This window comes from Flavobacterium chryseum, assembly GCF_004362015.1.
In the GTDB taxonomy this organism is placed as follows: Bacteria; Bacteroidota; Bacteroidia; order Flavobacteriales; family Flavobacteriaceae; genus Flavobacterium.
Window position 1 is genome coordinate 288,356 of record NZ_SNWW01000007.1, and the last position, 46,962, is coordinate 335,317.

Genomic DNA, 46,962 nt, shown 5'->3' on the forward strand with positions numbered 1-46,962 from the left:
TTGAATTAAAAACAGAGGAATTGTAATTTTTAAAAGCTGAGTTCTCTTCTTTTTCCTGCGCATAAAACAGTGGAGAAAAAAGTAAAAACAACATCATATTTAGTATGAAAGTTTTCATTTTTATCAATTTAAAATTAAAAATGAGATAGTCACGTTCTATGACTATCTCATTTAAATAAAACCGGATTACATACCTGATTGAGTAACAGAAATCGTATTCATATTTCCTTTAGAAAATGCGATACTGCTATGTGATGCTCCGGTTTGAGTTACAGTTGCAGTGTTTTTGTTACCAATTTGCAATGTATTCTCTGTTAATTTAATTCCGTTTTGAGTAGCTGTTGCGCTGTTTTCATCTCCATATTGATAATGGTTTGAAACATTTTTATCAGCTGCGGAAGTACCACCTGGAGAAGTTTGAGTTTGCCAAGATTTGTTTTTTACACCACCTTGAGTAGCATAAGCAACATTGTTGTCTCCATTTTGTGTTTGTGTGGCTTCGTTGTTGTTGTGCGGAGCAAATGGCACAATAACAGCGTTAACATAACCTAACTGTGTAGCGTTAAAAGGAAGTCCTGTTGGTTTTTCATTTCCGGTTGTTCCCTGGTCAATGGTAGCCATGTTGCTTTTCCCGGTTTGAGTTTGAGTAGCTTTATCAAATCCGCCAAGTGCTGATGCAGGAGGAGCAATTTGATCTTGCCAGATAGTCGCTTTGTTTGAATCTCCGGTTTGAGTTTGGTACGCTTTGTTGTCGTGGTTACTTTGAGAAGCAAAAGCCGTGTTGCTGTTCCCTTTTTGTTTTACGTCGGCTGCATTGTTTTTAGCATTGTAAACTCCCGGCTGAATTCCCTGATACACTTCTGACTTGTTCGAATCTCCTAACTGATCAATTTTAGAATCGTTGGTTTGTCCATTTTGATTTACAATACCAGTGTCTGAACTACCAACCTGATTTACTGATGAAGTGTTACCCTGAGCGAAAGCCGCTGCTCCTACAAATAGCATCGCTGAGATGCTTAAAATTACTTTTTTCATAATAGATATATTTAATTGGTTATTAATACAACTTATTATGCAGGCTAAAATGTTTTTGGGGAAAAACCATAAAAGAATCTCTCATCATTTTGAAAATAATTTTCTGTTTATTTTCTCATTTCTGTTTCAAAATTAGAAAAGTTCCTGAAATACAAATCAACTGCAAACATCTATTTTCCAACATTTTAACTTCTTTTCGATGAAATGTGAAACTATCTCGATGAACTACTGTTTTTGATTTTTTTAAGCGTAAGAAATTAGCTACTTATTGTAATTTCTCTACAATTACTGCTAAACATTTGTTAAAACAATAGTCGAACACCCATTATTTTAACATAATCACAAAAAAAGCCCGTCTTTTTGAGACGGGCTTTACGTGAATATTACGAGAATGTTATTTTGTAAACAACAATTCTCTGTATTTGGTTAATGTCCAGCTTTCATCATCTACCAATAATTCTAATTTATCGCAGTGGTTACGAATATCTTCAAAATAAGGTTTTACTTTATTGCAATAAGCTTCTGCCATTTTTTGGGCATCTGTTAATTGGTTTGCCGTTCTTCTTTCATTGGTCATAGCCAATACTTTAGAATTTATTCCTTCAATATGGCCTGAAATTTCTTTGATTAAAACAATTTGTTCTTTAGCAATGGTTTCAAATTCTTTTCCGAAGATTTCTTTCAATCCTTTTACATTTTCGATTAAAGTATTTTGATAACGAATCGCTGTCGGGATTACATGGTTTCTTGCAATATCACCTAAAACTCTTCCTTCAATCTGAATTTTCTTGGTGTATTCTTCCAATTCAATTTCGTAGCGCGCTTCAGCTTCAACGTGATTTAAAATTCCAAGTTCATCGAATAAATCTAAAGCTTGTTTAGAAACTTTTGCTTTTATTGCTTCCGGCGTAGTTTTAAAATTGCTTAAACCTCTTTTAGCTGCTTCTTTTTCCCAGGCATCGCTATAACCGTCACCTTCAAAAAGTATTTTTTTAGATTGTTTAATGTATTCTCTTAAAACATTAAAGATGGCGTCATCTTTTTTCATGTCTTTAGAGTCGATTAAAGTATCAACTTCTATTTTAAAATCTTTCAATTGTTTTGCAACAATTGCGTTCAGCGTTGTCATGGCATTCGAACAGTTTGCATTTGAACCAACGGCTCTAAACTCAAATTTATTTCCTGTAAAGGCAAAAGGCGAAGTTCTGTTTCTGTCTGTATTATCTAAAAGAACATCCGGAATTTTCCCAACTACATTCAGTTTTAAATCTGTTTTTTCTTCTGGAGATAATTTTCCTGTTGTTACACTTTCTAATTCTGATAAAACCTTAGTTAACTGCGCTCCAATAAATACCGAAATAATTGCCGGAGGCGCCTCGTTTGCTCCTAATCTATGGTCGTTACTTGCTGTTGCGATAGAGGCTCTTAATAAAGTTTCGTAATCGTTTACGGCTTTTATCGTATTAATAAAGAACGTTAAAAACTGTAAATTACTCATTGGCGTTTTACTCGGACTCAATAAATTAACTCCTGTATCTGTTGCCAACGACCAGTTATTGTGTTTTCCGGATCCGTTTACGCCTTTAAATGGTTTTTCGTGAAATAATACTTTAAAATCATGACGCTCTGCCACTCTTTGCATTACATCCATTAATAATGAATTATGATCTACAGCAAGATTGGTTTCTTCAAAAATAGGTGCCAATTCAAACTGATTTGGTGCTACTTCGTTATGACGTGTTTTTACCGGAATTCCAAGCAACATACATTCTTGTTCCAAATCTCTCATGTAGGTTAATGCACGAGTTGGAATTGATCCGAAATAATGATCATCCAATTGTTGTCCTTTTGCAGACGTGTGTCCTAATAAAGTTCTTCCCGTCATCATTAAGTCGGGACGAGAATTTGCCAGCGCTTTGTCAATCAAAAAATATTCCTGTTCCCAGCCTAAAGTTGCGGTTACTTTTTTTACGTTTTTATCAAAATATTTACAAACTTCCGTCGCTGCCTCATCCATTGCTGATAAAGCTCTCAATAAAGGAATTTTATTATCTAAAGCTTCTCCTGTATACGCGATAAATACAGTCGGGATACATAAAGTTGTTCCGTAAATAAATGCCGGAGAAGTTGGGTCCCAGGCCGTGTAACCTCTTGCTTCGAACGTATTTCTGATTCCACCATTTGGGAAACTTGATGCATCCGGTTCTTGCTGAACTAATTGTGCTCCGCCAAATTTTTCTACAGGATCGCTTCCGTCATACGATGTTTCAAAAAAGGCATCATGTTTTTCTGCCGTTGTTCCTGTAAGTGGCTGAAACCAGTGTGTATAATGTGTCACACCTTTGGCCAAAGCCCATTCTTTCATGCCCATGGCAATATAATCTGCCAGTTTTCTTTCAATTTTAGTTCCGTGCTGAATAGCGTCTCTCACTCCTTTTAAAGCATCTGAAGTTAAATATTGCTTCATGGCTTTCTCATTAAACACATTTGAACCAAAAATGTTAGATTTTCTATCAATTTCTTCAAAATGTACCGGCTTTCTGGTAGAAGCTTCTTTTAAAGCTTGGAAACGTAATGTTGACATGTATATAAATTTAAATATTCGTACTAATTTTCTATAAAAAAAGAGCAACAAATATAATCAATAAAACTGCCTGTTTGAAAGATAAACAAGAGAATTTAATACGATAATTTTGCAACAGAAGATGCTTTTTATAAAGAATAATGAATTTGATTTGAAGAAATATAACAAATTATAATACTATTCCTGATTAAATAAACAATTTTTCGCAATTGAATGGCAATGAAATTGAAAAAACAAAGCTAATTTTTACGAATTTGACTCTTTACCCTATCAAAAATTGCTTATTTGAAAATATACCCCTTTTAAAATTGCGCTTATCTAAAAAATAATGATCGGTAAAACAAAATAGCCCCCTAATTTTTAGGACTAAAAAAATAAATCTATATTTGACCCAGCGAAAAAAAACAAAAAAAATAAATTTATATTATTATGGCTAAAATTAAGTTAGAGTACATTTGGTTAGATGGATATGAACCAACTCAAAATCTTAGAAGTAAAACTAAAGTTGAAGAACACGACAATTTCAAAGGAACATTAGAAGAACTTGGAAACTGGTCATTTGATGGTTCATCAACAAAACAAGCCGAAGGTGGTTCATCTGACTGTTTGTTAGTTCCTGTTGCAATTTATCCAGATCCAACTCGCATCAACGGATATTTGGTTATGACAGAAGTTATGTATGCTGATGGTACGCCTCACGCTTCTAACGGTAGAGCTACTATTGATGATGATGGTGATTTCTGGTTTGGTTTCGAACAGGAATATTTTATCATGGATACTAAAACTTTATTGCCATTAGGTTTCCCTGTTGGAGGTTATCCTGCTCCACAAGGTATGTACTACTGTTCTGTAGGTGGAAAAAACACACACGGAAGAAAATTAGTAGAAGAACATGCTGATTTATGTATCGCTGCCGGAATTAACTTTGAAGGTATTAACCAAGAGGTTGCTTGCGGACAATGGGAATTTCAATTATTCGCTAAAGGTGCTAAAAAAGCCGGAGACGAAATTTGGGTTGCCCGTTACTTATTAGATCGTTTGACTGAAAAATATGGTTACTATATCGAATATCACCCAAAACCATTAGGAGATACAGACTGGAATGGTTCTGGAATGCATGCTAACTTCTCTAACGAAGTTTTAAGAACATGTGGAGATCAGGCAACTTACGAAAGAATTTGTGAGGCTTTCCGTCCTGTTACTGCTGAGCATATCGCAGTTTACGGAGCTTACAACGACCAACGTTTAACTGGTAAACACGAAACTGCTTCTATTCACGATTTCTCTTATGGAGTTTCAGACAGAGGATGTTCTATCAGAATTCCTTTAATGACGGTTCAAAAAGGTTGGAAAGGTTGGTTAGAAGACAGAAGACCAGCATCTAACGGTGATCCATACAAAATTGCTGCGAGAATTATCAAAACTGTAAAATCAGCGCTATAATTCATAGTTCAAATTATACTCGAAAGTGCCATCTTAATTGATGGCACTTTTTTTTTATTATTAGTTCAAACAATTTTGACACAATCTTGTCATTTCGACGAAGGAGAAATCTTCGCAAGTAACTCTGCAACGAGAATCCAATCTTTGTCGAGCTTCTCATGAAGATTTCTCCTTCGTCGAAATGACATCAATTTAGAATAGATTCGCAAACCTTAATAATAATAAACGAAATGAACTCCATGCAAAATAACAGACTGAAATCTTAACTAAATTTGAAAGTAATTTTCTAATAATTAATTTTTAAGTTAAACTTCAAAACCTATCTTTGTAAATCATTAAAAAATTATATTATGTTCGTCTGGATTTTATTTTTATTAGCCGTAGTACTTATTCTTGCTTTAGATTTAGGAGTTTTTAATAAAAACCCGCATATTATTAGTACCAAAGAAGCAAGCAAATGGACTCTAATTTGGGTATCATTATCTTTCTTGTTTTCAGGGGTAATTTACTGGCTTTACACTACAGACTATATTGCAAATCCGGATAAACTAAAACCTGCTGTAGCTTCTATGAAGTTTATCACGGGTTATTTAATCGAGTTGTCTTTAAGTGTTGACAATATTTTTGTGATCGCTATTATTTTTGCTTCTTTTAAAATACCTCAAAAATACCAACACCGTGTTTTGTTCTGGGGAATTTTAGGCGCTGTAATATTCCGTGGATTAATGATTTTCTTTGGAGTTATGCTGATCAATAAATTCTCGTGGACGACTTATGTATTTGGCGCTTTCTTGTTATTTACCGCTATAAAAATGTTATTTTCAGGTGAAGATGAAGATTTTCAGCCTAAAGATTCTTTCGTATACAAAACCTTAGGAAAAATTATTCCGATTACTTCTGAAATGGATGGAGAGAAATTTTTCATTTTAACCGAAAAAGGAAAAAAAGCCGCTACTCCATTATTCGTTGCTTTAATCGTAATTGAAGTTATGGATGTTCTTTTTGCTGTAGACAGCGTTCCTGCGATTCTTGCAATTACCTCTGATCCGTTTTTAGTATTCAGTTCTAATATTTTTGCCATTCTAGGATTGCGTTCTATGTATTTCTTCCTGGCAAATATGCTGGCTAAATTCAGTTATTTAGAATATAGTTTAATTGCCATTTTAAGTTTCGTGGGATTAAAAATGTTACTTCACGAATGGATTGTGGTTCCTGAATGGGCTTCTTTAGGATTTATTGCGCTTTCGCTTTTAGTGGGTATTCTGGTTTCTTTAAAATTTGGAGAAGAAAAAGAACTTACTGATTCAGATATGGAATAGTTTTTTGAAACATATAGGTATAAAAAAAGGAAATCTTGCGATTTCCTTTTTTTATGCTTTAAACTAACTACTAATTAATCTATTTTCTTAACGTTACTGTCATCAATGTTGTATCTTTCAATAACAGCATTGTAATCTGAATAATCTGGTTTTGCTTTCTTAGCATTTACTCCATCATCACCTAAAATAATTACAACTCTAAATGTTTTTCCCAATCTAAAACTACTAGGGAGCTGAGAATAATCAGCTAAACTACCTTTAATAAAAATTCTAAATTGATTATACGAAAAAGTATAATTATACTGAGCAGTTTCTAGACCATTATTAAAATAATAAACTTGAGGTAATAATGCCCATGTATCAACTCCACCTGTACTAACTAATTCGTACACTAAAATGTTATCCCCGGAAAGCATAACTGGATTTAAGGGATAGGTCATAGAATAACCATTTGCTGCTGTAAAGTCAGGGCCAACTTCAAAAACTTCTGAATCTTGTGCATTATAACCATCCTGCCCTGGAGGTCCTTCTGGTCCTTCACAACCAGTAAATGCTAATAATCCAACAATTGCGAAAAGTGCGAATATCTTTTTCATTTTTTTTATTTTTTAAGGTTTATACATAAAGGTATCCCAAAAATTAAACCAAAAAAAATATTTCGGCACTTCTTTTCTTAAAAATTTCTTTATTTTTTCGCAACCTGCTGATTTTTAAGCAGTATTTTGTTAAAAAATAATACATGATATGGCAATGAATTTTCCCAGTATTCCCAAGTATGAGATCCCGGGCGTTCGGTGTAATCATGTTCTACCTTATTATAAACTAATCTTCGGTGAAGTTCTTTATTCGATTCTATTAAAAAATCATCAACACCGCAATCTATAATTAAAGGAAGCTTGTTAGCCTTTATTTTATCCAGCATTCCCATAACGGCATATTGCGCGTACATTTCTGAGTTGTCGCTTTTGTCGCCAAAAACGGGCTGCATTAATTTGATAACTTGTGCCGAAGCTTCACGATTCAGCATCGAGCTCATATCTACTGCTCCACTCATACTTCCGGCGGCACAAAATAAGTCAGGATGTTTGGCAGATAAATACAACGCACCGTGTCCTCCCATAGAAAGTCCGGTAATTACACGACCGTTTCTGTTGCTAATCGTTCTGTATGTTTTATCTACTTTCTGAATTACTTCCTGCGTTATAAAGGTCTCAAACTGACTTTCTTTATTTACCGGACTATCCAGATAAAAACTAAAGGTTTCGCCTTCAGGCATTACAATGATAATATTATATTGATCTGATAAGGTTTGAACTAATTTTTTATTGGGTGTATTTTTTAACCAATCGCTAAAATGTCCGTAAGCGCCATGCAATAAATACATTACCGGAAATGCTGATTTGCCTTTGGCATATGAATTTGGCAATACAACGGCGGCTTTGTAGGTTTTGCCCATGGCTGTACTGGCAACTTGCAAAGTATCTACTTTTGCGGCGTAACTTATTGATGAAGCACACAATAAGACAGCAAATACTAGGGTTTTTAAATTTTTCATATTGATATTTCTTTTCTGATTAGGGATTGTAAATATACCTTTTTCCGAATAATATATATGAAAAATCCGACTCGTTTTTCAAGGACTCGGATTGTTGTTCTTTTTTGCCAAAGATTGAAATGATTAAAAAAATGTTTGCCACGAATTGCACTAATTTCGCGACTCTATGCAAACTCTTTAATTAGTGTAAATTCGTCAAATTTGTGGCAAAAACCTAAAAAATCATTATTTAATAATAATCTTATGTTCGTTTCGGTATTGCGAAGCACTTTTACCTGTATATTGTTTAAAGGATTTACTAAAGTGACTGAAATTATTAAAACCACTTTCGTAACAAACTTCATTTATAGAAATTGGTTTTTCGGCCAATAATTTTGAAGCGTGAACCAAACGATATTCGTTTACGAATTCTGTAAAAGTTTTATTGGATATTTTTTTGAAGTATCGGCAGAACGAAGGCGTTGTCATACTTACCAGACTCGAAACTTCATCTATTGCAATCGATTCCTGAAAATTATCTTTAACGTAATTAAAAACTACATTTATTCTATCGTTATCCTGTGTATTTAATTCTAATGAAAATCCATCGGCATTTAGAACTGTGTATTCTTCTGAAGATTCTAATTCATCTAAAACACTCAGCAGTGTCATCAAACGTTCAAACGGAAGTTGGTTTTCCATCATTTCAATTTTCTTCCCTACCCGGCTTTTCGTTTCTCCTCCAAAAGCAATTCCGCCTTTAGACTGACTCAAAATATTCTGAACCTTTCTCATTTCCGGAGCTGCAAAAAATTCATTCCCTAAAAACTCAGGTTTAATGTGAATTACAGTTTCGTTTGTATTTCCCGTTTGTTCATTCGTAAAACCACAATGAGGCAAATTAGAACCTATCAAAATCAAACTACCATTCGTATAATAAGAAACATGGCTTCCTATTTGTCTTTTTCCTGCGCCACCATTTATAAACACCAATTCAATTTCCGGATGATAATGCCACAAATGTGCTTTACTATTGGTCTTTTCGGCATGCTTACTATAGGTAAAAGAACTTCCGTATGAGTTAGTTATCACTTCAAGAGCGGGGGCGATGTTCTTCATGATGATAATCTTTAAATAATAATAGCAAATTTAACAAAAATACCTAAAATAATTCATAATTTAACCTATAACGGTTTCGTTACTACGAATATTGCATCAAAGTCAATAACTGATAAAGTTCGAAATTATCACTATTTAGCCATTTTTTAAACGACCCGTATTTTTATGTTTGTTTTTTTTTATATATCACATTTAATATCGCTTTTTTATAAATATATAACACTTCTGTAAGAATATTAGATGTTCCAAAAAAAGGTTAACATTTACAAATAATTAAAAAATAATAGCTGAATTAACAGAAACACCTTAAAAAATTCAAATTTTAACCTATAACGGTTTCGTAAATGAGAATATAGCACATAAATTGGAAAATAGAGTTGTGATAAAAAACCTATTGCTGAAGTAATTTAGCATTATAGAAAACGACTAATAATTTAAAGAACGATAATAATGAAAAAGATTATAAAATTAAGTTTAGTATGTGCAGTACTTTTTTCAGGAATGAGTACTTATGCAATTGATGGAAATGAGGAATTTAACCTTCATGTATTAAAAAACGGAAAAGTAATAACATTTGGTCTTAACCAAGTGCAAAAAGCAAACTTAGCAATATACGATCAGGATGGTACTTTATTCTATTCTGAAAGTGCTTCAGGTAAAGATGGAATTTTAAGAACTTTCAGTTTACAGGATTTTCCTGATGGAACTTACTTCTTAGAAGTTGAAGACAATGCAAAAAAAGTGAGATATCAAATTAATGTTGATAATGATGTTACAACTTTATCTCCAAAAGCAATTTCTTCAGTTTATAAAGTTGCTGATAAAAATACAAGCGTAGCAGTACGCTAAAAGAGTTTATACTAGAATACAGTATAAAAATGAGGTTAGATAGTTAGTAAAGTATAAAACAACTTATTGTTTTGAAACAGCTCTTTGTGGTTATTGAGCTGTTTTTTTTGTGCCTTATTTTTCTGAAAAGCACTTAACAAACAAAATCGACAATATAGAACGCGGATTACGCGGATTCGCTTTGCGAAATCACGGATTAAAACGGTTTTTTGCCCAATGTTGTCATTTCGAGAACGAGATTCGAGCGATAGCAAACAGACGTAGTAAATCAAATCCAGAGAACAACTAACCGTTAATCCGGCACAACAATTCACATTTAGTTTTTGTAAGAAAACAAGAATAAACCAATATTTTTAAGTTATCAAAAACGTTGAAAAATAACAGCTGAATTAACTAAAACGATAAAAATAATTCAAATTTTAACCTATAACGGTTTCGTAAATGAGAATACAGCATCGAAATTGGCAAATAGAGTTGTGAAGAAACATAGAGTACTAAGGTAATTTAGCACTATAGAATTAGAGCTATTAATCTAAAAAATAATACGATGAAAAATTTAAAGTTAAGTTTAGTATGTGCAGTGCTTCTTTCAGGATTAAGTAGTTATGCAATTGACGGAAATGGAGATTTAAATCTTCATGTATTAAAGACAAATGGTAAACTAATCACGTTCGCTATAAATAAGGTGCAAAAAGCCAACCTGGCAATTTATGCAAAAGATGGTTCTCTTATATATACAGAGAATGCTTATGGTGAAAATGGAATTTTAAGAACTTTTAGTTTAGAAGAATTTCCGGAAGGAACTTACTTCTTAGAAGTTGAAGACAATACAAAAAAAGTAATACACGAAATTACTATAAATGATTTTTCTACGGTTTTATCATCAAAAGCAGTTTCATCTGTAAATAAAGCAGTTCCTGCTAAAAGTACAAGCGTGGCAGCACGCTAGAAAAGTTTATACTCGCATACAGTATAAAAATGAGGTTAGATAGTTAGTAAAGTAAAAAACGTTATTGTTTTGAAACAGCTCTTTGTGGTTATTGGGCTGTTTTTTTATGCCTTTATTTTTCTGATTTACGATTCAATTCTCATTTTGTCATTTTATGGTTTTAGAAAGTAAATTCCAAACAACAATACATTCTGTATTTGTAAGAAATAGAAATGAATTTACATTGCCTTAATTCAAAAGAAACATTAGAAAATAATAACCTAATTAACAAAAACGATAAATATAATTCAAATTTTAACCTATAACGGTTTCGTTAATGAGAATACAGCATCGAAATCAGCAAATAGAGTTGTGAGAATACATCAACCTTATAAGTAATTTAGCATCAGAGAATTAGAACTATTAATTAAAAAAAACTAATGCTATGAAAAATTTAAAATTGAGTTTAGTATGTGCAGTACTTTTATCAGGAATGAGTACTTATGCAATTGATGGAAATGAAGATTTTAATCTTCATGTATTAAAGTCTAACGGATCGCTAATTACGTTTGCACTTAACAAAGTAACAAAAGCTAATCTGGCAATTTATGATCAGGATGGGACTCTAATTTATTCTGAAAATGCTTCGGGTAAAGATGGAATTTTGAGAACTTTTAGCTTAGAAGAATTTCCAGAAGGAACTTACTTCTTAGAAGTTGAAGATAATGTAAAAAAAGTGAGACATGAAATTACTATAAATAACGGAACTTCTGTTCTTTCAACTAAAGCTGTTTCATCAACTTATAAAGCAGATTTTTCTGCCAAAGATTCAAGCGTAGCAGTACGTTAAATATTATTTGCCCCAAGCAAGAAAAGATAAGTTAGAAAGTTAGTAAAATGATTGTTATGAAGACAGCTCACTGTGGTTATTGAGCTGTTTTTTTATGCCTAATTTTTACCAAAACCTAAATCGTTTTTGTAATTTGAAAAATTATTCTTAATAAATGAATCAGCCTGATTTTGAAGTTATTAAAAAAATAGAAAATAAAAACATCCACAAGCCCAACAATTACGTACATAGTTCAAACAAAGCACAGAAAGAGTTTCAATTCAGCAAGTTAAGTCATTAAAAAATCGATTTTTTTGCACAAAATTCAATTTGTATTTGTTAGTTTTACGCATCCACGATTAATAATAAAAATTTAAAAAACATGACAAAATTTACCAAAATGGGCTTAGTTGTTGCCGTATTTTTAACAACTATCTTTACTTATGCAATTGACGGAAAAGGGGATTATATCTTGTATATAAAAACCGGAAATGGAAAAGTAGTTAGCTTTACTTTAAACACCGTTGAAAAAGCAAATTTCTCAATTTTAGATGAAAACAATACTTTGTTGTATGCAGGAGTTCCATCTTCTGATGAAGACAATTTAGAGGTTTCTAAAACTTTAAGTTTAGAGGCTTATCCAGCCGGAACTTATTTCTTAGCATTGACTGAGAATGGTAAAGTAGTTAAACACAAATTTACAGTTTCAACTAAAAAAGTAAAAACAGTTGTGTTAGATGAATCAGTAAACGAAAGTCCTGCATTTCGTCGTTAATCGTTTTTTGCCTCCAAATTAAAAGCATCAGCCCCCCGCTGATGCTTTTTTTTGAATAATACTTTTGAACATTTGTAGCGAACAAACCTTTGTAGCTTCCATCAAATGGTCGAATAAGTTTTCGTTTTTAATGGCGGCTTCTTGTAGTTTGCTTAAATGCTCGTTTACTTTTGCTTCGTGAAATTGATGCAAGTTTTCCAGCATCGTAATTTGATATTGTTTTTCTTCCCCCGCTTGTACATATTATTTTGGGTTCACGAGCGGGACGCTCGCGCTAGCAGGGGGAATAATCTTTTGCTGATTTTGCTTTGTGATGGACGGATTAAAATCCATCCCTACAATATACTTCGTTCCTCCGGAACTCTTTATAAAATGCCATCAAAATAACCACAATATTGTCATTTCGACCGAAGAGAGAAATCACACTCGTAACTCCGCAAAGATTGGTGACAATTGCTATGCGAAATCTCCTGACTTCGCACACGTTGCTATATTCCGTGACAATTACATTTTTATTTTTGTACATTATTGGAGGGGGGGTACGAAGTCGGGAGACTTCGCACAGCAATCAGCTAATTTTATGAATGAAGACTTTGGAGAGCTGGGTGCGAGCGGGATACTCACACTAACGGGTATATTCGAAATTATTTTTCGACCTTTATTTTCAAATAATTGATAAATGCAGAACAAGAAACTAACATAAATTTTGCATCCTCCATAGTAACATTAATATCATCTTCCAATAATGAATGTCTTATTCCTCCCGAATCACTTGTATAGCCATAAAGAGATGAAAAAGCACTTTTTAAAGCATTATGAATTTTAAATTTCTTTTCAATTATTACCAATGCTTTTCCTAGAGTTGTGTTTGGATCGCCAGTAATTATTATACATAAAGATTCTACAGCAGAAATTGCTTCTTTAATTGAATTTCTAAAATCTGGATTTTCTCGATTTGCAAAATAGGCAATTGCAGTTTTTAAATGAGTATTTACGGAATCCCATTTTGAAGAATTTGAAACAGCTTCCTCAATTTCAATAATTTCTTCTTCAGAAGTAATTTGAGCAATATTTGAGTCAACAAGTCTGTATCCAGACATTTCTTTTTTCAATGCAAAATTACACCCTTCAGTAAATCCAAAATTTAATGCAATATCTAATTTCGATAGTGCTTCTAGCAAATCATATTTTTCATACCATTCACTTTCAAAATACCACTCTTTTATAAAATCTACCACCCCTTCAAAATAAATGTGACCATTGTCATATGATGGAATTTCATCTAATCTTTTTCCGAAAAATTCTATCCACATTACTGTACAGAACTGGCGTTGTATTTCGCTTCTATCGAATTGATCTAACTGCCTAAGTTTTTTAATAAAATTACCCAAGATTGTATTCCAAATTCTATTTTCAAGTGCTATATCCATTGATTCAATTTGAATTGCACTTCTAATTAATGTTTTACCTATTCTTTGAGAAAATTTCATCATATAAACAAATTAAAATATTTTACTTTATTAATATCAATTATAACATCTAAAAGTAATAAAAAATTAAAAAAAGAAGTATCTCTTTTGACGGACAGATATCCTCGCGAACTAAAATCTTATCCTATTATAGATCCATGAAATTCAAAAGCATTTAGGTTAATCTAAAATTATTTGACACCTATTAATTCTCGAAATTCAGTTGCTAATTCTAATCTTAAATTTTTAATTTCATTTTTTGTTCTTTTTTCAGCAATTTTCCATAAATCTAAAGAACTTTGGTTTCCAGGAAAAATCATGTTATTACCTTCAGATTCATACCTTGCTTGATTTTTGGCTTGTAGCATTTGTTCGATTACTTCATTATAATTCTCTAAAGCTAAAGAAAGTTTATCACAGAGGCTCTCTGGGAAATATATTCGACTTCTTTCTAATATTTCACAAGTATCTGTATATTTTTTAATTGCATCTTCATCTCTTTTTTTGTCAGTTGTCCATCCAGATCCCTGAAATATTGTAGTTAAATGTTCTAGTTTTGTTTCTAATTCATAAAAATCATGATAAATTATCTGTATAATTTTTGCTCTTTCTTCATGTAGTTTTGAAAACTTAATTTGATGCTCATTTTTTGATATTTCAAGTTGATTTTTATAGTTTTCCATTATAAGTTCAGAGCCCTTGGCAAGAATAAATTTGCCTAAATAAGTAATTACAAATCCAATTGTGGTTCCTCCAATTGCAAGAGCTAATATTTCTTTTAACAATTCCATATTTATTAATTAATTTAGTATAACACGAAGATACTTTTTTCTAACAGCTAATATATAGAAACATTTTTCTATAATTTTGAGGAAATCCGTAAAGCAATAAACTTTTAATAAACAAACAAAAACCTCCCATTTCTGAGAGGTTTTATATAAATATAAAATAGTAAAAATTACATATTCCTTCTATACTGTCCGCCAACTTCAAACAATGCCGAAGTAATCTGACCCAGCGAACAAACCTTTGTTGCTTCCATTAAATGATCGAATAAGTTTTCGTTTTTAATCGCTGCTTCTTGTAGTTTATTTAAATGCTCATTTACTTTTGCTTCGTGAAACTGGTGTAAATTATCCAGCATAGTAATCTGATATTGTTTTTCTTCTTCGGTGGCGCGAATTACTTCGGCCGGAATTACCGTTGGAGAGCCTTTTGAGCTCAGGAACGTATTTACACCCACAATTGGGAAATCTCCGTTGTGTTTTAACGTTTCGTAATACAAACTTTCTTCCTGAATTTTAGAACGCTGGTACATCGTTTCCATTGCACCCAGAACTCCGCCACGTTCTGTAATTCGGTCGAATTCCTGTAAAACGGCTGATTCTACCAAATCAGTCAATTCTTCGATGATAAACGAGCCCTGAATCGGGTTTTCGTTTTTCGCCAAACCTAATTCTTTATTGATAATCAACTGAATCGCCATTGCTCTACGAACTGATTCTTCAGTTGGTGTTGTAATCGCTTCATCGTAGGCGTTGGTGTGCAATGAATTACAGTTGTCGTAAATCGCATATAAAGCCTGCAAAGTCGTTCTAATATCATTAAAATCAATTTCCTGAGCGTGTAATGAACGTCCGGAAGTCTGAATATGATATTTCAGCATTTGTGCTCTTTCGTTGGCTCCGTATTTGTTTTTCATGGCTTTTGCCCAAATTTTACGCGCCACACGACCAATAACCGAATATTCAGGATCAACTCCGTTGGAGAAGAAGAACGATAAGTTTGGTCCAAAATCGTTGATGCTCATTCCGCGACTTAAGTAATATTCCACGTAAGTGAAACCATTTGAAAGCGTAAAAGCCAACTGCGTAATTGGGTTTGCTCCCGCCTCTGCAATATGATATCCTGAAATGGAAACCGAATAAAAATTACGAACATTTTTGGTAATAAAATATTCCTGAACATCGCCCATTAATCGCAAAGCAAATTCGGTAGAGAAAATACAGGTATTTTGTGCCTGATCTTCTTTTAAAATATCAGCCTGGACCGTTCCACGAACTTGTGATAATGTTTTGACTTTTATTTCATTATAAACATCAAAAGGCAAAACCTGATCTCCGGTAACGCCCAAAAGCATTAATCCTAAACCGTTATTTCCTTCCGGTAAATCGCCTTGGTATTTCGGACGCTCTGTTCCTTTTTCCTTATATATTTTGTTGATTTTGTCTTCAACTTCTTTTTCTAAATCATTGGCTTTGATGTAATATTCACATTGTTGATCGATTGCTGCATTCATAAAGAAACCCAACAACATTGGCGCTGGTCCGTTTATGGTCATACTTACCGAAGTTAAAGCGTGAACCAAATCGAAACCGGAATATAGTTTTTTAGCATCATCCAAACAACAAATCGAAACTCCCGCATTACCGATTTTTCCGTAAATATCAGGACGAATATCAGGATCGTTTCCGTATAAAGTCACACTATCAAAAGCGGTCGAAAGTCGTTTTGCTGGCAATCCCGCACTCACATAATGAAAACGTTTATTGGTTCTTTCCGGTCCGCCCTCGCCCGCAAACATTCTCGACGGGTCTTCGCCTTCACGTTTAAACGGATACAATCCTGAAGCAAACGGAAATTCGCCAGGAACATTTTCCTGTAAGTTCCAACGTAAAATATCGCCCCAGGCTTCATATTTAGGTAAAGCAATTTTCGGAATTTGTAAGTGCGATAAACTTTCAGAATGTGTTGCAATCTTAATTTCTTTATCACGAACCTTAAAGCTGTAAACAGGATTTTTGTATTTGTTTACTTTCTCGTCCCAATTCAGGATAATTTCCCAATTGTACGGATCTAAATCCATTTTTACTTTATCAAATTGATTTAGTAAAAGATTAAGAAATATTCTATTTTCGTCTAATCCTTCGGCTCCGCTCAGGATGACACTGTCTTCGTCAATTCCGGCTTTATTAATTTGTGGAATTTTCCCTGATACTGATTCAATAGTTTTAAAGATTCCGTATAATTTTTGCGCTACTTTTTGTTGCGAAAGTGCGATTTCATCATAACTTCGGTTGTTCTCTGCAATTTCAGATAAATAACGCGTTCTGTGTGGCGGAATCACGAAGATTTTTTCGCTCATTTCTCGCGTTATTTGAAAAGTCGAATGCAATTCTGATTCGGTTTTCTCAACAATTGTATCCATAATCGCTTTATAAAGCGTGTTCATTCCCGGATCATTAAACTGAGAAGCAATGGTTCCGAAAACCGGCATTTCATCCGGATTTTTATCCCATAAATTATGATTGCGCTGGTATTGTTTTTTTACGTCACGGATTGCGTCTAAAGCGCCTCTTTTGTCAAACTTATTTAAAGCTACCAAATCAGCAAAATCAAGCATGTCGATTTTTTCTAATTGTGTCGCAGCTCCAAACTCAGGCGTCATTACATATAAGGATACATCAGAATGGTCCATAATCTCGGTATCAGATTGTCCGATTCCGGAAGTTTCTAAAATAATCAAATCATATTTGGCTGCTTTTAGAACCTGAATCGCTTCGGCTACATATTTAGACAATGCCAAATTTGACTGACGTGTCGCCAACGAACGCATATAAACACGCGGATTATTAATCGCATTCATTCGGATTCTGTCTCCTAAAAGTGCGCCTCCCGTTTTTCTTTTCGAAGGGTCGACAGAAATTAATCCGATTGTTTTCTCCGGAAAATCAATTAAAAATCGACGAACCAATTCATCAACCAAAGATGATTTTCCAGCTCCACCCGTTCCTGTAATTCCCAGAACCGGAATTTTAGAATTGGCATTATTAGTATGTATCTGATCGAAAACCGGTTTTGCAATTTCAGGGAAATTCTCTGCCGCCGAAATTAAACGTGCAATCGCGGTTGGAATTTTATTTTCGATATGATCAATTTCTCCATTTAGTTTATCACCAATCGGATAATCTGCTTGTTCTACCAAATCATTAATCATTCCTTGTAAGCCTAAAGAACGGCCATCATCAGGAGAATAAATTCTGGTAATTCCATATTCATGCAATTCTGAAATTTCGCTTGGCAGAATTACTCCGCCTCCGCCTCCAAAAATTTTGATATGTCCTGCTCCTTTTTCATGAAGCAAATCATGCATATATTTAAAGTATTCGTTGTGTCCGCCTTGATATGATGTCATAGCAATTGCATTGGCATCTTCCTGAATAGCAGTATTAACCACTTCTTCAACACTACGGTCGTGACCCAAGTGAATTACTTCTACTCCGGTTGACTGAATTATACGTCGCATGATATTAATTGCGGCGTCATGCCCGTCAAACAGTGATGCTGCGGTAACAATTCTTACTTTATTTTTAGGAATATATGGTTTTTGTTGTTCCATTTTATGAATATGATAATTTTAAGGGAGCAATTTACAAAATATTATAATATTTGTTTATCCTTCTCGCTTTTTGTTCATAAAAAAAATAAACTTTTTTTATCTATAGGGGTAACAATTTGAATGTTAATCTGATTTATCTTATATAAGTCTTATAGAAATGTTAACAACATGGCAATTTTGAAAAATTTAAATAAAATATAACAACTTGTTTTCCAGTGCACTAAAGTAATTTAGCAATGTAGAAATGCCCCAAATTTTTACCTAAAACTTTCATACTTAAAAAGTATAAACGTAAAAATTTAAAAAATGAAAACACTGTATCCATTCGCCATAATTATAGCTTCAAGCTTCTTTTTATCATCTTTTGATTCTGTAGCCAAAAACGAATCATATACTAAAAAATTAAGCACATCAATTCATTCTGATAATGATTCAGATGTTGTTGATACTGAAGTTTTGAACGATTTTTTCAAAAGATATTCTGATTTAAAAAAATATCAAACTGAAGTTATTTCTATTTACAAAAACAGATCTTATGAAACGATTTGGTATGAGGATAATAAAATCAATGAGTTTGGTAAATTATTATATCAAAAAATAAAAAATGCAGATCAGGAAGGAATTCAAATTGAAATTCCTTATCAGGATGAAATTGAACAGATTTTTAATAAATCTAAAAAAATATCAAGATCTGATGCAGATATGCTGTTAAGCGCCGCTTACGTTATTTATATGCGAAATGCATATGATGGACTTGATGCTGAAACAGTTAAAAAAACAGGTTGGCTTTTACCTAAAAAAACATTGTCATACGATACATTATTAGATTCTTTAATGGTGAATCCTGATTTATTAGAGAAAAAAAACGGGTTGCTTTTTGATCAATATTTCAGATTGCAAGAAGTTTTAAAAAAATACAAAAAAATAGAAGAAGATAATACCTGGAAACCTATTACTACCGAAACTCCTTATAAAGATATTAGACCAGACGCAAAATCTATAACTGTTGCTCAGGTTAGAAACAGATTGTTTGTTATGGGAGATTTAAAAAGCGATTCTAAAAGTGATTTTTATGATCGTGAGTTGATGGATGGTGTCATGGCCTATAAATTAAGAAACGGTTTAAAACCTAATTATATCATTACAGAAGATCATATTAAAGATATGAATGAACCTATCGCTTACAAGATTAAAAAATTACAAATTAACATGGAGCGTTGTCGTTGGATATCTCCAAAAATGGTAACCGATAATGAATATGTGATGGTAAACATTCCGTCGTTTGAATTGGTTTATGTAAAAAATGGAAAAGTAGAATTGGTATCAAGTGTATTTGTAGGTTCTCAATTAACAAAAACTTCCATCTTTAGCGGAAATATAGACCGAGTTGTTTTTAGCCCTTATTGGACTGTTCCTCAAAGTATAGTTGACAATGAGTTGAAATTGAAAATAGCTGCTGATAAAAATTATTTAGCTGAAAATAATATGGAAATGGTCAATGGTCAGGTAAGACAAAAACCAGGTCCGAAAAATTCTTTGGGATTAGTAAAATTTATTTTTCCAAATTCAGAAGACATTTATATGCACGATACGCCTTCTAAAACTTTGTTCGATTTTGAAAAAAGAACGTTTAGCCATGGTTGTATTAATGTAAAACAAGCTAAAGATTTAGCTGTTGCAATGTTGAAAGATTACCCTGAATGGACACAAGCTAAAATAGATAAAGCGATGAACGGCGAAGAAGAAACTACTTTTAAATTGCCTAACAAAATACCAATCTATATTACTTATTTTACAACATGGGCAAATGAAGATGGTCAAATTAGCTTTTATCAGGATGTATATGACAGAGATGCTGAGTTAAGCAACATTCTTTTTCCTGAGTCAACAGTGGCTTCAAATTAATATTTCAAAAATTTATTATACAGGCTTCTTATCTGGTCAAATCATAAAACGGTTTGCATGGATAAGAAGCTTTTTTATGATTAAAATAGCTTTGTATTGATTTTAAAAAAAAACTTAATCTATTAATAGTAAAACATTTACAGGTAAAAAAATCAACAAAACAGGCTGACCTTTGTACTATAATTATACCACTATTATTTACAAAACAATTTTATCATGAAAACAGAAAATATTGAAGGATTAACATTATTGAAATTAATGTATTGATTCAACAAGGCGGAAGATTTGTAATGTTTCCAAATCTTATGACCAAATTAAAAAGTTCAACTATCTATTTTGTTCGCCCAGAAGAAAAAATACGTAAATATGCTATAAAACATTTTTTAAAGAATGTAGCAAATGCTTGGCGCACATTTCCCTTAAGACCATTTTATGTTTCAAAATCTTTATTCTATTTAGCCATTGGCGGTAGGGATTATACCCATAATATTCTGGCTGACTTAAAGCAAATTAATCCGGTTTATAATCCTAATTTATATTGCTTACAGTACCTATAATTTCACTCTTATAAAAAACTAAAGCGAAAATATGCCATTATATTTTCGCTTTTTTTATTGACAAAATCCAACCGACTTTTTTTTGCATTGACTGAAGAAAAAATGTCCTTAAACAACAAAATTTAAATGTCTTGGAAACTTCTATTTAAATCTATTAAATGAAATTTGCAAATATTTTCATACAAAATATTGGCAATTATTTAATAAGTACAAAAATGAAAAAATGCATTTTAATTTTTCTTGTAACAACAATTTTGTTTTCTTCCTGTAATAACTATTCCAGGAAAAAGTGTACAACAAATGAAAAAACAATTACACACCCCAAACCTCCAAAAACCAGTGGACCTCCTCGCATATTATTTATAGGAAACAGCCAGATAGAATACTTTGTTAGTGCTCCAACATTGTTTGAAGAATTTTGCAATGCAAACAATCAACCCATTAATATTGATCAATTAATTACTGTAGGGGTTTCATTAGATAAAGTTTACAGCACAAACAAAACAGAAGCTAACCAAAATTTTTCTAATAAAGATAAGGATGGCAATTACTACGATTATGTAGTTATACAGGAAGCAACTCCTGTTGCTATAAGTGAAATCGAGAAATATAAGGCAAATGTAAAAATGATTGTTGAAAAAATTCATATAAATAGCCCGGATGTAGCCGTTTATATTTATCAGGGAATACCGCCTGTCTCTTATACAGATTCTGATTTTACAAAGTATTATGATGAAATGCGTCAAATTCCATTTCAGTTATGGGATTTATAAAAAATGCCGGTTTACTAAGAGTTGGTGATGCTTTTAAAGATGCTTACGAAGGTAAAAATGGTTATAAATATTTAGTTGCTGACAAAGACAATCTACGCTATGGAAAACAGACACTTCATCTTTTAAATGATGGCGGGTTTATACAAACGAGCTTACTATATTCAACCATTTTTGACAAAAAGCCAAGCATCCCAAAAAAACTTTTATTAATTACAGGAACCGGATATTTTGATGCTATGAGAAAGCAAGAAGTTGCTAACGCAATTAGCAATCCAAAAGCCTTACAAGAAATAGCTTTCAACAACCGCTAGTTTAATTTAAAAACATTTATACTAAATCGTCTTATTTCGTAAGAGATTTTTTTATTTTTAATAAAAAAAATCCCTATTCAATATTAGTATTATCTTTCCGTATTTAAATTAAATTACATTTTTTATGAACGACGATTATAATCAACCACAAAAAAGCTGGTGGGAAAGAAACTGGAAATGGTTTGTGCCAACAGGTTGTTTGAGTTTATTGGTGCTTTTTGGCTTATTTATTGCCGGCATTTTCTTTGGAGTTACTTCAATGATAAAAGAATCAGATGCTTATAAAGGCGCTCTTACAGAAGTTCAAAATAATAAAGAAGTAAAAGAAAAACTGGGAAGTCCGATTCAAGGAGACGGAATGGTTTCCGGAAGTATTAATACAAGCAATAACACCGGCGATTGTGATTTACAAATTCCGATAAAAGGCCCAAAAGGAAAAGGAACCTTATTTGTTGTTGCTGTAAAAAGAGGGAAATGGAAATACAGCGAATTATCGGTTTATGTTGATGGAACTGAAGATGAAATTGATTTGTTGGAAAAATAAATTTTGGTTTTAAATTTAAAAGCAACAAAACAATTTAAATGAAATCATTCGTAATCCTATATTTTACTCTTTTTCAGGGTATTATTTCACTAGCACAATCTGATGCAAAATATCACGGTTATACAGACAGAATTGCATCATTTTCAAAACCAAATAAAGTCCTGTTCCATACTATTGATGCGCAGGGAAATGGTCCTATAGAATATATAAATGCTAAAAAACAAGTGCTCCGTTTTCGTGTTTCGAATCATAAACTTCAAGTATTACATGGCGGAATTGCTTTTCAATTGTTTGATTACGAAAATAATTATCTCCAAAAAATAGCAACATTTGATGCAACAGGCAATTTAGCCGGTGAAAGAGAATCTCAAAACGAAGCTGTAATTCAATTTATAATTGAGAAAAAAGCTGAATACCTCAAAAAAAAGAAATTGATAGACGACGCCGAAGGAAACATCAACATGAAAGACGACAGCAAAGAAAAAATCATCCGAATAAAATTATTTGATAAATACAACCATCCCATAATAGAAACACAACCCACCTATATTTCAAGCAAAACTTATTGGGATTATTGCGTACGAATGTATTGGCCTTGATTTGAGGTGCTGAGGCACTAAGGTTCTGAGTTGCTAAGCTGCTGAGGTTCTACATTTTTTAGTTTCTAAAGTTCTATAAATTACACACAACATTGTCATTTCGACGAATGAGAATTTTCACAAATAACTCCGCAACGAGAATCTAATCTTGTCAAACTTCTAAAGAATATTTCTCAAAACTCATAATTAATAATTCATAATTCATAATTAACAACTAAAAAAGCCCATTGTTAGTTATGAAACAAAATATTTCTACTCCTCAAATAAAATTGTGGCTTTGTTTTTGAATAAGTAGTATTTTTGAAACTTATATAAACCCCCATCTAATGAAAAAGATAATAATTTTAGTACTTGCATTCTCTCTAACATCTTGCGCTCAGGTACAACAGACTTTAAATCAATTGCCTCAATTGTCTTCGCAAATTCCATCCCTTGGCGGTGTTGATATTGCTTCCGGACTAAAAGAAGCTTTAAACAAAGGAATTACACAGCAAGTGAGTAAGCTAACTGCAGTAGATGGTTTTTATAAAAATGAAGCGGTAAAAATTTTAATGCCTGCCGAATTACAAAAAGTAGATGCTACTTTGAGAAAAATTGGACTTAGTTCGCTTGCCGATGAAGGAATTAAAGTTTTAAATCGTGCTGCTGAAGATGCTGTAAAAGAAGCAACTCCGATATTTGTTTCGGCTGTAAAAAACATGTCTTTTACTGATGCTAAAAATATCCTGTTAGGAAATGACAGCGCTGCTACGAGCTATTTACAAGGTAGTACAACTACGGCTTTGTACGGAAAATTTAATCCGGTGATAAAAAGCTCTTTCGAAAAAGTTGGTGCTGATGTTGTCTGGAAAAACATCATTAATAAATACAACACAATTCCGTTAGTAAAAAAGGTAAATCCTGATTTAACAGATTATACAACGACACAAGCTTTGGCAGGTGTTTTTAAAATGATTGCTGTTGAAGAAAAAGAAATCCGTAATAATATCAGCGCAAGAACAACACCTTTATTAAAAAGTGTTTTTGCGATGCAGGACGGAAAATAATTTTTTCCAAAGGTTCAAAGGCTCAGAGCTGCAAAGATACAAAGAAGTCTTTGTCGCTCTGAACCTTGCAACTTTGTCACTAACCAAACCAAACCTTGAAATGCAAAAAATAACTATTCTGATTCATTGCAAAGACCAAAAAGGAATTATTGCCGCAGTGACTACTTTTATTGCTAAAGTGGAAGGAAATATCATCTACATCGACCAGCATGTTGATGTTGAACAAAATGTATTTTTTATGCGATTAGAATGTGAATTAACCAATCACAATATCACTATTGAAAGCTTAAAAAATGATTTTGATCAAACTATTGCTTCTGATTTTAATATGTCTTGGGATTTGTACAATCAGGAACAAAAACCAAAAATGGCATTGTTTGTCTCGAAATACGATCACTGCTTATTTGACATCTTAGGACGCTACAGCGCTGGCGAATTAAATGTTGAGATTCCGGTGATTATTAGTAATCATAACGATTTACGATCTATTGCTGAACGTTTTGATATTCCGTTTCATTGTGTTCCTTTTACAAAAGACAATAAAGAAGAAGGCGAAGCCAAACAAATTGAATTATTGAAAAGATATCAGATCAATTTTATTGTTTTGGCGCGTTATATGCAAATTATTACGCCTAATTTAATTTCGCTTTACGAAAATAAAATCATCAATATTCACCATTCGTTTTTACCGGCATTTCCGGGTGCAAAACCGTATCATTCGGCTTTTAAACGTGGTGTAAAAATTATTGGAGCCACAAGTCATTATGTTACCGCAGAATTAGATGAAGGACCAATTATCGAGCAGGATATTGCAAGAGTTTCTCACATTCATTCTGTTGATGATTTTATTATGAAAGGCAGGGATTTAGAAAGAATTGTTTTAGCAAGAGCTATAAAATTGCATGCCGAACGTAAAACTATGGTTTATAGTAATAAGACGGTAGTTTTTTCTTAAAGGTTCAAAGGTGCAGAGTTGCAAAGGCTCAAAGGTTCAGAGGTTCAGAGGTTTTTCTTTAAATAAACAAACCCGACAGATTTCAAAAATCTGTCGGGTTTTCTATTTCCTTAAAAGACCATAAAAATATCAAAGGTTTTTCAAGGATTTATTACTTTGAACCTTTGTTCCTTTGAGCCTTTGTCCCTCCTTAACGAACCTCGATTAATAATCTTGGGTCAGAAAAATTATTTACCTGTTCCATACTTAAGCCTAAAGCGTTAGCCACTCCTTCTCCGTATGCCGGATCTGCTTTGTAACAGTTTCTAATATGACGAATCTGAATAAAAGGCTGTGCTCCTCCTACTTGTGCTGCAGTATTTTTAAACAACAATTGTTTTTTCTCTTCAGTTAATAAACGGAAAAGTAAACCCGGTTGTGTAAAATAATCATTATCATCATCTCTGAAATTATGCGCATAAGCATCACCGTGAAGTTTCAATGGTGGTTCTTTGAATTCTGGTTGCTCCTGCAATTCTCCAAAGCTATTTGGTTCATAATGTTTTTTTGATCCATTATTTCCATCTACACGCATGGCTCCGTCTCTATGAAAAGTATTGTACGGACATCTTGAAGAATTTACCGGAATTTGGAAATTGTTTACTCCTAAACGGTAACGGTGTGCATCTCCGTAAGAAAACAAACGGGCTTGCAACATTTTATCTGGCGAGAAACTAATTCCCGGTGGTACATGCGCCGGATTAAAAGCTGCCTGCTCTACTTCTGCAAAATAGTTCTCAGGATTTTTGTTCAATTCAAATTCACCAACCGGAATTAAAGGAAAATCGCTTTTTAACCAAACTTTAGTCAAGTCAAACGGATGAAAACGATAATTCTCCGCTTGCTCTTCGGTCATAATTTGAACAAACATTTTCCATTTCGGGAAATTCCCTTCTTCAATAGCATCAAACAAATCTCTTTGATGGCTTTCTCTGTCGCCTCCCACTAATTTAGCTGCTTCTTCATCCGAAAGGTTTTCGATTCCTTGTTGGGTTACGAAATGAAATTTCACATAATGTCTTTCGTTTTGATGATTTATGAAACTAAAAGTGTGACTTCCAAATCCGTGCATTTGTCTGTACGATCTCGGAATTCCACGATCACTCATTACAATTGTAATTTGGTGTAAAGCTTCGGGTAATAAAGTCCAAAAATCCCAATTGTTATCAGCACTTCTTAAATTGGTTTTTGGATCACGTTTTACAGCGTGATTTAAATCCGGAAACTTCATCGGATCACGGAAAAAGAAAACCGGAGTATTATTTCCTACCAAATCCCAATTTCCTTCATTGGTATAAAATTTCAATGCAAAACCACGAATATCTCTTTCGGCGTCCGCAGCACCTCTTTCTCCTGCAACTGTTGAAAAACGCGCAAACATTTCTGTTTTTTTACCAATTTCTGAAAATATATCAGCTCTTGTATATTTTGTAATATCGTGAGTTACAGTAAATGTCCCGTAAGCACCAGAACCTTTAGCATGCATTCTTCGCTCTGGAATTACCTCACGATCAAAATGTGCCATTTTCTCTAAAAACCAAAAATCCTGTAATAAAACAGGCCCACGTGGTCCTGCAGTTTGAATGTTTTGATTGTCCGGAACGGGAGTTCCCGTTGCAGTTGTTAATTTGTTGTTTGAATCCATATTGCTGATATTTAATGTTCTATCAAATATACAAACTAATCATTACTATATTAATAAACAAAATTGATTGTTATTATATTTTAATAACCAAAAGCTATATTATAGTGCAGAATGCTCAAAATGGCGTTAAAAAAAATCTTAACTTATGTCCAACAAAGTAATAACAAAACCTTAACAGCAAAGCCTTGATATATGTTAGATCTTTGTAGTGTAATAAACTGGTTATTTATTATTTTGGTTTTGGTTAGTTAAATGATGCCGGCGTCTTCGAGATGCCGGCATTCTTTATTTATATACTTTTTGTTTTTTTTTTACAGAGTTTCACAGAGATTTTACACAGAGATTCGGAAAGGTTTATTAAATATACTTAGTGTAGCTCTGTGTAAAATCTTTGTGAATCTCTGTAATAAAAAACTAAACCTGAAACTAAAATTCTCATTTTGGATACAACTACACGAGATTTAGATACTTAATAAAAGTATTACAAGCGGATCTTTGCTATATCAATTTTTAATTTAAATTAAAACAGCAATTATGAGTACAATACAAAATATTAAATTAGGAAATCAGGGACTTATTGTTCCGAATATTGGTTTGGGATGTATGGGAATGACGCAGATTGCCGGAATGGACATTTATGGCAAAGCCGATGAAAAAGAAGCAATCGCTACTATTCATCGTTCACTTGAATTAGGAGGCAATTTTTTAGACACTGCAGATTTATACGGTCCGTTACATAATGAAAGATTAATTGCCAAGGCTATAAAAGGCAATCGTAATGCTTATTCTATCGCTACGAAATTTGGATATGAAATCGACGACAGCGAACAGCTAACCTGGCAATTTAACGGTAAGAAAGACTATGTAAAAAAGGCCGTAGAACGTTCTCTGAAAAATTTAGGAACTGATTATATCGATTTGTATTATTTACACCGTTTAGATCCTAACACACCAATTGAAGAAACCGTACAGGCTATGGCAGATTTAGTTAAAGAAGGAAAAGTTGGCTATATCGGATTGTCTGAAGTTTCATCAGAAACGATTCGTAAGGCACACAAAATTCACCCTTTAACTGCGGTACAAACAGAATATTCTTTATTTGAAAGAACTGTCGAAGAATCCGGTATTTTAGATACTTTAAACGAATTAGGAATTGGTTTTGTAGCTTATTCTCCATTGGGCAGAGGTTTTATTTCCGGAGATATAAAAACGCCGGACGACTTTCCGGAAAATGATTTCAGAAAAGCAATTCCACGTTTTCAGGGAGAACAATTTCAAAAAAATATCGAACTGGTAAACGAAATAAAAAAATTGGCAGACGAAAAACAGATTACGGCTTCTCAATTAGCACTTGCGTGGATTGCTTCAAAAAATATTTTAGCTATTCCGGGAACGAAACGTGTTAAATATGTAGAACAAAACATTGCTGCCGCTCAAATGGTTTTAAGTACAGAAGAAATGAATCGATTAGAAAAAATTATTCCGCTTGGTACGCAAACCGGTGCAAGATATGACGAAGCTAATATGGCGGGTATCGATCAATAAGTCTTCGACTTCGCTCAGCCGGACAAGATCGAGTCAATGAGGAAATTAACTTATATTATCCATAGGAAAAGTTATCTTTACGGTAGCTTTTCCTCTTTTTATCTATTTCTTTAAATTTTTGTTATGAAAAAAGAAGTTCACATTCCGTATCAAATTCAATCTATTTCAGAATTACATTCTATGCTTAAAATCCCAAAACCGGAACATCCGTTAGTTAGTTTCGTGGATTTAAGCAAAATAACATGCCATTTTGATGATAATCTTAAAAGTGTTGTTTACTCTTTTTATACGGTTTGTATCAAAAAAGGGTTTACCGGAAAAATGAAATACGGTCAAAATTTTTATGATTTTGATGAAGGTGTAATGACTTTTATGTCGCCGGGACAGGTAATTTCAACAGAAGTAAGTGTTGATAGCGCTGTTTATGGAGCGATGCTGGTGATTCATCCTGACTTTATTCAGAATTATGCCTTGGCTAAGAAAATTAAAGAATACAGTTATTTCTCTTATTCTGTAAACGAGGCTTTGCATCTTTCTGAAAAGGAACAAACGATGATTACAGGAATAATGAAAAATATCGAGCAGGAATATTGTTCTTCGATTGATGCTTTTAGTCAGGATGTAATGATTTCTCATATCGAGTTGCTTCTTAATTATTGCAACCGTTTTTACAACCGTCAATTTATTACCCGAAAAAGTGCCAACAACACGCTTTTAACCAAACTTGAAAATCTTTTATCTGATTATTTTGAGGGTGATAAAGTGCAAAAATTTGGTTTACCAACTGTTGCTTATCTTTCAGATGAATTGAATGTTTCTCCTAATTATTTAAGTGATATGCTGCGCACTCTAACTGGGCAAAGCACACAACATCATATTCATAATAAAATTATTGAAAAAGCAAAAGAGCTGCTAACGACAACTTCATTAAGCGTGAGCGAAACCGCTTTCCAGTTAGGATTTGAATATCCGCAGTCATTCAATAAATTATTCAAAAATAAAACCAATCTCTCGCCTTTAGAGTTTAGAAGTTCGTTTAATTAATATTTTTTACCGCAAAGTTCGCAGAGATTTACGTAAAGGTTCGCAAAGTTTTATACACACAGCTTTGCTAACTTTTCGGTTAAGTCTATAATTCAAGAAACCTGGAAACTTGGAATTTGGAATTTACAATCCAGCAAACTTAGAATTTAACTTTTTAATCTTTCGTGCAGTACTTTAAAGTACGGAAATGCCTTTAACAATCGGCTGCCGTGCCAGGAAAACATCTCTCCATCAACAAAAACAGTTTTGGCGTGGTGCGTAAAACGTCCGATTTCAAAAGCGTCTTCTTCTTTAAAAGGATAAGGTTCTGAAGAAAGAAAAACCAAATCTGGATCGCCTTCTAAACGCATTTTTTTGAGCTCGATTTCCGGATACCGACCTTTGTCTGCGTAGATATTTTTAAAATGATTCAATTTTAATAATTCATTTATATAAGTGTCATTTCCGGCAACCATATATGGGTCTTTCCAAATAAAATAAGCTGCTTTTTTAATTGAAATATCCTGAATGTATTTTTTGAAATCGCTCAAGGCAAAAGCCAGTTTGTCGTTCCATTTTTGGGCTTCGGTTCTGCAATTGAAGATTTGACCAAAATCTGAAATCATCTGAAAATTATCTTCTATAGAAACAATATTCGTAACCCAAACCGGGCAGATTTCACGTAATTGGTTTACGATTTCTTCGGTGTTTTCTTCTTTATTACAAATGATAATATCGGGCTGTAATAATTTTATTTTTTCAAAATGAATTTTCTTAGTTCCGCCAACTATTTTCTTGGTAGATTTTAAATGATATGGATGCACACAAAACTTAGTAATTCCGATGATTTTTTCATCTAAACCTAAATCATGTAACAATTCCGTTTGAGAAGGAACAAGGGAAATAATGCGTTTTGGAGATGTTTCAAAAGAATGTGTTGTACCAATCTGATCGGTTATTTGTTTCATGTTGGAATTGTGTATCTCTGTGGTAGACTTTTAAAACCTGAGGTTAAGAATTTCTTCCATTTCCTGTTGCACTTTCAAAGCTTCTTCCCTTGCTTTTTCAGCAAAATCAGTTCCTTTTGAGGCATAGATAATTGCTCTTGCAGAATTTACTAAAAGACCAACTTTATCATTTAATCCGTATTGGCATACTTCAGATAAACTTCCGCCCTGAGCGCCAATTCCGGGAACTAAAAGAAAACTATCCGGAACAATTTTTCTGATATCGGCAAAGCATTCTGCTTTTGTTGCTCCCACGACATACATAAGGTTCTCACTGTTTTTCCATGTTTTAGAAGTTTCTAAAACCTGTTTGTATAATTCTGTTCCGTTTGTCGTCAATGTCTGAAAATCAAAAGCTCCTTCGTTCGACGTTAACGCTAACATTATGGTATGTTTATTTTCGAAGGCAAGAAATGGCTCAACAGAATCTTTCCCCATATAAGGTGCAACGGTTACACTATCAAATTTCAAATCTTCAAAAAAAGCTTTCGCATACATGCTTGAAGTGTTGCCGATATCGCCGCGTTTTGCATCTGCAATGGTAAAAATATCAGGATAATTTTCGTTGATGTAATTGATTGTTTTTTGCAGAGACATCCATCCTTTTATTCCATACGCTTCAAAAAAAGCAGTATTCGGTTTATATCCTACTGCTAGATCGTGAGTAGCATCAATTATGGCTTTATTGAATTCGAAAATAGGATCTTCGGTTTCTAATAAATGGGTTGGAATTTTGTCCAGATCAGGATCTAAGCCGACACATAAAAATGATTTTTTCTGAAGAATTTGTTCGTGTAGTTGTTGTGTTGTCATTCTTGTTTTTTTAGTCTTCTAATCGATTAGAAGTTTTTCTTTTGTAGAAGTATGCAAAAATAAAAAAAGCCACTCAATTAAGAATGGCTTTTTGGCATTATATTCAATTCTGCTTACAAATTACCTAAGTAAACAATTTCTGTTCTTCTGTTTTCTGCTCTTCCCGAAGCAGTTTTATTTGATTTTACGGGTTTTGTAGCACCAAATCCCTGAGAAGTTAAATTGGCAGGATTTACACCTTTTTCAATCAAAAGATCCATGATTACTTTTGCTCTGGCTTCAGATAATTTCTGATTTGCTTTTGCATTTCCTACGTTATCTGTATGCCCGTTAATGGCAAATTTTGCGTTTGGATAATTTTTCAGAATCTCTTTAATTGCATCTAATCTTCCTGATGTTTCTCCTTTTTTAGCATCACTCAAAGTTGCTTTTCCTGTTGTAAAAAAGATTGATTTTGCTTCTACTTTTAATTGCTCTAATGTTGCTTTAGAAACTTTTGGACAACCTTGATTGTCTGCAGGACCTGCGATTAAAGGACATGCATCGTCTTTATCCAAAACGCCGTCTTTATCGGCATCCAGATTCGGACAACCTTTGTTTTCAGGTAATCCGGCTTCGTTAGGACAAGCGTCATCTTTGTCTAAAACGCCATCCATATCGGTATCCGGCCAAGGACAGCCTTTATTTTCTACCGGGCCCGCTACTGCCGGACAAGCATCAACATTATCCAATAAAGTATCTCCATCTTTATCTTTCCACGGACATCCTTTGTTTTCTACAGGACCTTTAACATCGGGACAAGCATCATCTTTATCAAAAACGTTGTCTGCGTCTGTATCCGGCCACGGGCATCCATTATTTTCTGCTGGGCCTGCTACTTTTCTGCACGCATCTTCTTTATCAATAACTCCGTCTTCGTCAGTATCTTTAAATTTCTTTTCGTAGACCGGAATTTTCATTCCTAAATGAAAATCGGCTCCTTTTGATTCTTTAGAAATCAAATTACTAACAATAGAACCTGAACCAATAAAGAAAACGCCTACTCTAATTCCTGAACCTACCTGCATTCCTGTGTATTCCATCCAGGTTAGCGGCATGTAGTAACTAAACCATCTGCTTTCGTAACGCGGCGTCAAAGACACTCTGTCTGCAATTCCGTAGCTGTTAATTTTATTTGCAGAAACCATATTAATGTCTCCATTAAGATTCAGATAGAATTTTCTGTACATGTTCCAGTCAACGTCAGCATGAAGTGCAGTTGGCAAATTTGTTTTTGCTCCTTTTGATGTTGAGGTTTTTGTATAATGCTCGTTTAAGAAATCATACAGATTATCGGCATCATCAATCATTTGCTGCGTTACAATACCATTTACATTGTAGGTGTCCTGTTTTGCATTTTTATAGTCAATAGAACCTATATCTGTAACAGATAATCCGAAACGTAGTTTGTATTTGTTTAAATCCCTAAAATTATTATCTGCAGGTTTTGCTTTGTCTAAATCATAACCTGCATAATCCGGTCTCCATTCGTAAACAAGTCCAAAATCAAAACCAAATCCTCTTGATTTACGGTCAAAATCATAATCTTCATTTGCCTCAAAATCCTGACTTGCGCCCACTGTGATTTCTCCGCTTGACGCCAAAACTCCCAAACTTGGGTCTACTGTGTTTTCAACATATGTTACATTTACATCTTTTCCTCTTACATATCCGTTTACACCACCTTGTAAATATTTGGCTGTCAAACCTCCTTTTAAGAAATGTTGGTCTTTTTGATATAAAACCGCAGCATAAGAAACACCCAATTCTCCCCATGTATTTGAAGATCCGTTGGCATTTCCTGCATTAAGATTAAAGTCGCTGGACTGATCTAATCCGTCTTTTACCTGATCGATAAGATAGCCGTTAATATTTCGCACATTACTAACCGATCTGGCTCTTGTAAATACAGCTATGGTATGCTTAGGAGCAATATTAAACATAAATGATGGTCCCATAATGTCAAAATTAGCAAGACCGTTATTGGCATTTGACGGAGTCATTTTGGCTTCACGGTCAAAATCATATCCATCTTTGTAAACATCAAATAGGCGTACTCCGTACAAATCGTTTTGCACAGATCCACTGATTGAAAATAAATTGATATCGGTTTTAAAACGAGAATCGGCTATAGAGGCCGGGTTAAAAAGTACACTTTGTACACCTGCATAATTATCATTAAAATAACCTAGATAAGATTGGGCTTTTACAGTAACAGAGGCAGTTAAGATTAATAAAACGAGTAATTGTTTTTTCATTCAAGTAGGGGTTTTAAGTTTTAGTTGGCGGCAAAACTACAATAAAACATTTACTAATATGTTACCAAAACATTGAATTCATGTAACATCCTTGGAAAATTATATAAGATAAAAAGTTTATTGCTTCTTTAATTTTGTAAAAAACCTAATTATGAGCCCAAACATTGGAATTACGCCAAAAAATTTAAAGAAAAGCACCACTATATTAGCCACGATTTTATCTAACGAAATGACTTTATATGTAAAGACGAGAAAGTTTCACTGGAATATTTCAGGAAACAGTTTCATGGAATTGCATAAATTATTTGAAGATCAATACCGAGTTTTAGAAAATAATATTGATGAAGTTGCAGAACGTATTAGCCAATTGGGCGAAAAAACAATTGGAACTATGAAGGAATTTATCGAGAATTCTACGCTAAAAGAATCTCCTAAGGAATATGCTTCGCAAAAGCATATGCTGGAAGAACTTTTAGAAAACCATGAACAATTGGTGACTGAATTTAGAGAGTATATTCCGGTTTTTGAAACTGAATCTAACGATATTGGTTCTGCTGATTTTGTAACAGGTTTGTTACAGCAACACGAAAAAATGGCATGGATTTTACGTCGTTACCAAGTGTAAGAAATCGTAAATGTGAATTATGAAACAATCCAAAAAATTGATATAACAGAAATAAACGGATAATTCAGAACTTTACAATATTATTAATTACTAAATATAACGATCATGAATACTACAGAGATAAAAGGAAATTGGAATGAGTTAAAAGGGAAATTAAAACAAAAATACGCTGATCTAACAGATGATGATCTTATGTATGCAGAAGGAAGAGAAGACGAAATGTACGGAAAACTTCAGCAGAAATTAGGTAAAACTAAAGAAGAATTTAATCAAATGTTATCGGATTTGTAAATCCTTTTTGACCCAATTAAGATACCGTCTAAATTTTTAAACTTAGACGGTATTTTTTGATTTATTCAACCCATGCTTTGTTATCAATAGAATTTAAATTTAATCTAATCCACCCATAACCAAAAAAAAATAAGTATCTTTAACCCTATTTTAATACTATGAAACTATTTATAAAGTTCGACATCAACACGATTTGTTCTCTTTTTTTAAAAGAAAAATTAGAGGAACAGAACATGAATTTTACCACATTAGGTTTTGGCGAAATTGAACTAGATGAAAATCTGAGTGTTGAATCGCTTGAAACTTTAAAAAATAATTTAAGCCCTTTTGGTTTTGAAGTTGTTGAAAACCAGAAAAGCGTTTTAGTGCAAAAAATTAAAGATGCCATTATTGAACTTGTTTATATGGATGACAATAATAATTTTAAAAGTTCTGTATTTTTGGCAGAGAAATTAAATCATAGCTACGGTTATTTATCGAATGTTTTTTCGGAAGTAACGTATTCTTCTATTGAAAATTTCATCATTCTGCAAAAAATTGAAAGAGCAAAACAATTGATGCTTGTCAATGAAATGAGTTTGACCGAAATTGCTTTTTTACTTAATTATTCGAGTGTTGCGCATTTGAGTACACAGTTTAAAAACACAACCGGAATTACTCCCTCGGCCTTTCAGAGGATTATAAAGAAGAGAAGAGAGAATTTAAAATAAGATAAAAACCAAATACCCTAAAATTCAATGCAAAAAAACGCATTACACATTTTACTCGCCGATGACGATGAAGATGACCGCTTATTTTTTAAAGATGCCTTTGAAGAAGTGAGAGTTCAAACTAAAGTTACATTTGTTCATGATGGTCTTCAGCTTATGGAACATTTACTGACTCCTGATGTTAAATTACCGGACATTTTGTTTCTGGATTTGAACATGCCAAAAAAAACAGGTAAAGAATGTTTAATTGAAATCAAAAAAACAGAGCACCTTAAAAATATAATTATTGCGATCTATTCTACTTCATCATCTGAAGAGGATATTGAAGACACTTTTATAGAAGGTGCAAATATTTATATCAAAAAACCGAGTGACTTTAATACCCTAAAGAAAATAATTAACGAAGTTGTTACTTTAAATTGGCATTATCATACTTCTGGTCTAAACCGGGATAATTTCTTGTTGCGCCTAAAATAATGACTTATAATGAAATGGATACCCAGGTTTAATTCTTCAAACTCTTTGAGAGTTATTTTTGTAATCGCAGTTTTCATTCTGTTATTTCTTTCTTCAATTGCTTACAAACACAATCAGGATTTAAATGAATCCAGTAAGGTGGTAATGCATACTTATGAAATAAACATTCAATTAGAGCGATTAATGTCTGCGATAAAGGATGCCGAAACCGGTCAGCGTGGTTATATCATTACACGAAACAGCCGTTTTTTAACTCCTTATATTTATTCTCGCGACAGGGTAAATACTTCATTTATTACATTAAAAAAACTTACGGCAGATAATCCGAAGCAACAGCAAAACCTTCAGAAACTATTTAAATTAATTACGCAGCGTTTCGCTTCTTTCGAAAACTGCTTTAAATACAGCAACCCTAAAACATATGATAAAAGGAAACTTGATAATCATATGTTCGGGGGGCGAATTTTAATGGAAAACATTCGATTTCAGGTTGATGAAATGAATGACATTGAAAAAAAATATCTTCAGAACAGACTGAAGATTTACGATCAGGAAATTTCCTTAAGCCCGATTTTCTCCGTTTCTTTATTTTTAGCCGCTTTATTTTTTATTCTTATTGCCTACAGACAAATTAGCAAAGACATTGAACGTTTAAAAATATTCAATAAACGACTTTTAATTTCATCCCGATTAATGGCTGAATCTGAAGTTATAGGTAAATTTAGCACCTGGCAATGGGATTTAGATACCAATAAAATTGATTATTCAGACAACCAATATCGATTATTAGGTTACAAACCAAACGCTTTTATTCCTGAAAAAGAATCTTTCTTAGATTTTGTTCATCCGGATGATAAAGAAGCCATAGCTAAATCTATGGAAGACATTATAGAAAAGAAACACCTTCCTTTTATATATTATAAAATTGCCCGCCGTGATGATGAAATTCGGTATTTTAAGTCGACTGGGAAATTACTGACGGATCAACAGGGAAGTAAAATTCTGCTCGGAATCAATTTTGATATTACGGATGAGCATTTGCTAAACATCGAACTTCAGGAACGTAATAGAGAACTAGAAAAAAGTAACAAAGAACTTGCTTCTTTCAATCACGTTGCAAGTCACGATTTACAGGAACCACTCCGAAAAATCCAGACTTTTATTTCGAGAGTTTCTGATGCCGATAAAGCTGTTATATCAGACAGCGCCAAAGATTATATTACTAAAATTGAAGATTCGGCTAAACGAATGCGCGTTTTAATTGATGATTTACTTTTATTTTCGAGAACGAATACAACTAAAAAAGAATTCATAAAATCGAATTTGAATGAGTTGTTTGAAAATGCAAAATCTGAATTAGCAGAAATCGTTGACGAAAAGCAGGCAATTATTACCACTTCAAAATTACCAAAGCTTGAAGTTATTCCTTATCAAATCGAACAGCTTTTTATAAACCTCATCGGGAATTCTTTAAAATACAGTCGTGAAGAAGTTATTCCTGAAATTAAAATAGAATCGGGAAAAGTACATTCAAAAGAATATCCGGATTTATTAGATCAGAATATTAAAAAGTACTACAAAATAACTTTTACAGATAACGGAATGGGTTTCGATCCTCAGTTTAAAGACAACATATTTATACTGTTTCAGCGTCTTCATTCTAAAACCGATTATCCGGGTACCGGAATTGGTCTTGCCATTTGTAAAAAAATTGTAGAAAACCACAAAGGCAGCATTATAGCTGACAGCACGCCCAATAAAGGCTCAGTTTTTACTGTTTTTCTTCCTGAATAAAATCCTTAAAAAGTACACATAAAACGTTATATAAATCCATTATGGGAATTATATAACGTTTCTTTTTTATGCTGTAAAGAAATTTCTTCTAATCGTTAGCATCTTTGTAATGTAATACTTTAACAAGTAATTCATGAGAACAATGCCGCTATTGAGAGCAACAAATTTGAAAGTTTTTTTTTTATTGATCATTACTTGCACATCATCATGCAAAAAAAATAATCCGATAGAAAACACTTTAAAAAATGAAGCTTTTAGTACGACAGACAAAGAACAAATGGACGCTTACTTTTTTATTGCGACGGCAACATTAAGTAACTCTATTATTTCGAAAAGTCAAATTGCTCAGCAAAAAACTTCAGACAGTATTATAAGACAAATAAGTAAGAAAATTGAAAATCATCAAACTGAATTGTTACAAGAAGTAGCAACAATAGCCAACAACAGGCTGATCATTGTTACTGATATAAATAATAATACCAACAAACTGGATTTATACAAGTTGATGGATACAAATGATGCCAGTTTTAATAAAGTTTATTTGAGTTCAATAAAAGAATCATTAAACAAAGAAATTGAAACATTTGAATCTGTCTATAAGAGAACAACAGACGAAGTGATTTTAAAATTAGTATTGCGCTATTTGCCTAAAATGTATCAGTTTTTAAGAGAAACTGAACAAATTAAACAACAAATTAATTAAATGCCCTTAGAGCCATTATTAACACTAAAATTTATTTAAATTATGAAAATGCAATCAAAATTTTTATTCGCCTTAGCCTTTTTTATGACAGCTACTTTTGGAGCTTTACATGCTCAAGATGACAACGTTACTACCGAATTTGGAGTAAAAGGAGGATTTAACATGTCTAATTTCTTATCAGACGACGATGAAGCAACTGACGAAAATATCCTGTATGGTTTTAATGCCGGAGTTTATGCCACATTACCCATCTCAGATTTTGTTGCTATTCAACCAGAGGTTTTATTTACTACAAGAGGTTCAGAGTTAGAATATAACAGCGATTTAGGTAGTCAAAAAGTAAAATTCAAATTAAATTATATCGAAGTTCCTTTATTGGTAAGAGTAAATATCACTAAAAACTTTAATCTTCAGGCAGGTGGATACGCATCTTACCTTGTAAGTTCTAAAGTTACCGGAGAAGGATCATTTGATTTTGAAGAAGATATTGATACAGATGACTTAAACAAATTTGATGCAGGTATTGCAGCAGGTGTTGGAGTTGACTTTAGCCCAATAAGCATTGGTGTTCGTTACAACTATGGTTTAACAACTATTGGTAAAGAAAGAACCGTTGCAGGTGAAACTTTTAGATCGCCAGATGCAAAAAATAGTAACTTATCTGTTTACTTATCATACAGATTAAACTAAAAATAAATAATTAATATTAACCCTAATAATACAAACAACCATGTCAAATTTATTATACACAATCGCAGTTATTCTTGTTATTCTTTGGGCCCTTGGGTTCTTCGTTTACAGTGCTGGAAGTATCATTCACATTTTATTAGTTATTGCTGTAATTGCAATTCTATTCAGACTTATCAAAGGTCGAGGCATTTAAAAAAACACAATTAAAACAATTTTATATTAATCATTTAAATCAAATATTATGAAAGCTAGTAACACAATTTTAGGAATTTTAGGAGCTGCAGCTGCAGGAGCATTTTTGGGAGTTTTATTTGCACCGGATAAAGGTTCAAATACAAGAAAAAAAATCTCAGATAAATCAAAAGATTACGGAGATAACCTAAAAGGTAAAGTTGATGGAATTTTAAGCACTATTACTTCAAACGGTAAAGAAATTATCGAAGAAGGAAAAAACAAATTCAATCAGGCTAAAGAAGACTTCAACACTATTAAAGATGAAGCAAAAACTGTTAAAACGAACTACTAAATAAGTGTTTTTTTCAAACCATAAATACCAATATCATGGAATCAAGTGCAACAACAAACGAGAATTTAAATCTTTATGAAAAAGCTGAAAACTATACTAAGACTAGTTTAGAATTATTTAAACTAAAAACAGTATGTGCTGTAGCTGATGGTGTCTCATCATTAACATCAAAGATAGCGGTTGGCGTAGTTGTTGCATTTTTTACCTTGTTCCTTAATATTGGATTAAGTTTATGGATTGGGAAAGAACTTGGGGAATATTATTTTGGCTTTTTCATCATGGCGCTTTTTTACTTAATTGTTGCCATCGTGATACACAAAACGCATCATAAATTAATTAAAACCCCAATTGGTAATTCTATTATTTCAAGTATTCTTAAAGAAACTGATTTAAAAAATTAATAATTAAAGAAGACACTATTATGGAGCCTATTTACACTATTGATCAATTAAATCAGCGAATACAACTGTTAGAGACGCGTCAGGATACCGAGTGGTGTGCCATAAAAGATGAAATCGATGATATTAAAGATAATTTAAAACCCATCAATCTCATTCGAAGCGCAGTTGAAGAAATAAATGAAACGGTTGGTTTTAAAGGTCACCTCGCCCAGTCTGCTATAAGCATTGGATTAGGTTTTCTAGCCAAAAAACTAGTAGTAGGAAAAAGCGAATCTGTCTTTAAAGGCATTTTAGGATCTGTCATACAACTAGCTATAACCAATATAGTTTCAAAACCGCATGAATCTTCACATGAATCATCAGAAGAAGAATCATCACAATACGAACCATCTAGAGAGTAATTGTTTAAACTAAAAATTAAAGTATTATGGAAAAGTTAAGCGAAATAGTATTGAAAAATGGTGTATACGTTTACTCGAATCTATATAAATGTTTTGAATTTTCGAGATTATTCTTAGGTATCTAACTTGCTTTATACGTTTTATAAACAAACGGTTAAACAGTTAATATCCTTCAATATATATTATAAGGTTCTGAGATTCTAAGGCTCTAAGTTGCTGAGGTTTTTATTTACTAAGTAGCTAAAGCAAAATGATTTAAATTATAGATGCTTTATTCTCAACCAAAAAAGAGAGTATTTCACAATTGTGAAGTACTCTCTTTTTCTTTTTAAGGTGCTGAGGTTCTGAGTTGCTAAGGTTCTAAGAGTATTAGCTTCGTAATTCAACTTAATTGCAAAAAAAAAAAGAGATTGTTTCGCAAAATGAAACAATCTCTTTTTGCTTTTAAGGTGCTGAGGTTCTGAGTTACTAAGGTTCTAAGACTATTAGCTTCGTAGATTCAACTTAATTGCATAAAAAAAAAGATTGTTTCAATTGAAACAATCTTTTTTTTATAATCTTAGCAACTTAGAGCCTTAGTAACTCAGAACCTTTCCTTTAGAATACTTCCGAAGCTTCCTTCAATTTCTCCATATTGTTAACCAATTGCAATTCGGCAACAATTTTCTGAATGTCACCATTCATGATATTTCCTAAATCGTATAAAGTCAAACCAACTCTGTGATCTGTTACACGACCTTGTGCGTAGTTGTACGTACGAATCTTAGCCGAACGGTCACCAGAACTAACCTGAGAGGTACGTTTTGTAGCATCTTCAGCCTCTTTCTTAGCCAATTCCTGTTCGTATAAACGAGAACGTAAAACGCCCAACGCTTTATCTTTGTTTTTATGTTGTGATTTCTGATCCTGACATTGCGCCACCAATCCTGTTGGAATGTGCGTTAAACGTACCGCAGATTTCGTTGTATTAACCGATTGTCCTCCAGGTCCAGACGAACAGAAGAAATCAACACGAACATCGTTCATATCAATTTGAACATCAAATTCTTCTGCTTCCGGTAAAACCATTACTGTAGCTGCAGAGGTATGCACACGACCTTGCGTTTCTGTCTGAGGAACACGCTGTACACGGTGAACACCAGCTTCAAATTTCAAAGTTCCGTAAACATCTTCTCCCGAAACCTCAAAAATAACCTCTTTGAAACCTCCCGAAGTTCCTTCGTTCATATCTACAACCGAAGTTCTCCAACCTTGGTTTTCACAATATTTAGTATACATTCTGAATAAATCTCCGGCAAAAATACTCGCTTCGTCTCCACCCGTACCTGCACGAATCTCAACCATCACGTTTTTAGCATCTTCTGCATCTTTCGGAATCAACATAAATTTAATTTCTTCCTCAAGTTCCGGCAATCTTTCTTTTGCTTCATCTAGTTGCATTTTGGCCATTTCAACCATATCTGCATCACTTCCATCCGCAATAATTTCGTTTGCCTCATCTATATTAGCCATCAAAAGCACATATTCATCACGCTTTCCAGCCAATGCTTTTAGGTTTTTGTACTCTTGATTCAATTGCACATAACGTTTCTGATCAGAAATAACATCCGGCTGGATAATTAAGTCTGAAATCTCGTCGAAACGTTGTTTTACTATTTGAAGTCTATCTAACATTTTCTAATTCCTTTTATTGGACTGCAAATTTACGAAATTTTTGTTGAAATTTCTAGCATTGATGTTTTGAGTTTTTTAGGGAGGATTTTTAATGGAATTATGGTGGTTTTTAGGAGCTGTTTCCTGCTATTCGTTACAATCTTTTGTTCCGCTAAAGCTCCACAAAAGGATTTCCACTTCTATCAGGGCTAGGGATTTTGGTTTTATTTAGGCGTTTATGGATTTCCGTAAAACTAGTGAATTGAGAAGATTTAATTTTAGCAAAAAAAATCAGGTATTTTTACTTGGTGATTAGTTTGAATTAAATACGATGTTTGGGAAATGATTTTTAACAGTTCTAATGTTAATTTATATATTTGAATGATTCAAAACAACATAAAAAAATACAATAAGATGGAAAAAACATTACAAAAATTTGAAAATTGGATAGTTGTTATCCAAAAATCAATTTTAGTGTTGGCAGGTATTGAAGTTTTGATTGTACTAATTATAGGAGTAGCATCAAATAATGTAACAAACAATACTAACTCTCTTATTTGGAGTTCTATTCTTATTATTTTAGGAATTTTATATGTTATGATAACAATTATTAAAATCGCTTATAATAAATCTTTTCCCATATCAATTGTTAATGAATTAACTTCAAAAAAAAAACTGGAAATTTCCTTGTCTGAAATAAATCGAAAAGATGCAATTAACAATTATATCTCTAATACAATTATTGCACTAAGTCAATGTAAATGTGAAATTCCAAGACAACAAGAAGAAAGTGATTGGGAAAAATATTCAGACGACGATTTTACCAAAGGTTTAAAAGATGTTTTAAATATTTTTAATAGTATTCTAAACATTTTATTGAATACAACAAATTTTAAATTTAGTACAGGAATATATGTCGAACATTTTAGAGGAATTGGTCAAAACAATAGGCCAAAAGCTAATGATGGAATGTTTTTAATTCGAGATGATTATGAACTTACTAAATCAGACAGTATAAGAAATTTAATGAAGGCAGAAAGACCATCAGGTATTAAGTTAGAAATTCAAAATGCCATTAAAATTTCTCTCCATAATGGTAAATACAAAACTAAAACAATCAAAGTAAATGAAAACCGAAAAGTTTTATTGATTTGCGCAAATATAAAAAATTTAAAAAATGATGATCAAAAAGGTGTATTGTTCATTATAACCGAACCCCTTAAAAAATTACCTGATGATATAGAATCTGTATTTAAAGTTTTTACAAATATTTTATCTCATTGGCTTGATTTGTATGAACACGAAGTTATAAGCAGACAAATTCAAATTATGGGTGAAGAAATTCAAGAAGATGAAAAAGTGCTTACTAAAAAAAATGAAGAAACAGATTTTGAGGAAATTAAATAAATAATATCATGGATAATGAAGCGATAAAATTACTTGAACAAATTAACAAGTCTCTTGTTGAAATAAATGTTCGACAAAGAACTTTGGAGATGATGGAAGAAACAAATAAATTATTTGATAAATCAGATAGACGAGTCGAATATGCGACAAATCAAATTCAAAATACTTTTGATAGAGTCCATGATAAAATCTTCAACTTTAATAATATTTTAATTGGTGCATTTTTAGTTTTAGGAACATTTCCAAATGATGCGCCACATGTAAAGCTTTGGACAATTATTTTCCCAATATTAAATATGGTATTCATGATTTATATAGACATAAATCAAATGGAAATTCATAGATATGCCGCTGGTGAACAAGAATGGAACGATGTGGAGAGAGACGCATATGGTAAAAAAATAGAAAAGCAAACTAGACTATCAATGCTATCGCTCTTTCTTTCAGTTGGATGTTTAATTTATCTGATTATTAAAGTAGTCTAAATTTTATAAAAATATTAATTTCCCTCTGCTGGCGCGAGCGTCCCGCTCGTGACGCAATCTAAATTCTGATAATCAAAAATTAATTTATATGAGAAAAATCTACATCTTACCTATTCTGTTGATACTTCTATCTTCATGTGCTAATAACAGTACACTGAAATATTCGAAGGAAGAATTCGGGAAAAAATGGCCTTTTTCAGTTGATGAAATAGAAGTCTATTGTGACGGTTATAAAGAAATTTATTGCACAGCAAGTGATGGTAAAACTTATGCTTTAAATGGTTCTGCAAAAACTGCTTCACAGGATAATCCTAGTTTTAGTAAAATTGAAAATATCTGGCTAGATGATCCTGAATTTGAAGGATTAAAAATTCCTTATACTCAATTTATAACTGAAGGACTTAAACTGTGTGAAGATAAATAGAATTTTCCACCTCTCTCGCTTGAGCATCTCCCCTGCTGGCGCGAGCGTCCCGCTCGTGAACACAATCTAGATAAATAAAAAAATAGTCATGAGCGGGACTCTAGCACTAGAAGCAGATATTTCTAGTCTTTGAATTTATAAGTCTCTTTTTATTAACTGTATAAAATTACAATGACCTATGGAACAACTAATAAAACAAGATCTATTTTTAGAAAAATATAATATTGACATTAATAATTTCGAGGCAACAACTCTAAAATGGAATGATTTAAAGCTGATTCATCAAGATTATCTTAAAGAAATTCCAAAACTGGAGTCTTCAGCAATATACATTTTCAATAGTTTGATGAAAACACCTAATGTTCATTCTGTTAGATATAGAATTAAGGAAGCTGAACATGTAATAGAAAAAATAATTCGTAAAAGAATTAGAGATCCAAATCAAATAATCACAATTGAAAATTATAAATCTGAACTGACAGATTTAATAGGTCTTCGAGCTTTACATTTATTTAAGGAAGAGTGGAATTCTATACATGAATTTATAACCTCGACATGGGAATTAAAAGAAAAGCCTGTTGCGAACTATAGAGATGGAGATTCTTCTGATTATAAAAAAGAATTTGAAAAATTAGATTGTGATGTTAAGGAACATAAATACGGTTACCGTTCTGTTCATTACATAGTTGAAACTAAACCTGCAAAAGAGACATATTTTGCTGAAATTCAGATTAGAACAATTTTTGAAGAAGCTTGGAGCGAAATTGACCACACAATAAGATATCCATATGATCAAGATAATCCTGTTTTCGGGCAGTTTTTATTGATATTAAATAGACTTGCTGGTAGTGCGGATGAAATGGGTACATTTATTCAATATCTCAAAAAAGAACTTCAAACCAAGGAAACTAATTTCAATCAGATGATGAATGAGAAAGATAGCTTGATCAAAGAATTGGAAGCAAAAATCCGTAATCTTAAAGTTGAAGATTCTGATAAACAATACTTAACAGATGGTTTAGAAAAATTAAAGATGCCAACATATTCATCTGATTATATAAAATTAGGAAATGCTGTTTCTGATGCTATTCGAAATATTTCGTTGATAACAAACTTATCTGACTTATCTAATATTAAAAATATACAATTACCACAAACATTAATAACTTCAGATTTTTCTTCACTACACAAAACAATCGACAGTAATCCTATATTTTCTCAAATACAAGCCTCAAGGGAGTCTCTTAAAGACAAAAAGAAGTTAAAATAATCGTTATTAAATTCCCCGCTGGCGCGAGCATCCCGCTCGTGAACGCAATCTAAATCAATTTCAAAAACTATGTGTTCACGAGCGGGACGCTTGTGCAGGCCTAAGAGACATAATACTATTATTGGAATAGAAAATCAATCTTGTGGGCACAGATTAGAAATTCGCACTATCAGGTTTTAGATTATAATTAATTCAATCAGAGTATTTAAAGATGACAACAAACGAAGAACAATACATCAGTTTCCTTAAACAAAAAGTTCTTAAAAGAATTTCAATTGAGATTAATGAAAATTCAATTAATAATATCATAAAAACTGATCTGTATGAATCACATATAAAAGACAAGATTTCCTCCAGTTTTCAAGAATATTATTTTGAAACATTAAACAAGGAGTATTTTTTAAGTTCGAAAAATTTCTTCAAACAATTTAAAAGCCGCTATTCTTTGCAAGGAATAGATAATGAGTATTTAGACAAACTTGAAAATAACAAAACTGAAATTTTACAATTGATTCGTCAAAATTCTTTAACCAAATTATACATTAATTATTTTAACAAGGCATTAATAAAACATGGCGATTTAAAAAAAGAGAAAGATTTAGGTTCTTTTTTCGCAAAATTAGTTCATCACTTTTTACCAAATGAATACTGTGCACTAGATAATCCCATTAAAGATTATTTTGGATTATCTAAAGAAAGTTTTTTTATTGCTTTCTTTATTATTAGCGAAGAATACAAAAAGTGGGCAATAGAAAATAAACAACTACTTAATACTATTAGAGAAAATTTTAGACAACTTGATCAAAATAAAATCTTAGATTTTAATTTACTTACTGATCATAAACTGCTAGATCTTATATTTTGGAGCAAAGCTAATAGAAATAAAAAAGTAAATACTAAAAATCCCTCCCAGCCAACAAGCATAAAACTTCACGATGCAATAATCCAAATTTTAGTAGACGAAAATCGAGCGATGTCTACCAAAGAAATTGCAGAAAAATTAAATTTTAATAAGCTTTATACCAAAAGAGATAAATCTGAAATTACTGATTTTCAAATTCACGGTAGAACTAAAAAATATCCAAATTTATTTAATCGTGATGGCTCTATTGTTGCCTTAGTTAATCTAAAATAATTTTGAAACTAATATGGAACTTCAAACCAATATAAAAACCAAACCAATGAAACTACTAATAACCACATTACTTTTAATTTTCAACCTAACAATATCCGCACAATCGAGCAATTCCGTTGGCGATTATACTCGTTCACTTGGTGAAGAAGGAAAACATACAATCGAATATAAATTGACCTTAAATCAAGATGGAACATTCGTATTTCATTCGTATTCGAAAATACAAGGCGGAATTCCAAATGAAGTAAACCAATACGGAAAAGGAAAATGGAGCGCAAAAGACAATATGATTACTTTTACTTCAGATAAAAAAGAAGACTTTGACGAAAAGTATACTTTAGATTTTAATAATTCTAAAGCGAGATTTATAACTAAAAATCCAAGAGACAAAACAGATAAAGTCGTTAAGACAAAACTTCTATTTTTAGAATCAGGTATTTTTTGGATGCAAAGAGTTGATATTTTTAAAGTTTAGAAATGCATTAAAGTCCGTACAGGAAAGTCCGTATTATTTTGAGATTAAAGATATCTATTGCAAATTCTGGCAAAAGTGAGCATGCCATTCCGGTAAAAGAGATCAGTTGATTCCGGTTTAAAGTGACCACCCTATTCTTGTAAAAGAGATCAG

The 46,962-nt window shown here is 32.6% G+C and carries 48 protein-coding genes (1 of these 48 running past the window's edge); 33 read left to right on the forward strand and 15 right to left on the reverse strand.

Translation table 11 applies throughout. The features are described from left to right. The 3 genes from EV143_RS15140 to EV143_RS15150 form a co-directional block, all read right to left on the reverse strand. On the reverse strand, positions 1-118 hold the 5' portion of the coding sequence (locus EV143_RS15140) for a hypothetical protein (RefSeq protein WP_133508780.1). The gene continues 404 nt to the left of window position 1, outside the view; only the first 118 of its 522 coding nucleotides appear in the window; the start codon lies at positions 116-118; the stop codon falls past the left edge of the window. A 68-nt stretch (positions 119-186) separates the two neighbouring features. Further along, positions 187-1,035 (reverse strand): hypothetical protein, encoded by an 849-nt coding sequence (locus EV143_RS15145; RefSeq protein WP_133508829.1) that lies wholly within the window; start codon positions 1,033-1,035, stop codon positions 187-189. 394 nt (positions 1,036-1,429) lie between these two features. Further along, positions 1,430-3,619, reverse strand: a complete 2,190-nt coding sequence (locus EV143_RS15150; RefSeq protein WP_133508781.1) for a glutamine synthetase III family protein — start codon at positions 3,617-3,619, stop codon at positions 1,430-1,432. 429 nt (positions 3,620-4,048) lie between these two features. Here EV143_RS15150 and EV143_RS15155 point away from each other — a divergent pair, with 429 nt between their 5' ends. Both EV143_RS15155 and EV143_RS15160 read left to right on the forward strand, forming a co-directional pair. Continuing rightward, positions 4,049-5,062, forward strand: coding sequence for a glutamine synthetase beta-grasp domain-containing protein (locus tag EV143_RS15155; protein ID WP_133508782.1), 1,014 nt, complete (start codon positions 4,049-4,051; stop codon positions 5,060-5,062). A gap of 350 nt (positions 5,063-5,412) precedes the next feature. Further along, positions 5,413-6,381, forward strand: coding sequence for a TerC family protein (locus EV143_RS15160; RefSeq protein WP_133508783.1), 969 nt, complete (start codon positions 5,413-5,415; stop codon positions 6,379-6,381). 74 nt (positions 6,382-6,455) lie between these two features. Here the strand turns inward: EV143_RS15160 and EV143_RS15165 are convergent, their stop codons facing one another. From EV143_RS15165 to EV143_RS15175, 3 genes are all read right to left on the reverse strand, one after another. After that, a complete protein-coding gene (locus tag EV143_RS15165; RefSeq protein WP_133508784.1) occupies positions 6,456-6,977 on the reverse strand; it encodes a hypothetical protein in 522 nt (173 codons plus the stop codon). 89 nt (positions 6,978-7,066) lie between these two features. Continuing rightward, the gene (locus tag EV143_RS15170; protein ID WP_133508785.1) at positions 7,067-7,936 is read right to left on the reverse strand and encodes an alpha/beta hydrolase; all 870 of its coding nucleotides are present in this window, start codon (positions 7,934-7,936) and stop codon (positions 7,067-7,069) included. Positions 7,937-8,161: 225 nt separating this feature from the next. Then, positions 8,162-9,034, reverse strand: coding sequence for an AraC family transcriptional regulator (locus EV143_RS15175; protein ID WP_133508786.1), 873 nt, complete (start codon positions 9,032-9,034; stop codon positions 8,162-8,164). A gap of 450 nt (positions 9,035-9,484) precedes the next feature. Between EV143_RS15175 and EV143_RS15180 the strand changes: the two genes are divergently transcribed. The 4 genes from EV143_RS15180 to EV143_RS15195 all read left to right on the forward strand — a co-directional run bounded on the left by EV143_RS15180 (position 9,485) and on the right by EV143_RS15195 (position 12,415). Continuing rightward, entirely contained in the window at positions 9,485-9,883 is a 399-nt protein-coding gene (locus tag EV143_RS15180) for a T9SS type A sorting domain-containing protein (RefSeq protein WP_133508787.1), read from the forward strand. A gap of 547 nt (positions 9,884-10,430) precedes the next feature. Beyond that, positions 10,431-10,832: a secretion protein gene (locus EV143_RS15185; RefSeq protein ID WP_133508788.1), complete on the forward strand. Its 402-nt coding sequence runs from the start codon at positions 10,431-10,433 to the stop codon at positions 10,830-10,832. Between the two features lie 424 nt (positions 10,833-11,256). Then, positions 11,257-11,661 (forward strand): T9SS type A sorting domain-containing protein, encoded by a 405-nt coding sequence (locus EV143_RS15190; protein ID WP_133508789.1) that lies wholly within the window; start codon positions 11,257-11,259, stop codon positions 11,659-11,661. A 361-nt stretch (positions 11,662-12,022) separates the two neighbouring features. Continuing rightward, complete coding sequence (locus tag EV143_RS15195; RefSeq protein ID WP_133508790.1) at positions 12,023-12,415, forward strand: secretion protein; 393 nt, start codon at positions 12,023-12,025, stop codon at positions 12,413-12,415. 27 nt (positions 12,416-12,442) lie between these two features. On the opposite strand, the gene EV143_RS21510 is transcribed toward EV143_RS15195, so the two are convergent. From EV143_RS21510 to EV143_RS15210, 4 genes are all read right to left on the reverse strand, one after another. After that, positions 12,443-12,619 carry a hypothetical protein gene (locus EV143_RS21510; RefSeq protein WP_166638164.1) on the reverse strand — a complete coding sequence of 59 codons (177 nt, stop codon included), beginning with the start codon at positions 12,617-12,619 and terminating at the stop codon, positions 12,443-12,445. Positions 12,620-13,059: 440 nt separating this feature from the next. Beyond that, on the reverse strand, positions 13,060-13,908 hold the full coding sequence (locus EV143_RS15200) for an AbiJ-NTD4 domain-containing protein (protein WP_208111283.1): 849 nt from the start codon (positions 13,906-13,908) through the stop codon (positions 13,060-13,062). 167 nt (positions 13,909-14,075) lie between these two features. After that, complete coding sequence (locus tag EV143_RS15205) at positions 14,076-14,675, reverse strand: hypothetical protein (protein ID WP_133508791.1); 600 nt, start codon at positions 14,673-14,675, stop codon at positions 14,076-14,078. A gap of 167 nt (positions 14,676-14,842) precedes the next feature. Continuing rightward, positions 14,843-18,283, reverse strand: a complete 3,441-nt coding sequence (locus EV143_RS15210) for a methylmalonyl-CoA mutase family protein (RefSeq protein WP_133508792.1) — start codon at positions 18,281-18,283, stop codon at positions 14,843-14,845. Positions 18,284-18,589: 306 nt separating this feature from the next. Here EV143_RS15210 and EV143_RS15215 point away from each other — a divergent pair, with 306 nt between their 5' ends. The 8 genes from EV143_RS15215 to purU all read left to right on the forward strand — a co-directional run bounded on the left by EV143_RS15215 (position 18,590) and on the right by purU (position 24,973). Then, the gene (locus EV143_RS15215; protein WP_133508793.1) at positions 18,590-20,188 is read left to right on the forward strand and encodes a L,D-transpeptidase family protein; all 1,599 of its coding nucleotides are present in this window, start codon (positions 18,590-18,592) and stop codon (positions 20,186-20,188) included. Positions 20,189-20,493: 305 nt separating this feature from the next. Further along, the gene (locus EV143_RS15220; protein WP_243739881.1) at positions 20,494-20,745 is read left to right on the forward strand and encodes a hypothetical protein; all 252 of its coding nucleotides are present in this window, start codon (positions 20,494-20,496) and stop codon (positions 20,743-20,745) included. 215 nt (positions 20,746-20,960) lie between these two features. Then, positions 20,961-21,518 carry a hypothetical protein gene (locus EV143_RS15225; protein WP_133508794.1) on the forward strand — a complete coding sequence of 186 codons (558 nt, stop codon included), beginning with the start codon at positions 20,961-20,963 and terminating at the stop codon, positions 21,516-21,518. Then, positions 21,506-21,829: a hypothetical protein gene (locus EV143_RS15230; RefSeq protein WP_133508795.1), complete on the forward strand. Its 324-nt coding sequence runs from the start codon at positions 21,506-21,508 to the stop codon at positions 21,827-21,829. Before EV143_RS15225 ends, EV143_RS15230 begins: the two co-directional genes overlap by 13 nt. A gap of 124 nt (positions 21,830-21,953) precedes the next feature. Next, the gene (locus tag EV143_RS15235) at positions 21,954-22,373 is read left to right on the forward strand and encodes a cytochrome c oxidase assembly factor Coa1 family protein (RefSeq protein WP_133508796.1); all 420 of its coding nucleotides are present in this window, start codon (positions 21,954-21,956) and stop codon (positions 22,371-22,373) included. Between the two features lie 38 nt (positions 22,374-22,411). Then, positions 22,412-22,972 carry a hypothetical protein gene (locus EV143_RS15240; protein WP_133508797.1) on the forward strand — a complete coding sequence of 187 codons (561 nt, stop codon included), beginning with the start codon at positions 22,412-22,414 and terminating at the stop codon, positions 22,970-22,972. 326 nt (positions 22,973-23,298) lie between these two features. Beyond that, positions 23,299-24,018, forward strand: a complete 720-nt coding sequence (locus EV143_RS15245; protein WP_133508798.1) for a DUF4197 domain-containing protein — start codon at positions 23,299-23,301, stop codon at positions 24,016-24,018. A gap of 100 nt (positions 24,019-24,118) precedes the next feature. After that, positions 24,119-24,973 carry a formyltetrahydrofolate deformylase gene (gene purU, locus EV143_RS15250; protein ID WP_133508799.1) on the forward strand — a complete coding sequence of 285 codons (855 nt, stop codon included), beginning with the start codon at positions 24,119-24,121 and terminating at the stop codon, positions 24,971-24,973. Positions 24,974-25,163: 190 nt separating this feature from the next. Here purU and EV143_RS15255 read toward each other — a convergent pair whose 3' ends face one another. Continuing rightward, entirely contained in the window at positions 25,164-26,657 is a 1,494-nt protein-coding gene (locus EV143_RS15255) for a catalase (protein WP_133508800.1), read from the reverse strand. A gap of 534 nt (positions 26,658-27,191) precedes the next feature. On the opposite strand from EV143_RS15255, the gene EV143_RS15260 reads away from it, so the two are divergent. Both EV143_RS15260 and EV143_RS15265 read left to right on the forward strand, forming a co-directional pair. Then, complete coding sequence (locus EV143_RS15260) at positions 27,192-28,202, forward strand: aldo/keto reductase (RefSeq protein WP_133508801.1); 1,011 nt, start codon at positions 27,192-27,194, stop codon at positions 28,200-28,202. Between the two features lie 123 nt (positions 28,203-28,325). Next, positions 28,326-29,246 (forward strand): helix-turn-helix domain-containing protein, encoded by a 921-nt coding sequence (locus EV143_RS15265; protein ID WP_133508802.1) that lies wholly within the window; start codon positions 28,326-28,328, stop codon positions 29,244-29,246. A gap of 146 nt (positions 29,247-29,392) precedes the next feature. Here EV143_RS15265 and EV143_RS15270 read toward each other — a convergent pair whose 3' ends face one another. From EV143_RS15270 to EV143_RS15280, 3 genes are all read right to left on the reverse strand, one after another. Then, entirely contained in the window at positions 29,393-30,193 is an 801-nt protein-coding gene (locus EV143_RS15270; protein WP_133508803.1) for an ABC transporter substrate-binding protein, read from the reverse strand. A 30-nt stretch (positions 30,194-30,223) separates the two neighbouring features. Next, positions 30,224-31,045 (reverse strand): orotidine-5'-phosphate decarboxylase, encoded by an 822-nt coding sequence (pyrF, locus tag EV143_RS15275; RefSeq protein WP_133508804.1) that lies wholly within the window; start codon positions 31,043-31,045, stop codon positions 30,224-30,226. 113 nt (positions 31,046-31,158) lie between these two features. Continuing rightward, complete coding sequence (locus tag EV143_RS15280) at positions 31,159-33,342, reverse strand: DUF5723 family protein (protein WP_133508805.1); 2,184 nt, start codon at positions 33,340-33,342, stop codon at positions 31,159-31,161. Between the two features lie 151 nt (positions 33,343-33,493). On the opposite strand from EV143_RS15280, the gene EV143_RS15285 reads away from it, so the two are divergent. The 11 genes from EV143_RS15285 to EV143_RS15335 all read left to right on the forward strand — a co-directional run bounded on the left by EV143_RS15285 (position 33,494) and on the right by EV143_RS15335 (position 39,960). Next, the gene (locus EV143_RS15285) at positions 33,494-33,967 is read left to right on the forward strand and encodes a Dps family protein (protein WP_133508806.1); all 474 of its coding nucleotides are present in this window, start codon (positions 33,494-33,496) and stop codon (positions 33,965-33,967) included. Between the two features lie 105 nt (positions 33,968-34,072). After that, positions 34,073-34,258, forward strand: coding sequence for a CsbD family protein (locus EV143_RS15290; protein ID WP_133508807.1), 186 nt, complete (start codon positions 34,073-34,075; stop codon positions 34,256-34,258). A 158-nt stretch (positions 34,259-34,416) separates the two neighbouring features. Further along, positions 34,417-34,968 carry a helix-turn-helix domain-containing protein gene (locus tag EV143_RS15295; protein WP_133508808.1) on the forward strand — a complete coding sequence of 184 codons (552 nt, stop codon included), beginning with the start codon at positions 34,417-34,419 and terminating at the stop codon, positions 34,966-34,968. A gap of 27 nt (positions 34,969-34,995) precedes the next feature. After that, positions 34,996-35,445 (forward strand): response regulator, encoded by a 450-nt coding sequence (locus EV143_RS15300; RefSeq protein ID WP_059118491.1) that lies wholly within the window; start codon positions 34,996-34,998, stop codon positions 35,443-35,445. Between the two features lie 9 nt (positions 35,446-35,454). After that, the gene (locus EV143_RS15305) at positions 35,455-37,239 is read left to right on the forward strand and encodes a sensor histidine kinase (RefSeq protein ID WP_133508809.1); all 1,785 of its coding nucleotides are present in this window, start codon (positions 35,455-35,457) and stop codon (positions 37,237-37,239) included. A 133-nt stretch (positions 37,240-37,372) separates the two neighbouring features. Further along, on the forward strand, positions 37,373-37,942 hold the full coding sequence (locus tag EV143_RS15310) for a DUF4142 domain-containing protein (protein WP_133508810.1): 570 nt from the start codon (positions 37,373-37,375) through the stop codon (positions 37,940-37,942). Between the two features lie 42 nt (positions 37,943-37,984). Beyond that, positions 37,985-38,632, forward strand: coding sequence for a porin family protein (locus EV143_RS15315; protein WP_133508811.1), 648 nt, complete (start codon positions 37,985-37,987; stop codon positions 38,630-38,632). A gap of 40 nt (positions 38,633-38,672) precedes the next feature. After that, positions 38,673-38,825 carry a lmo0937 family membrane protein gene (locus EV143_RS15320; RefSeq protein WP_133508812.1) on the forward strand — a complete coding sequence of 51 codons (153 nt, stop codon included), beginning with the start codon at positions 38,673-38,675 and terminating at the stop codon, positions 38,823-38,825. Positions 38,826-38,873: 48 nt separating this feature from the next. Then, the gene (locus EV143_RS15325; protein WP_133508813.1) at positions 38,874-39,158 is read left to right on the forward strand and encodes a YtxH domain-containing protein; all 285 of its coding nucleotides are present in this window, start codon (positions 38,874-38,876) and stop codon (positions 39,156-39,158) included. A gap of 35 nt (positions 39,159-39,193) precedes the next feature. Beyond that, a complete protein-coding gene (locus tag EV143_RS15330) occupies positions 39,194-39,559 on the forward strand; it encodes a hypothetical protein (RefSeq protein WP_133508814.1) in 366 nt (121 codons plus the stop codon). A gap of 20 nt (positions 39,560-39,579) precedes the next feature. Continuing rightward, positions 39,580-39,960: a hypothetical protein gene (locus EV143_RS15335; RefSeq protein ID WP_133508815.1), complete on the forward strand. Its 381-nt coding sequence runs from the start codon at positions 39,580-39,582 to the stop codon at positions 39,958-39,960. 597 nt (positions 39,961-40,557) lie between these two features. Here EV143_RS15335 and prfA read toward each other — a convergent pair. Next, positions 40,558-41,634, reverse strand: a complete 1,077-nt coding sequence (gene prfA / locus EV143_RS15340) for a peptide chain release factor 1 (protein WP_133508816.1) — start codon at positions 41,632-41,634, stop codon at positions 40,558-40,560. Between the two features lie 393 nt (positions 41,635-42,027). Here prfA and EV143_RS15345 point away from each other — a divergent pair, with 393 nt between their 5' ends. The 6 genes from EV143_RS15345 to EV143_RS15370 all read left to right on the forward strand — a co-directional run bounded on the left by EV143_RS15345 (position 42,028) and on the right by EV143_RS15370 (position 46,809). After that, positions 42,028-43,020 carry a hypothetical protein gene (locus tag EV143_RS15345; RefSeq protein ID WP_133508817.1) on the forward strand — a complete coding sequence of 331 codons (993 nt, stop codon included), beginning with the start codon at positions 42,028-42,030 and terminating at the stop codon, positions 43,018-43,020. Between the two features lie 8 nt (positions 43,021-43,028). Further along, positions 43,029-43,505, forward strand: a complete 477-nt coding sequence (locus EV143_RS15350) for a hypothetical protein (protein WP_133508818.1) — start codon at positions 43,029-43,031, stop codon at positions 43,503-43,505. 88 nt (positions 43,506-43,593) lie between these two features. Beyond that, positions 43,594-43,929, forward strand: a complete 336-nt coding sequence (locus EV143_RS15355; RefSeq protein WP_133508819.1) for a DUF2511 domain-containing protein — start codon at positions 43,594-43,596, stop codon at positions 43,927-43,929. Between the two features lie 178 nt (positions 43,930-44,107). Then, positions 44,108-45,199, forward strand: coding sequence for a RelA/SpoT domain-containing protein (locus EV143_RS15360; RefSeq protein ID WP_133508820.1), 1,092 nt, complete (start codon positions 44,108-44,110; stop codon positions 45,197-45,199). A gap of 211 nt (positions 45,200-45,410) precedes the next feature. Beyond that, a complete protein-coding gene (locus tag EV143_RS21680) occupies positions 45,411-46,334 on the forward strand; it encodes a hypothetical protein (protein WP_208111284.1) in 924 nt (307 codons plus the stop codon). Between the two features lie 46 nt (positions 46,335-46,380). Further along, on the forward strand, positions 46,381-46,809 hold the full coding sequence (locus EV143_RS15370; RefSeq protein ID WP_166638165.1) for a copper resistance protein NlpE N-terminal domain-containing protein: 429 nt from the start codon (positions 46,381-46,383) through the stop codon (positions 46,807-46,809). The last annotated feature ends 153 nt before the right edge of the window (positions 46,810-46,962 follow it).

What these genes read in the sequence shown, in the direction of transcription:
- EV143_RS15145 (WP_133508829.1), bottom strand. Translation starts at nt 1,035, where the DNA reads ATGAAAAAAGTAATTTTAAGCATCTCAGCGATGCTATTTGTAGGAGCA.
- EV143_RS15150 (WP_133508781.1), bottom strand. Translation starts at nt 3,619, where the DNA reads ATGTCAACATTACGTTTCCAAGCTTTAAAAGAAGCTTCTACCAGAAAG.
- EV143_RS15155 (WP_133508782.1), top strand. Translation starts at nt 4,049, where the DNA reads ATGGCTAAAATTAAGTTAGAGTACATTTGGTTAGATGGATATGAACCA.
- EV143_RS15160 (WP_133508783.1), top strand. Translation starts at nt 5,413, where the DNA reads ATGTTCGTCTGGATTTTATTTTTATTAGCCGTAGTACTTATTCTTGCT.
- EV143_RS15165 (WP_133508784.1), bottom strand. Translation starts at nt 6,977, where the DNA reads ATGAAAAAGATATTCGCACTTTTCGCAATTGTTGGATTATTAGCATTT.
- EV143_RS15170 (WP_133508785.1), bottom strand. Translation starts at nt 7,936, where the DNA reads ATGAAAAATTTAAAAACCCTAGTATTTGCTGTCTTATTGTGTGCTTCA.
- EV143_RS15175 (WP_133508786.1), bottom strand. Translation starts at nt 9,034, where the DNA reads ATGAAGAACATCGCCCCCGCTCTTGAAGTGATAACTAACTCATACGGA.
- EV143_RS15180 (WP_133508787.1), top strand. Translation starts at nt 9,485, where the DNA reads ATGAAAAAGATTATAAAATTAAGTTTAGTATGTGCAGTACTTTTTTCA.
- EV143_RS15185 (WP_133508788.1), top strand. Translation starts at nt 10,431, where the DNA reads ATGAAAAATTTAAAGTTAAGTTTAGTATGTGCAGTGCTTCTTTCAGGA.
- EV143_RS15190 (WP_133508789.1), top strand. Translation starts at nt 11,257, where the DNA reads ATGAAAAATTTAAAATTGAGTTTAGTATGTGCAGTACTTTTATCAGGA.
- EV143_RS15195 (WP_133508790.1), top strand. Translation starts at nt 12,023, where the DNA reads ATGACAAAATTTACCAAAATGGGCTTAGTTGTTGCCGTATTTTTAACA.
- EV143_RS21510 (WP_166638164.1), bottom strand. Translation starts at nt 12,619, where the DNA reads ATGCTGGAAAACTTGCATCAATTTCACGAAGCAAAAGTAAACGAGCAT.
- EV143_RS15200 (WP_208111283.1), bottom strand. Translation starts at nt 13,908, where the DNA reads ATGATGAAATTTTCTCAAAGAATAGGTAAAACATTAATTAGAAGTGCA.
- EV143_RS15205 (WP_133508791.1), bottom strand. Translation starts at nt 14,675, where the DNA reads ATGGAATTGTTAAAAGAAATATTAGCTCTTGCAATTGGAGGAACCACA.
- EV143_RS15210 (WP_133508792.1), bottom strand. Translation starts at nt 18,283, where the DNA reads ATGGAACAACAAAAACCATATATTCCTAAAAATAAAGTAAGAATTGTT.
- EV143_RS15215 (WP_133508793.1), top strand. Translation starts at nt 18,590, where the DNA reads ATGAAAACACTGTATCCATTCGCCATAATTATAGCTTCAAGCTTCTTT.
- EV143_RS15220 (WP_243739881.1), top strand. Translation starts at nt 20,494, where the DNA reads ATGACCAAATTAAAAAGTTCAACTATCTATTTTGTTCGCCCAGAAGAA.
- EV143_RS15225 (WP_133508794.1), top strand. Translation starts at nt 20,961, where the DNA reads ATGAAAAAATGCATTTTAATTTTTCTTGTAACAACAATTTTGTTTTCT.
- EV143_RS15230 (WP_133508795.1), top strand. Translation starts at nt 21,506, where the DNA reads ATGGGATTTATAAAAAATGCCGGTTTACTAAGAGTTGGTGATGCTTTT.
- EV143_RS15235 (WP_133508796.1), top strand. Translation starts at nt 21,954, where the DNA reads ATGAACGACGATTATAATCAACCACAAAAAAGCTGGTGGGAAAGAAAC.
- EV143_RS15240 (WP_133508797.1), top strand. Translation starts at nt 22,412, where the DNA reads ATGAAATCATTCGTAATCCTATATTTTACTCTTTTTCAGGGTATTATT.
- EV143_RS15245 (WP_133508798.1), top strand. Translation starts at nt 23,299, where the DNA reads ATGAAAAAGATAATAATTTTAGTACTTGCATTCTCTCTAACATCTTGC.
- purU (WP_133508799.1), top strand. Translation starts at nt 24,119, where the DNA reads ATGCAAAAAATAACTATTCTGATTCATTGCAAAGACCAAAAAGGAATT.
- EV143_RS15255 (WP_133508800.1), bottom strand. Translation starts at nt 26,657, where the DNA reads ATGGATTCAAACAACAAATTAACAACTGCAACGGGAACTCCCGTTCCG.
- EV143_RS15260 (WP_133508801.1), top strand. Translation starts at nt 27,192, where the DNA reads ATGAGTACAATACAAAATATTAAATTAGGAAATCAGGGACTTATTGTT.
- EV143_RS15265 (WP_133508802.1), top strand. Translation starts at nt 28,326, where the DNA reads ATGAAAAAAGAAGTTCACATTCCGTATCAAATTCAATCTATTTCAGAA.
- EV143_RS15270 (WP_133508803.1), bottom strand. Translation starts at nt 30,193, where the DNA reads ATGAAACAAATAACCGATCAGATTGGTACAACACATTCTTTTGAAACA.
- pyrF (WP_133508804.1), bottom strand. Translation starts at nt 31,045, where the DNA reads ATGACAACACAACAACTACACGAACAAATTCTTCAGAAAAAATCATTT.
- EV143_RS15280 (WP_133508805.1), bottom strand. Translation starts at nt 33,342, where the DNA reads ATGAAAAAACAATTACTCGTTTTATTAATCTTAACTGCCTCTGTTACT.
- EV143_RS15285 (WP_133508806.1), top strand. Translation starts at nt 33,494, where the DNA reads ATGAGCCCAAACATTGGAATTACGCCAAAAAATTTAAAGAAAAGCACC.
- EV143_RS15290 (WP_133508807.1), top strand. Translation starts at nt 34,073, where the DNA reads ATGAATACTACAGAGATAAAAGGAAATTGGAATGAGTTAAAAGGGAAA.
- EV143_RS15295 (WP_133508808.1), top strand. Translation starts at nt 34,417, where the DNA reads ATGAAACTATTTATAAAGTTCGACATCAACACGATTTGTTCTCTTTTT.
- EV143_RS15300 (WP_059118491.1), top strand. Translation starts at nt 34,996, where the DNA reads ATGCAAAAAAACGCATTACACATTTTACTCGCCGATGACGATGAAGAT.
- EV143_RS15305 (WP_133508809.1), top strand. Translation starts at nt 35,455, where the DNA reads ATGAAATGGATACCCAGGTTTAATTCTTCAAACTCTTTGAGAGTTATT.
- EV143_RS15310 (WP_133508810.1), top strand. Translation starts at nt 37,373, where the DNA reads ATGAGAACAATGCCGCTATTGAGAGCAACAAATTTGAAAGTTTTTTTT.
- EV143_RS15315 (WP_133508811.1), top strand. Translation starts at nt 37,985, where the DNA reads ATGAAAATGCAATCAAAATTTTTATTCGCCTTAGCCTTTTTTATGACA.
- EV143_RS15320 (WP_133508812.1), top strand. Translation starts at nt 38,673, where the DNA reads ATGTCAAATTTATTATACACAATCGCAGTTATTCTTGTTATTCTTTGG.
- EV143_RS15325 (WP_133508813.1), top strand. Translation starts at nt 38,874, where the DNA reads ATGAAAGCTAGTAACACAATTTTAGGAATTTTAGGAGCTGCAGCTGCA.
- EV143_RS15330 (WP_133508814.1), top strand. Translation starts at nt 39,194, where the DNA reads ATGGAATCAAGTGCAACAACAAACGAGAATTTAAATCTTTATGAAAAA.
- EV143_RS15335 (WP_133508815.1), top strand. Translation starts at nt 39,580, where the DNA reads ATGGAGCCTATTTACACTATTGATCAATTAAATCAGCGAATACAACTG.
- prfA (WP_133508816.1), bottom strand. Translation starts at nt 41,634, where the DNA reads ATGTTAGATAGACTTCAAATAGTAAAACAACGTTTCGACGAGATTTCA.
- EV143_RS15345 (WP_133508817.1), top strand. Translation starts at nt 42,028, where the DNA reads ATGGAAAAAACATTACAAAAATTTGAAAATTGGATAGTTGTTATCCAA.
- EV143_RS15350 (WP_133508818.1), top strand. Translation starts at nt 43,029, where the DNA reads ATGGATAATGAAGCGATAAAATTACTTGAACAAATTAACAAGTCTCTT.
- EV143_RS15355 (WP_133508819.1), top strand. Translation starts at nt 43,594, where the DNA reads ATGAGAAAAATCTACATCTTACCTATTCTGTTGATACTTCTATCTTCA.
- EV143_RS15360 (WP_133508820.1), top strand. Translation starts at nt 44,108, where the DNA reads ATGGAACAACTAATAAAACAAGATCTATTTTTAGAAAAATATAATATT.
- EV143_RS21680 (WP_208111284.1), top strand. Translation starts at nt 45,411, where the DNA reads ATGACAACAAACGAAGAACAATACATCAGTTTCCTTAAACAAAAAGTT.
- EV143_RS15370 (WP_166638165.1), top strand. Translation starts at nt 46,381, where the DNA reads ATGAAACTACTAATAACCACATTACTTTTAATTTTCAACCTAACAATA.